This is a genomic window from Pseudomonas sp. 44 R 15 (genome assembly GCF_900004965.1).
GTDB lineage: Bacteria > Pseudomonadota > Gammaproteobacteria > Pseudomonadales > Pseudomonadaceae > Aquipseudomonas > Aquipseudomonas orientalis_A.
Genome location: NZ_CVTU01000094.1, coordinates 9413 through 67083 on the forward strand (window position 1 = coordinate 9413; position 57671 = coordinate 67083).

The following is a 57671-nucleotide window of genomic DNA, read 5'->3' on the forward strand; positions in this document are numbered from 1 at the left end:
GGCTTTTCCAAAGTGACCCGCCGTCAGGGCGGAACCCTAAGTGGCCGTGACCGCAGAAACGGATATGTACTCGGTCCAACATCCTGGTCGGCCCAGAGGCCGCCATCGGGGGCAAGCCCCCTCCCACATTTAGAGCGCCACAAGGCTCAATTTAAACGCCAGACACAAAAAAGCCCCAACTCACGAGAGCCGGGGCTTTTTTGTGGGTGCGCTACGCAGGCTTAGCCGTTGAACACATCATCCACGCTTTGCAGCGGGTAGTTCTTCGGATACGGCAGGGTTGCCACACCAGTCTCGATTGCAGCCTTGGCCACGGCATCGGAGATCAGGGTGATCAGGCGCTTGTCCATAGGTTTCGGGATAATGTACTCACGACCGAATTCCAGCTTGGCGCCACCGTAGGCGTCGCAGACATCCTGCGGCACCGGCAGCTTGGCCAGTTCACGCAGGGCGTTGGCGGCCGCTACTTTCATTTCTTCGTTGATGCGCTTGGCGCGAACGTCCAGGGCACCACGGAAGATGAACGGGAAACCCAACACGTTGTTGACCTGGTTCGGGTAGTCCGAACGGCCGGTGGCCATGATCACGTCGTCGCGGGTGGCGTGGGCCAGTTCCGGGGCGATTTCCGGGTCCGGGTTGGAGCAGGCGAACACGATAGGGTTCGGCGCCATCGACTTCAGGCCTTCGGCGCTCAGCAGGTTCGGGCCGGACAGGCCGACGAACACGTCAGCACCGTCAAGGGCGTCAGCCAGGGTGCGCTTGGAGGACGGGTGGGCAAACATCGCCTTGTACTGGTTCAGGTCGGTACGCTCGGACTGGATCACGCCCTTGCTGTCGACCATGTAGATGTTTTCCAGCTTGGCGCCCATGCTGATGATCAGCTTCATGCAGGAAATGGCCGCAGCGCCGGCGCCCAGGCAGACGATCTTCGCTTCACCCAGGGTTTTGCCGGCGATCTCCAGGGCGTTGATCATGCCGGCTGCGGTAACGATCGCGGTGCCGTGCTGGTCATCGTGGAATACCGGGATGTCACACTGTTCGATCAGCGCCTTTTCGATCTCGAAGCACTCGGGTGCCTTGATGTCTTCCAGGTTGATGCCACCGAAGGTGATGGAAATGCGTTTAACGGTGTCGATGAAGGCCTGCGGGCTCTCGGAGTCGACTTCGATGTCGAAAACATCGATGCCGGCAAAGCGCTTGAACAGCACGCCCTTGCCTTCCATGACCGGCTTGGACGCCAATGGGCCGAGGTTACCCAGGCCCAGGATCGCGGTGCCATCAGAAATCACTGCAACCAGGTTGCCCTTGCCGGTGTACTTGTATGCCAGCTCGGGGTCGCGGGCGATTTCACGTACGGGCTCGGCAACGCCAGGGCTGTAGGCCAGCGACAGATCACGGGCGGTGGCAGTGGCTTTGGTGAGCTCTACACTCAGCTTTCCTGGACGAGGATTGGCATGATATTCGAGAGCGGCAGTTTTCAAATCAGACATATCGGCATTCCGCTTTTACTGTTGGTCGACGGACCGCCGAGGATACGCGTGTCGTAAAGCCCCTACAAGACTGGTCAGTCACAGGTGTCAAGGCCCTGCTGCGGCGTACTTTAGTCTAAAGCCACGGGATACAAGGGCTAGACTGTTCACAATCGAATAAAAAAATGTCTACAATTTTTTATTATTGCGCTCAGCCAAGCATGCTCGGATCGGTGAGCGGCAACAGCCAACGTGCCTGAGGGTCTTTCGGCCCGCCGCGCCTGGAGCGGTCCTGCACCCAGCCACGCGCCTCGATTGTCTTGCCTTGCAGACCATTGAGCATGGCGGTATCGAATAAACGGACCCGATCAGGCGCAATGCGTAATACCAGTGAACCCTGCAACTGGATCCAGACGCCACCGCGATTGCGTTCGATCGTGCTGACCCGTCCGCTGACCAAAGCGAACCCGGACCGCTTGAGTTGCGCCACGCTCTGTACCGGCGATTGCCGCCAAAGCCCCAACCGCGCGTCACGCGCACTGTTTTCAGCAGCCTGCTGACAGGCGACCAGCTCGACATTCGGCGCGACACCCACCTGAAACCCCAGGCCCTCAGCCAGCAATTGCGCCTCAAGGTTGTTGCCGTCGGCGCCATACAGGTGGGCAAGGGTTCGCCCGTAGCGATCTTTACCCTCGCGCCCCGGCACCAGCCCGAGACGCCCGTCACTGGCATTGACCAATGCCTGCAGACGCTGGCGCGCGGCAGCCGCAAACGGCTCGTCGGAGCGGCCCTTCTTACCGGTCTCCGGCGCGTTGATACCGATCATCCGAACGCTGCGGCCATCCTTGAGACGCACAGTGTCGCCATCCACCACGCGCTGCACATGTACACGCGCCACCGACGCCGGCGCGGGGCAGAACACGTGGGCCTGGGCGGCGGATAGCCAAATCGCAGGCACAAAAAAGGCGCCCGCGAGGGACGCCTTTTTCAACAGCTGGCAAAAGCCCATAAGGCTTTTGAGCCTTACTCTGCCGGAGTAGCAGCAGCAGGCTTCTTGCCGAAAGCACCAAAGCGATCTGCGAAGCGCTGTACACGGCCGCCGGTGTCCAGAGTTTTCTGCTTACCGGTGTAGAACGGGTGGCACTCGTTGCATACGTCAGTACCCAATGGCTTGCACAGGTTCGAACGGGTTTCGAACTTGTTGCCGCAGCTGCAGGTAACTTCGATGGTTTCGTACGCTGGATGGATATCGGCTTTCATGGCACTTCCTCGGGCTAGCGTGCCGCCACTCGACACTATTGTCGAATACCGCACGTAATTAGGCCGCGAATTCTAACAGACCTTTTCAATCACGCAAGCCGCACATCCGACTGAAAACCGCCTTTCATCAGAAAACCACGGCATACCCAAGCCCTCCCCTGTCTGCTAGGCTCCCGCCCCTGCGCCACCACCTGCCTAGATGAGACCCTCCGCGTGCCCGACGCCATTTTGCGCCTCGCCCTGCCCTCGCCGCTGCGCCGCCTGTTCGATTACCGGGCGCCGGCGGGTGTGCCGCGTGCGCAGTTGGAGCCCGGCATGCGCGTGCGCGTGCCGTTCGGGCGCAGGGAAATGATCGGTATCCTGGTGGAAGTCACCGACCAAAGCGAAGTGCCCGCCGAAAAGCTCAAGCCGGCCATCGCCATCCTCGACGCCACCGCGCCGCTGCCGCCCGCGCTGTTCAAGCTGTGCCTGTGGACCGCGCAGTATTACCAGCACAGCCTGGGCGATACCCTGAGCTGGGCGCTGCCGGTGCTGCTGCGCCAGGGCGAACTGGCCGAAGCGCGCCAGGAACGTTTCTGGTCGATGGTTCCCGGCGCGCGCCTGGACGACCCACGCATCGCCCGCGCGCCGCGCCAACGTGAAGCCCTCGCCACCCTGGCGCAGCACCCCCACGGTGTGGCTCATCAGCTATTGAGCAAGCTGATGCTGAGCAAGGACAGCCTCGACCTGCTGCTGGCCAAGGGGCTGGTGCAGGTGGAGATCCGCAAGCACGCCCCCGACCCGCGCCATGAACACTGGCTGGCCCAGCCGGAGCTGCCGCTGAACCCCGAACAACGCGCCGCCTATGAAGCGATCCGCGCAGGGTTCGACAGTTTCCATGCGTTCCTGCTGGCCGGCGTCACCGGCAGCGGCAAGACCGAAGTGTATTTGCAGTTGATCCGCGAAACCTTGCAGGCCGGCAAACAGGCGCTGGTGCTGATCCCCGAGATCAACCTCGGCCCGCAAACCCTGGCGCGTTTCGAACAGCGTTTCAACGCCCGCATCGCCCTGGTGCACTCGGCGGTCAACGACCGTGAGCGCCTGGAGTCATGGCTGGCGGCGCGGGACGGCGAAGCCGACATTATTATCGGCACGCGCTCGGCACTGTTCACCCCGATGAAAAATCCGGGCCTGATCATCATCGACGAAGAACACGACGGCTCGTATAAACAACAGGAAGGCCTGCGTTACCACGCCCGCGACCTGGCCCTGGTGCGCGCGCGCCAGGAAGACATCCCGATTGTGCTGGGTTCGGCCACGCCTTCCCTGGAAAGCCTGCATAACGCCTACACCGGTCGTTATGGCCTGCTACGCCTGAATGAACGCGCAGGTGGCGCCAAGCAACCGCGTTTCCTGCGCCTGGATGTCAAAAGCCGACCGCTGGACAGCGGTATTTCCGGCCCGATGCAGCAAGCCATCGGCCAGACCCTCGCCGCCGGCCAGCAAGTCCTGGTGTTCCTCAACCGCCGCGGTTTTGCGCCGACGCTGTTGTGCCATGACTGTGGCTGGATGTCCGAATGCGAGCGTTGCGATGCGCGCATGACCGTGCATCAGCGCTACGGCGAACTGCGCTGCCACCACTGCGGCCATGTGGAACCTGTGCCCCGCCACTGTCCACAATGCGGCAAGGTCGACCTGCGCCCGGTCGGCGCGGGCACCGAGCGCGCCGAAGAGCGCCTGGGCATTCTGTTCCCGGATTACCCGGTGCTGCGGGTGGACCGCGACAGTACGTCGCGCAAAGACGCGATGAACCAACTGTTCGCCACCATCCAGAAAGGCCAGCCGTGCATTCTGGTCGGCACGCAGATGCTTGCCAAAGGGCATCACTTTCCACGGGTGACCCTGGTGTCGATCCTGGATGCCGACGGTGGTTTATTCTCCGGCGACTTCCGCGCCAGCGAGCGCATGGCGCAGCTGATCGTGCAGGTCGCCGGCCGCGCAGGGCGCGCCGAAGAGCCGGGCCGAGTGATTATCCAGACGCACCTGGCCGACCACCCGCTGCTGATTCAACTGACCGAACAAGGTTACTTTGCCTTCGCCGAACAGGCCTTGAGCGAGCGCCGCGCCGCCGGGCTGCCGCCGTTTGCGCACCTGGCGCTGCTGCGCGCCGAGGCGCATAAACCGGGCCAGGCCGAAGGCTTTCTGGACGAAGCCTGCAGCGCCGCTGAACGTTTGCTGGCAGAGCTGGGTCTGAGCGGCATCGAGCTGCTCGGCCCGGTGCCCGCGCCCATGGAACGCCGTGCCGGGCGGTATCGGGCCCAGCTACTCTTGCAGGCAACGTCCCGCGCGCCGCTGCATCGGCTATTGAGCAGCTGGTTGCTGGCCCTGGAGCAAATGCCCAGCGGCCGACAGGTGCGATGGTCACTGGATGTGGACCCGGTCGATTTGTATTAAGCCGTCCCCTGTAGGAGCGAGCTTGCTCGCGAAAAACTCAAGCACACTGCGTTTATTCTGGATAAACGCGACGCCCTCAGGTTTTTCGCGAGCAAGCTCGCTCCTACAGTGAGTAGGGTCACCTAAAAAGGCTCCGCAGGTCCTGCGAAGGTTGGCAAGCCCGCCCTCGCCACGGATAATGCCCAGTTTTTCCACCTGCGCATCGCGCGCCGCCGCTTGCGGTCGAAAGAGAACACCATGAAAGACACCATTCGCCAGCTGATCCAACAAGCCCTCACCCAACTCGTCAACGAAGGTGTGTTGCCTGAAGGCCTGTCGCCGGCGATCCAGGTGGAGAACACCCGCGACAAGACCCACGGCGACTTCGCCAGCAACATCGCGATGATGCTGTCCAAGCCTGCGGGCATGAAGCCTCGCGACCTCGCGGAAAAAATCATCGCCGCGCTGCCGGCCGACGCCAGTGTCACCAAGGCCGAAATCGCCGGCCCGGGCTTTATCAACTTCTTCCAGAATACCCAGGCCCTGGCCGCGCGCCTGGATGCCGCCCTGGCCGACGCCCACATCGGCGTGCGCAAGGCTGGCCCGGCGCAGCGCGTGGCGATCGACCTGTCGGCACCTAACCTGGCCAAGGAGATGCACGTCGGCCACCTGCGCTCGACCATCATCGGCGACGGCGTGGCGCGGGTCCTGGAGTTTCTCGGTGACACCGTCATCCGTCAGAACCACGTGGGCGACTGGGGCACCCAGTTCGGCATGCTGATGGCCTACCTGCAGGAAAACCCGATCACCAGCAACGAGCTGGCCGACCTGGAAAACTTCTACCGCGCCGCCAAGAAGCGCTTTGACGAATCCGAAGAATTTGCCGACCGTGCGCGCAGCCTGGTGGTCAAGCTGCAAGCCGGCGATAAGGAATGCCTGGCGCTGTGGGGGCGTTTCCGCGATATCTCCCTGTCCCACTGCCAGGAAATCTACGAGCTGCTCAACGTCAAGCTGACCATGGCCGACGTGATGGGCGAAAGCGCCTACAACGACGACCTGATCAATGTGGTCAACGACCTCAAGGCCGCTGGCCTGCTGGTCGAGAGCAACGGTGCGCAGTGCGTGTTCCTTGAGGAATTCAAGACCGCCGATGGCGAGCCGCTGCCGGTGATCATCGTCAAGGCCGATGGCGGTTATCTCTATGCCACCACCGACCTGGCCGCCGTGCGCTACCGCAGCGGCGTGCTCAAGGCCGATCGCGCGCTGTATTTCGTCGATCAGCGCCAGGCCCTGCACTTCCAGCAAGTGTTCGAAGTGGCGCGCCGCGCCGGTTTCGTCACCCACCCGATGCATATGGAACACATGGGTTTCGGTACCATGAACGGCGCCGATGGCCGCCCGTTCAAGACCCGCGATGGCGGCACCGTGAAGCTGATCGACCTGCTGACCGAAGCCCAGGAGCGCGCCTACAGCCTGGTCAAGGAAAAGAACCCCGAACTGGCCGAGGCCGACCTGCGCAATATCGCCCGCGTGGTCGGCATTGGCGCGGTGAAATACGCCGACCTATCCAAGCACCGCACCAGCGACTACAGCTTCAACTTCGACCTGATGCTCAACTTCGAAGGCAACACCGCCCCGTACCTGCTGTACGCCTACACCCGTGTGGCCGGTGTGTTCCGCAAACTGGGCAAGGACTTCAGCGAAGTCGAAGGCCAAATCGTGCTGGACGCACCTCATGAGCAGGAACTGGCCGCCAAGCTCGCGCAGTTCGGCGAAGTGCTCAACAGCGTCGGCGAGAAAGGCACGCCGCATATCCTCTGCACCTACCTGTACGAAGTGGCCGGCCTGTTTTCCAGCTTCTACGAGAACTGCCCGATCCTCAGCGCCGACGATGAAGCCCAGAAGCAAAGTCGCCTGCGCCTGGCCGCACTGGCTGGACGGACCCTAAAGCAAGGCCTGGAGCTGTTGGGCCTGGAAACTCTGGAGCGCATGTAAGTTGGCCGCCAAGAAAAAACCTGCACCCAAGCGCGGCGCCAGCCGCTACCAGGCCCCGGCCAAGCAGCCGATTCCGGGTTGGCTGTGGATGGCGATCGGCCTCACGGTCGGCGCATTCGTTGTCTTTCTGATGAAGCTGGAGCCCGGCCAGGGCGATGACGTCAAGCGCGTCAAACAGGAGCAGCAGAAAGCCACGAAAATCGCCGAGGCCAACAAGACTGCGCCGAGCCCGACGGTTCCGGTGAAGCCCAAGTACGATTTCTACACGCTGCTGCCGGAATCGGAAGTGATCGTGCCGCCCGACGCCGTGCCGGAAAAAACCCTGCCGACGCCGCAAGTGCCGACCACGCCGGTAACCCCAGCGGAAGCGGCGAAGATCGATACCGCGCGCGCCCAGGCGGCATTGGCCGGCATCACCCCGCCGCCGGCGCCTCCAGTGGCAGAGACCAAGGCCGCGCCGGTGACCAAGTTCTTCCTGCAGGCGGGCTCGTTCCCCAAACAGGCGGACGCAGACCGTGTACGCGCGCAGATCATTCTGCTGGGCCAGTCGGTGACGGTGGAATCCGGCACCGTGAAGGAAGCGACCTGGTATCGCGTGCTGGTAGGCCCGTTCAGCAACCGCGAACAGCTGACCGTGGCGCAGAAACAATTGGCGGGCGCCGGGTTTAGCAACCTGCTGTTACAACAACGCCAGAGCCGCTGATCTCGAAGACATAGCAGGGCTAATGTGGGAGGGGGCTTGTCCCCGATGGCGGTAGACCAGTCAATATATTCAGCGACTGATACACCGCAATCGGGGGCAAGCCCCCTCCCACATTTGGTTTTGCGGTGTTCTTGAACAGGTGTCGGATCAATAAACACCACTCGTCCGCACTGCCGTCCTACGGTTGAAATCCCCCTCGCCACCCCCATATGAGTTCCATCAGGGCATTTTCGCCCCGCTGCGTGGAGACTCTCCCCTTGACCACCATCGTTTCAGTACGTCGCCACGGCAAAGTCGTCATGGGCGGCGACGGCCAGGTTTCCCTGGGCAATACCGTGATGAAAGGCAACGCCAAGAAAGTACGTCGCCTGTACCACGGCCAGGTGCTCGCCGGGTTCGCCGGCGCTACCGCCGATGCCTTCACCCTGTTCGAGCGTTTCGAAGGCCAGCTCGAAAAGCACCAGGGCCATCTGGTGCGTGCCGCCGTCGAACTCGCCAAGGAATGGCGCACCGACCGTTCCCTCAGCCGCCTCGAAGCCATGCTGGCGGTCGCCAACAAAGACGCGTCCCTGATCATCACCGGCAACGGCGATGTGGTTGAACCTGAACACGGCCTGATCGCCATGGGTTCCGGTGGCGGCTATGCACAGGCTGCGGCCAGCGCGCTGTTGAAGAAGACCGACCTGTCGGCCCGTGAAATCGTCGAGACCGCCCTGGGTATCGCCGGCGATATCTGCGTGTTCACCAACCACAACCACACCATTGAGGAGCAGGACCTCGCCGAGTAAGCCGTAGGCTTATTCCCGCTTGAGGCCGCCAAACACTATGTCCATGACTCCCCGCGAAATCGTCCATGAACTCAATCGCCATATCATCGGCCAGGACGATGCCAAGCGCGCCGTTGCCATTGCGCTGCGTAACCGCTGGCGCCGGATGCAACTGCCCGAAGAACTGCGCGTTGAAGTAACGCCCAAGAACATCCTGATGATCGGCCCGACCGGCGTCGGTAAAACCGAAATCGCCCGGCGCCTGGCCAAACTGGCCAACGCCCCGTTCATCAAGGTCGAGGCCACCAAATTCACCGAAGTCGGCTATGTGGGCCGCGATGTGGAGTCGATCATTCGTGACCTGGCCGACGCCGCCCTGAAGATGCTGCGCGAGCAGGAAGTGACCAAGGTCAGCCATCGAGCCGAAGATGCTGCCGAAGAGCGCATCCTCGACGCGCTGTTGCCACCGGCCCGCATGGGCTTCAACGAAGACGCCGCGCCGTCATCGGATTCCAACACCCGCCAGCTGTTCCGCAAGCGCCTGCGTGAAGGCCAGTTGGACGACAAGGAAATCGAGATCGAAGTGGCCGAAGTGTCGGGCGTCGATATTTCCGCGCCCCCGGGCATGGAAGAAATGACCAGCCAGTTGCAGAACCTGTTCGCCAACATGGGCAAGGGCAAGAAGAAAAGCCGCAAGCTCAAGGTGAAAGAGGCCCTGAAACTGGTGCGCGACGAAGAAGCCGGACGCCTGGTCAATGAGGAAGAACTCAAGGCCAAGGCCCTGGAAGCGGTCGAGCAGCACGGCATCGTGTTTATCGATGAGATCGACAAAGTGGCCAAGCGCGGCAACTCCGGCGGCGTCGATGTGTCCCGCGAGGGCGTACAGCGCGACCTGCTGCCACTGATCGAAGGCTGCACGGTCAACACCAAGCTGGGCATGGTCAAGACCGACCACATCCTGTTTATCGCCTCAGGTGCTTTCCACCTGAGCAAACCAAGCGACCTGGTGCCTGAGCTGCAAGGCCGTCTGCCGATCCGCGTGGAACTCAAGGCGCTGACCCCGGGCGACTTCGAGCGCATTCTCAGCGAGCCGCATGCCTCACTGACCGAGCAGTACCGCGAATTGCTGAAAACCGAAGGCCTGGGCATCGAATTCCAACCGGACGGGATCAAGCGCCTGGCGGAGATTGCCTGGCAGGTCAACGAGAAGACCGAGAACATCGGTGCGCGTCGCCTGCACACCTTGCTTGAGCGCCTGCTCGAAGAGGTGTCCTTCAGCGCCGGCGACATGGCCGGTGCGCAGAATGGCGAAGCGATCAAGATCGACGCGGATTACGTCAACAGCCACCTGGGCGAATTGGCGCAGAACGAAGACTTGTCGCGCTATATTCTGTAAGCCTCACACAGAATTGCTTCGCTTCAATGTGGGAGGGGGCTTGCCCCCGATAGCGGTCTGTCAGACAGATGTATGCTGACTGACACACGGCTATCGGGGGCAAGCCCCCTCTCACATTGTTAGGCCGGTTCCTTCAGGGTTATCTCCAATGTCGAAATTTCCTACTGCTGTAAACCTGCATAAAACCTCCAACACCCTGGGCCTCACCTACGGCCCGAACGAAACCTACCAACTGCCCGCCGAATTCCTGCGCGTGCACTCGCCTTCCGCCGAGGTCCAGGGCCACGGCAAACCCATCCTGCAATTCGGCAAGCTCAACGTTAAATTGATCAAGCTGGAACCGGCCGGCCAGTACGCACTGAAATTGACCTTCGACGACGGCCATGACAGCGGATTGTTCACCTGGGACTACCTTTATCAACTGGCCGTGCGTCAGGACGCGCTGTGGGCCGATTACCTGGCCGAACTGAAAACGGCCGGAAAAACCCGCGACCCGAGTCAGTCGGTCGTGCGGCTGATGCTCTAGTCCAGGCCTCTTGCTCTTTAGAGGGCATTTTCTAATTTCATCTGCTTGAATGCCCTGTCTCGTGGTCAACGATTGGCCCGCTTGCGAAAAAAATTAAACTCGGGTAACCAATGGAACTGGCAAGTTCCCTGCATTTGACGATGTGGTATCAACGGTCACCCGAGCGCAGTACCAGGCTGGTGTCGTGTATCGAAATGGGTGCGCGGAAATCGCCGGTACTCGTCTTTCGGACAATGGAGCGTCGTAGATGAGTAACAAGAATAACGATGACTTGAAACGCCAGGCCTCGGAAAACACCCTGGGGTTGAACCCGATCATCGCGTTACGCAAAAAGGACTTATTGGCCTCGGCGAAGATGGTGCTCACCCAAGCCATCAAGCAACCGTTACACAGCGTCAAACACGTCGCCCATTTCGGGGTGGAGCTCAAGAACGTCATGTTCGGCAAATCGGCGCTGGTGCCGGAGAGCGATGACCGTCGCTTCCATGACCCGGCCTGGAGCCAGAACCCGCTCTACAAACGCTACCTGCAGACTTACCTGGCGTGGCGCAAGGAGCTGCACGACTGGATCGGTGACAGCAATCTATCGGAACAGGACATCAGTCGCGGCCACTTCGTGATCAACCTGATGACTGAAGCCATGGCCCCCACCAACAGCGCGGCCAACCCGGCGGCCGTCAAACGCTTCTTTGAAACCGGCGGCAAAAGCCTGCTCGACGGCCTGTCCCACCTGGCCAAGGACATGGTGCACAACGGCGGCATGCCAAGCCAGGTCAACATGGGCGCCTTTGAAGTGGGCAAGAGCCTGGGCACCACCGAAGGCGCCGTGGTCTTTCGCAATGATGTGCTGGAGCTGATCCAGTACAAGCCCATCACCGAGCAGGTACACGAGCGACCGCTGCTGGTGGTGCCGCCGCAGATCAATAAATTCTATGTATTCGACCTGAGCCCGGACAAGAGCCTGGCGCGCTTCTGCCTGCGCAATGGGCAGCAGACCTTTATCGTCAGCTGGCGCAACCCGACCAAGGCCCAGCGCGAGTGGGGCCTGTCGACCTATATCGAAGCGCTCAAGGAAGCCGTCGATGTGATCACGGCGATTACCGGCAGCAAGGACGTGAACATGCTGGGCGCCTGCTCCGGCGGCATCACCTGCACCGCGCTGCTGGGCCACTACGCGGCGCTGGGGGAGAAAAAAGTCAACGCCCTGACCCTGCTGGTGAGTGTGCTGGACACCACGCTGGACACCCAAGTGGCGCTGTTCGTCGATGAACAGACGCTCGAAGCGGCGAAGCGTCATTCCTATCAGGCCGGCGTACTGGAAGGCCGTGACATGGCCAAGGTGTTTGCGTGGATGCGGCCCAACGACCTGATCTGGAATTACTGGGTCAACAATTACCTGCTGGGCAACGAGCCGCCGGTGTTCGACATCCTGTTCTGGAACAACGACACCACACGCCTGCCGGCCGCCTTCCATGGCGACCTGATCGAGCTGTTCAAGAACAACCCGTTGGTACGCGCCAATGCACTGGAAGTGTGCGGCACGCCCATCGATCTCAAGCAGGTCACGGCCGATATCTATTCACTGGCCGGCACCAACGACCACATCACGCCCTGGCAGTCCTGCTACAAGTCGGCGCAGTTGTTTGGCGGCAAGGTGGAGTTCGTGCTGTCCAGCAGCGGGCATATCCAGAGCATCCTCAACCCGCCGGGCAACCCCAAGTCGCGCTACCAGACCAGCGACGGCCTGGCGGGCACGGCACTGCAATGGCAGGAAAACGCGACCAAGCATACCGATTCGTGGTGGCTGCACTGGCAGGCATGGCAGGCGGAGCGGGCGGGGAAATTGAAAAAAGCCCCGACGACATTAGGTAATAAAACCTACGCTGCGGCCGAAGCGGCACCAGGCACCTATGTACACGAACGCTAAATTGAAATGCGGTCAATGTGGGAGGGGGCAAGCCCCCTCCCACATTTTGACCGCATTTCTCCTGTAACACTTCACAGGGCTTGAGCATGCCGCAACCGTTCATCTTCCGCACCATCGACCTGGATGGCCAGGCCATCCGCACGGCGGTACGACCGGGCAAACCGCACTTGACCCCGCTGCTGATCTTCAACGGCATCGGCGCCAACCTGGAGCTGGTGTTTCCGTTCATCCAGGCCCTGGACCCGGACCTGGAAGTGATCGCCTTCGATGTGCCAGGGGTGGGCGGCTCCTCTACGCCCAACCGGCCCTATCGCTTCCCCGGCCTGGCCAAGCTGACGGCGCGCATGCTCGATTACCTGGATTACGGCCAGGTGAATGCGGTGGGGGTGTCCTGGGGCGGTGCACTGGCGCAGCAGTTCGCCTATGACTACCCCGAGCGCTGCAAGAAGTTGATCCTGGCGGCCACGGCTGCCGGCGCCTTTATGGTGCCCGGCAAGCCCAAGGTGCTGTGGCTGATGGCCAGCCCCCGGCGCTATATCCAGCCGTCCCACGTGGTGCGCATTGCGCCGATGATTTACGGCGGTTCGTTCCGCCGCGACGCCAAGCTGGCCGCCGAACATGCCAGCAAAGTGCGCTCGGCCGGCAAGCTGGGCTATTACTGGCAGCTGTTCGCGGGGCTGGGCTGGACCAGCATCCATTGGCTGCACAAGATCCGCCAGCCGACCCTGGTCCTGGCCGGGGACGACGACCCGCTGATTCCGCTGATCAACATGCGCATGCTCGCCTGGCGCATCCCCAATGCGCAGTTGCACATCATCGATGATGGCCATTTATTCCTGATCACCCGCGCGGAAGCCGTGGCGCCGATCATCATGAAGTTTCTCGAAGAGGAGCGTCTGCGTGCCGTGATACATCCGCGACCGGCGGTGTGAAGGACCACACCGCCGCGCAACTTGCCAGGAACCGACTATGGTTCTGAATTGGCGTGCCTCTTGATGGCTTGACGAAGGAGTGTTGGCTCATGCGAGACAGACCCGTGACGAACCCGGCGCCCACCCCCGCTGCGTTCATCAACGCGCAAAACGCGATCACCGGCCTGCGCGGTCGCGACCTGCTGTCGACCCTGCGCACCGTGGCGGCCCATGGCCTGCGCAACCCGTTGCACACCGCACGCCACGCCCTGGCCCTGAGCGGCCAACTGGGCCGCGTGTTGCTGGGGGACACGGTGCATGAGCCCAACCCCAACGACAGCCGCTTCAAAGACCCCACCTGGGCGCTCAACCCGCTGTACCGGCGCAGCCTGCAAGCCTACTTGAGCTGGCAAAAACACACGCGCAACTGGATCGACGACAGCACCCTCAGCGCGGACGACCGTGCACGCGCACAGTTCGCGTTCGCCCTGCTCAACGACGCCGTATCGCCCTCCAACACGCTGCTCAACCCGCTCGCCATCAAGGAGTTGCTCAACTCCGGCGGCAACAGCGTGGTGCGCGGCGTCAGCCATTTGTTCGAAGACCTGCTGCACAACAACGGCCTGCCGCGTCAGGTCAGCAAGCACGCTTTCGAAGTGGGCAAGACCGTTGCCACCACGCCGGGCTCGGTGGTGTTTCGCAATGAGCTGCTGGAGCTGATCCAATACAAGCCCATGAGCGAAAAACAATACGCCAAGCCCTTGCTGGTGGTGCCGCCGCAAATCAACAAGTTCTACATATTCGACCTCAGCCCGGCTAACAGCTTTGTGCAATATGCGCTGAAAAACGGGCTGCAGACCTTTATGGTCAGCTGGCGCAATCCGGATGTGCGACATCGCGAATGGGGCCTGTCCACCTACGTTGCGGCGCTGGAAGAAGCCCTCAACGCCTGCCGGGCAATCACCGGCGCACGCGCGGTCAACCTGATGGGCGCCTGCGCCGGCGGCCTGACCATCGCCGCACTGCAAGGCCATCTGCAAGCCAAGCGCCAGTTGCGGCGCATCGCCAGCGCCAGTTACCTGGTGAGCTTGCTCGACAGTCAGATCGACGGCCCGGCCATGTTGTTCGCCGATGAACAGACCCTTGAAGCCGCCAAGCGCCGCTCTTACCAACAAGGTGTACTGGACGGTCGCGACATGGCCAAGGTGTTCGCCTGGATGCGCCCCAATGACCTGATCTGGAACTACTGGGTCAACAACTACCTGCTGGGCAAGGAACCGCCCGCCTTCGACATCCTGTACTGGAACAACGACAACACACGCCTGCCCGCCGCCCTGCACGGCGACCTGTTGGATTTCTTCAAGCACAACCCGCTGAGGCATCCGGGAGGCCTTGAGGTGTGCGGCACCCCCATCGACTTGCAGAAGGTCACCGTAGACAGCTTCAGCGTGGCCGGCATCAACGATCACATTACGCCGTGGGACGCGGTGTACCGATCCACCCAACTGCTGGGCGGCGAGCGGCGCTTCGTCCTGTCCAACAGCGGGCATATCCAGAGCATCCTCAACCCGCCCGGCAACCCGAAGGCCAACTACGTCGAGAACCCCAGGCTGAGCAGCGACCCGCGCGCCTGGTACTACGACGCCAATCACGTCGAAGGCAGCTGGTGGCCGCAATGGCTGGCGTGGATTCAGCAACGTTCGGGCGTGCAACGCGAAACCCTCACCGCCCTGGGCAACCAGAACTACCCACCGATGGAGGCGGCGCCAGGCACCTACGTGCGCGTGCGCTGAGCTCAACGATCAGACTAAGAGGCTGGATGAAGACCCGCGACCGTATCCTTGAATGTGCCCTGCAGTTGTTCAACCACAAGGGCGAGCCGAATGTGTCGACCATGGAGGTGGCCAATGAAATGGGGATCAGCCCCGGCAACCTCTACTACCACTTCCATGGCAAGGAGCCGTTGGTGCTGGGGCTGTTCGAACGTTTTCAAGGCGAGTTGGCACCGCTGCTCGACCCTCCTGCCGATGCGCAGCTGGAGGCCGAGGATTACTGGCTGTTCCTGCACCTGATTGTCGAGCGCATGGCCCACTACCGGTTCCTGTTCCAGGACCTGTCGAACCTGGCCGGGCGCCTGCCGAAGCTGGCCAAGGGCATTCGCAACCTGCTCACGGCGCTCAAGCGCACCCTGGCTTCATTGTTGGCGCGGTTGAAAACCGCAGGGCAACTGGTCAGTGACACCCAGGCGCTGGGGCAGTTGGTGGAGCAGATCACCCTGACCCTGCTGTTTTCCCTGGATTACCAGCGAATCCTGGATCGCAAGGGTGAAGTGCGGGTGGTGGTGTACCAGGTCATGATGCTGGTGGCGCCGCATCTGCTGATGCCGGCACGGCTGGCGACCGAGAGGTTCGCGCTGAAATATCTGGATGACTTGGATTGAAGCCCCCCTGATCACACAGGTGACGCAGAGCATCACGGGCTGCATTCCCACGCGGGAGCGTGGGAACGATCTGTGATAAAAAAACGCCCGACCTTCGCAGGCCGGGCGTTTTTGTGCCCTGTGAAAATCAGGACTGACTGGATGGCGTCGGCGTTACCGGCGTTGCAGTCGGGGTAGCAGCCGTGTGCGACGGTGCAGACACCGAATTGGCTGTCGAAGCGGCCGGTGCTGTCGCTGTTGCCGGCTTGGCCGACGCAGCAGTCTTTGGCGCTGCTGGCTTTTTCGCTACCGCGGGCTTTTTAGCCTCTGCAAGTTTTGCCGCAGGCTTGGCTGCTGACTTCGCAGCGGCTGGTTTGGCAGCCGGTTTAGCCGCAGGTTTTGCAGCGGCTTTAGCGGCCACTGGCTTAGCGGCAGGCTTGGTGGCCGGTTTGGCGGCAGCGGTTTTGGCTGCGGGCTTGGCGGCAGGTTTTGCAGCAGCCTTGGCGGGCGCCTTGGCCGCAGGTTTTGCAGCGGGTTTGGCGGCCGCTTTAACCACACGCTTGGCGGCCGTTTTCGCGGCGGGTTTTGCCGGTGCGGTTTTAGCCGCAGGTTTGGCGGCCGGTTTTGCCGCAGGCTTGGCCGCAGCCGTCTTGGCTGGCGCCACTTTGGCGCCTGTGAGTTTTTCGATTTGCTTGGTCAGGGTGTCGACCTTGCTGTGCAGCGTTTTCAGCTCAGCCTTGCTCGGCACGCCCAGTCGCGAAATGGCACTGTTGAGGCGTTTGTCGAAGGTTTCTTCCAACTTGTTCCACGTGTCGGAAATGCTCGACTTGGCCGAACCTGCGCTCGCCTTGGCCGCATCGACTTTTTTACCCACAGTGCTCTTGGTCAACTTCTCGGCCTTCTCGCCGTCCTTGACCAGCGTCTCGAAGTATTTGCCGCCGTCACTGCTCACCTTCGAGTACACGCCTAAACCAGCAAGCCAGATCTTTCGGGAATATTTTTCAACTTCCCCGACCCACGAGCTGCCTTCTTTCTGAGTAGTTTTTTTAACAGCCATCCCGATGTCTCCTTAGTGTTTACGCGCGACACGTTCGAGCAATGCCGTCAGCTCTTCGAGCTTAGCAGAGAGTGTCTCAACGTCATGTTTAGACGCAATGCCGATTCGATTCAAGGCACTTGCAACACGCGAGTCAAATGCTTTTTCAACTTTATCCAGTTGAACTTCAACCCGGCGGCCGACACTCGAGACGTTACTCTTTACTTGATCAATCTGACTGTTAGCGGCATCAAGTTGTTCAATAGCAACTTTTTTGCTTTTACTTTCAATATGTTGACCGCTCTTAACCAGCTCATTGAAGTATTCGCCGCCCTCGCTGCCGACCTTGGCGTAGGCACCAAGACCCGCCAGCCAGATCCTGCGGGCATAGCGTTTGACCTCACTCAGGGCAGTGGTCTGACTGTCGATTTTTTTCTGCAAAATAACGTTGGCCATGGTGCACCTCACATAGAACCGGGTGGAGGAACCGCCCGCCGGAGTTGGGGGCTTGGGCACAACGTAGGGTGAAAAATTAGAATCGGCACCCTAAGAGCGTCGAATCAGGCCAGCGCTTTATCCAGGGCTTTTTCGATTTCGGACTTGAGGGTACCGCTCATGGCCGACATCAACAGGCCCAGTTCAACATCGATACGCAATGCATCATCAAAGACCTGAACGGTGCCTTTAACGCCCGACCGCTTGAGGTTCAGGGAATCGCCGGACCACGACGACTCCACGCCATATTTATCCTTGAGTTTCTGCGCCAGCGTGTCGGCCTTCGCCCGTGCGGCGGCTTTACCCAGGGAATGCTCACGCTCAACGGTTATACGCGCCATTGCAATGGCTCCTTTCTATGAGGGCTTGGAAACCTTCCATGCGGCAAAAGGTCTCGATAAGCACCTATCTTACCTTCAGCCTTGCCAAGACAAAGCAGGCCCCGGGGATTATCATGTCCCGCATTCTCTTTTGGTGACAGCGATATGACTGATCAGCGCAAAGGCAGCGATGCCGAACCCACCACTCACTTCGGCTTCAAGAACGTCCCGGAAAGCCAGAAAGCGGAAAAAGTCGCTGAGGTGTTCCACTCCGTAGCCGCCAAGTACGACTTGATGAACGACGTGCTCTCCGGTGGCATGCACCGCCTGTGGAAGCGTTTCACCATCGAATTGTCGGGCGTACGCACCGGCAATCGCGTGCTCGACATCGCCGGCGGCACGGGCGATTTGGCCGCCAAGTTTTCCAAGCTGGTAGGGCCTACCGGCCAGGTGGTACTGGCCGATATCAACGGCTCGATGCTCAAGGTCGGTCGCGACCGCCTGCTCGACAAGGGCGTGGCCGGCAATATCGAATTCGTCCAGGCCGATGCGGAAAAACTGCCGTTCCCCGACAACCACTTCGATTGCGTGACCATCGCTTTCGGTCTGCGCAACGTCACCCACAAGGAAGACGCGATACGCTCGATGCTGCGCGTGCTCAAACCGGGTGGCCGCCTGCTGGTGCTGGAATTCTCCAAGCCGACCAACGCGCTGATGTCCAAGGTGTACGACACCTATTCGTTCGCCTTCATGCCGTTGATGGGCAAGCTGATCACCAATGATGCCGAGAGCTACCGCTACCTGGCCGAATCGATCCGCATGCACCCCGACCAGGAAACCCTGAAGTCGATGATGGTGGAGGCCGGTTTCGACCGCGTGACCTACCACAACATGACCTCGGGCATCGTCGCCCTGCACCGCGGCATCAAGCCCTGATGCTGCTCGCAGGCCTTCTCGCCAGCGTCGAGCACGGCCTCAACCGTGTTTTGCGCCTGGACAGCACCGCCCTGGCGCGGCTTGCGCACCTGACCGGCAAAGTTATCGCCGTCGATTGCCGCAGCCCTGCCTTGCAGCTGTTCATCCTGCCCAGCGATGAGGGCCTGCTGCTCGCGTCGCAATGGGCCGCCGAGGCCGACTGCACCCTGCGTGCGCCCGCCGCCAGCCTGGTGCACCTGGCCCTGAGCCGCAACAAGACCGCTATCCTGCACAGCCCCGAAGTGGCGCTGGAAGGCGACAGCGCGGTGCTGATGGACCTGGCCGCCGTGCTGCAGGACCTGGAGCTGGACTGGGAATACGAACTCTCGCGCTGGCTCGGCCCCGTCGCCACCCAGTTGCTCGGCGGGCACCTGCGCAGCCGTTCGCGCTGGTACCAGCAAGGGTTCGCCAGCCTCAACCAGAACCTCGCCGAATACTTGAGCGAAGAATCGCGCACCCTGGTCGGGCAACGGGAAGCGCAAGCGCGCTTTCGTGAGCTCGACAAGGCCAAAATCGACCTGGAACGTCTCGAGGCCCGCTTCGAGCGCCTGAGCCGTTCCCTTGATCCAAGCGATAACGCATGAAGCTGCTCGCCGTCCGCCGTTTGTTTCGTATCCAGCGCGTCGTAATCCGCTACCGCCTCGATGACCTGCTGTTTGCCCTGCCCCTGCCATGGTTCCTGCTCGCGGTGCGCTATGTGCTGCCGTGGCGCTGGTTGCCGCGCAGAAAACTGGAACTGAGCCGAGGTGCTCGCGTGCGCCTGGCGTTGCAGGACCTGGGGCCGATCTTCATCAAGTTCGGGCAGATTTTGTCGACGCGCCGCGACTTGCTGCCCGAAGACATCGCCGATGAGCTGATGCTGCTGCAGGACCGCGTACCGCCGTTCGATTCGCAGTTGTCGATGAAGCTGATCGAAGAGCAACTGGGCAGGAAGATCAGCGAGGTGTTCAGCCGCTTCGATGTCGAGCCGCTGGCTTCGGCCTCGGTTGCGCAGGTGCATGCCGCGCAGCTCAAGAGCGGTGAAGAAGTGGTGGTGAAGGTGATTCGCCCGGGCCTCAAGCCGATCATCGGCCAGGACCTGGCGTGGCTGTTCATCCTGGCCCGCGCCGCCGAACGGTTCTCCGCCGATGCGCGCCTGCTGCATCCGGTGGATGTGGTGGCCGACTACGAAAAAACCATCTACGACGAACTCGACCTGCTGCGCGAAGCGGCCAACGCCAGCCAGCTGCGCCGCAACTTCGAAGGCTCGCAGCTGCTGTACGTGCCGCAAGTGTATTGGGACTGGTGCCGCCCCAAAGTGCTGGTGATGGAGCGCATCTACGGCGTGCAAGTCACCGACCTCGCGACCCTGGCCGACCAGCGCACCGACATGAAAATGCTCGCCGAGCGCGGCGTGGAGATTTTCTTCACCCAGGTGTTCCGTGACAGTTTCTTCCACGCCGACATGCACCCGGGCAACATCTTCGTCAGCACCGTCAACCCGTGGAGCCCGCAGTACATTGCGATCGACTGCGGCATCGTCGGCAGCCTCACGCCGGAAGACCAGGACTACCTGGCGCGTAACCTGTTCGCCTTTTTCAAGCGTGACTATCGCCGCGTGGCGCAGTTGCACATTGATTCGGGCTGGGTGCCGGCGGAAACCAAACTGAATGAATTCGAAGCGGCGATCCGCACCGTGTGCGAACCGATCTTTGAAAAACCGTTAAAGGATATTTCCTTCGGTCAGGTGCTGATGCGCCTGTTCCAGACCGCGCGGCGCTTCAATATGGAAGTGCAGCCGCAGTTGGTGCTGCTGCAGAAAACCTTGCTCAACATCGAAGGCCTGGGCCGCCAGCTGTACCCGGACCTCGATCTGTGGAACACCGCGCAGCCGTTCCTGGAACGTTGGATGCGTGAGCGGATGAGCCCGAAGACCATGCTGGGCAACCTGCACAGCCAGATGGAACAGCTGCCGCACCTGGCCAACATGACCCGCGACCTGCTTGAGCGCATGTCCCAGCCTCACGCCAGGGACCCTGAGCCGCCATGGCGCAAGCGCAAGGACGACTGGTTCCTGCGCCTGCTCGGCGCCGCGCATCTGGTGGGTGGGGTCATGCTGGCGATTGGCGGACCGTTGAATCAACTGAGCTACTGGCCGGCCGCGATCATGGTCGCCGTGGGCGTTTATCTGATCGTGCGTCGATAACCCATCCGGTTATACACTGTCGCAAATTGCCGGAGCCGAACATGAAAGACTGGCTGGACGAGATCAAGTGGGACAGTGACGGCCTGGTGCCGGCCATTGCCCAGGACTACAAGACCGGGCGCGTGCTGATGATGGCCTGGATGAACCGCGAGGCCCTGAGCCTGACTGCCGCCGAGCAGCGCGCCATCTACTGGTCACGTTCGCGTGGCAAACTGTGGCGCAAGGGCGAAGAGTCCGGGCATGTGCAGACCCTGCATGAGCTGCGCCTGGACTGCGATGCCGACGTGGTGATCCTCAAGGTCGAACAGATAGGCGGCATCGCCTGCCACACCGGCCGTCACAGTTGCTTCTATCGCGTGTTCGAGAACGGCGAATGGAAGGTGGTGGAACCGGTGCTCAAAGACCCGCACGCCATTTATTCGGCAGGACACTGACCATGAGCGATACCCTCAACCGCGTGGCCCAGGTGCTGGAAGAGCGCAAGGGCGCGGATGCCGACAGTTCCTATGTCGCCAGCCTGTATCACAAGGGTTTGAACAAGATCCTGGAAAAACTCGGCGAAGAATCCGTCGAGACGATCATTGCCGCCAAGGATGCGCAGATCAGCGGCGATTGCAGCGATGTCATCTATGAGACCGCCGACCTGTGGTTCCATAGCCTGGTCATGCTCGCCCAACTGGGGCAGCATCCACAGGCCGTGCTGGATGAACTGGACCGTCGCTTCGGCCTGTCCGGGCACGCCGAGAAGGCTGCACGCCCGTCCACCTGAACAACTTTTATCGAGGATTTGCAGCATGGGTATTTTTGACTGGAAACACTGGATTGTCATTCTGGTGGTCGTGGTACTGGTGTTCGGCACCAAGAAACTCAAGAACCTGGGCACCGATGTCGGCGAGTCGATCAAGGGCTTTCGCAAAGCCATGAACGACGACGAAAAGCCGGCCGAACCCACTGCAAACCCGGTTCCACCGGCCCAGCCCGTGCACCCGCAGGCCGCCCAGCCGATCACCGAGCGTCGTACCTTCGACGTGCAGGCTGAAAAAGTCGAAGAGCCGACCCGCAAAGACTCGTGAGCACTGACTAATGTTTGGTATCAGCTTCTCTGAACTGCTGCTCGTCGGCCTCGTGGCCCTGCTGGTATTGGGCCCCGAACGCCTGCCCGGTGCGGCACGCACGGCCGGCCTGTGGATCGGGCGCCTGAAACGCAGTTTCAACGCGATCAAACAGGAAGTTGAGCGGGAAATCGGTGCCGACGAGATCCGCCGGCAATTGCACAACGAGCACATCCTGTCGTTGGAGCAGGAGACGCGCAAGATTCTGTCGCCCGTGCAGGAGCCCGCCAAACCGGTGGAACCTGTGGCCCAGAACAGTATCGCGCCGGCGACTGAAGCCGCCCCCCCGGCACCGACCGCGCCAACCGAGCCTGCGCCGACGCCCGTTGCGTCGCCCGCGCCCCATGACCCTACATTGCCGCCGCGAGCCCCATGAGCGCTGATAAACCGGAAAACGACCAGCACATGCCGCTGGTCTCGCACCTCACCGAGCTGCGTACCCGCCTGCTGCGTTGCGTAGCGGCCATCTTCATCATCTTTGCCGGGCTGTTTGCCTTCACCCAGCAGATCTATACCTTCGTCTCCACGCCGCTGCGCCAATATCTGCCGGCCGGCGCGACGATGATCGCCACCGACGTGTCCTCGCCGTTCCTGACGCCGTTGAAGCTGACCATGATGGTCTCGCTGTTCCTGGCGATCCCGGTGATCCTGCATCAGATCTGGGGCTTCATCGCGCCGGGGCTGTACAAGCATGAGAAGCGCATCGCCGTGCCGTTGCTGGTGTCGAGCATCCTGCTGTTCTATACCGGCATGGCCTTCGCCTACTTCCTGGTGTTCCCGCTGATCTTCAAATTCTTCGCCGCCGCCACCCCGGCCGGCGTGGAAATGATGACCGACATCACCAGCTACCTCGACTTCGTGATGACGCTGTTCTTCGCCTTCGGCGTAGCCTTCGAAATTCCGGTGGCGGTGGTGTTGCTGGTGTGGATCGGCGTCGTCAACGTGGCTTACCTGAAGAAAATCCGCCCCTACGTGATCATCGGCTGCTTCGTGGTCGGCATGATCCTTACCCCGCCGGACATCTTCTCCCAGACCCTGCTGGCCGTGCCGATGTGGATGCTGTTCGAGATCGGCATCCTGTTCAGCGGCTTGATCAGCAAGCGTGGCGAGCACCCGGACGACCAGACTGCCGACGACGACCAGCCGCCAGCGACCCAGCCGTGAACCTGCTGCTGCTGGAAGACGCCGACTTTATCGCGGCCGACCGGGTGGTGCTGCGTGATCGGCGCCTGGTGCATATGCAGGAGGTGCACCGCGCCGTGGTCGGCGACAACGTGCGTGTGGGCCGCATCGGCGGGCTGATGGGTAATGCTCAGTTGCTGCGCCTGGAAGCCGGGGAAGCCGAGCTGCACGTCGGCTTCGACCAGGCGCCGCCGGGCAAACTGCCGCTGACCCTGCTGCTGGCCCTGCCTCGTCCGAAAATGCTGCGTCGGGTGCTGCAAACGGTAGCCGCCATGGGCGTGCCGAAGGTTGTACTGGTCAACAGCTACCGCGTGGAAAAAAGCTTCTGGCAGACCCCGTTCCTGGAGCCTGAAGCGATTCGCGAGCAGCTTATTCTCGGCCTGGAACAGGCGCGGGACACAGTATTGCCCGAGATCATTATCGAGAAGCGCTTCAAGCCGTTCGTTGAAGATCGCTTGCCGGCCATGACCACCGGCACGCTTGGCCTGATCGGCCACCCCGGCGACTACCCGCCCTGCCCCCGCGGCCTGGATGAACCGGTGACCCTGGCGATCGGGCCGGAAGGTGGCTGGATACCCTATGAAGTCGAATTGCTGAGCAAGGCCGGCCTGCAGCCGGTGCAACTCGGTGCGCGCATCCTGCGGGTTGAAACCGCCGTGACCGCCCTGCTCGCCCGCTTGTTCTGACACCAGTCCAGTGTGGGAGGGGGCTTGCCCCAATGCCAGTCAGCTAAGGCTTTTTGTAGGAGCGAGCTTGCTCGCGAAAAACGTCAACGATAACGCGTGCTTCCTGAATGAACGCGGTGCCTGTGAGTTTTTCGCGAGCAAGCTCGCTCCTACAGGGGGTGGTGTACGCTTAAATGATTGGCATTAGGGCAAGCCCCCTCCCACATTGGATCGTGTTGCTACAGAATCCTGCGTACATGCCGATAACCCCGGAATAAGTCCAAGCCTTGTTCCAGGGGAGTTTGCAGCATGTATCGTTGGTTAGCCGAAAAGCTGGGGAATGTCAGCGTCAAAACCAAGTTGGGCGTCGGCTTCGGCCTGGTGTTGCTGCTTACATTAATCATCACACTCACCGGCTGGGCCGGGCTCTCGGGCGTGATCAGCCGTGGCGACAAACTGGGCTACATTGCCAGCCTCAACGACTTGAGCAAGGAACTGCGCATCGCGCGCCTGGACTTTGAAATGCGTCGTGGCGAGCAGGGCCCGGGGGCAGTCAACGGATTTCTGGGCCAGCTGGAAAGCGGCCTGAAAACGGCCCGGGCGCTGATTGAACAGCCCGCCGATATCGCGCTGGTCGATGACCAACTCGCCGCCGTTGACCAGTACAAGCGCGCCTTCGACACCATGGTCCAGGCCGGTGCCAATCGCGAAAACGCGCGCAGCAAGCTCGGCGATACTGCTGACAATGCGGTGCTCAAAGTCGGTGAAGTGGAAAAGACCCTGCTACAGGGCGACAGCGTCAGCCAGTTCAACAGCATCGTCGACCTGAGCAAGCTGATCCAGCAGGCGCGGTTCCAGGTGCGCGGCTACACCTACAGCGGCAAAGTCGAAGCCGAGCAGCCCGCGCTGGATGCCATCGATAATGCCCTGAAGAAAATCGCCGCGCTCAACGGCCAGCTACCTGATCAATTTTCCACCAACCTGCAACAGGCCAGCACCTCGCTGCAAGCCTACCGCGCCGCTGTCAGCCAGTACCGTGACTCGCAGGTGGCCAGCGCCGCCGCGCTGAAAATCATGAACGTCCAGGGCGACATTCTGTTGGACCGCAGCAGCAAACTCACTGCCTCGCAAACCGTGGTCCGCGACAGCGACGCCGCCCAAGCCAAACAGCTGTTGCTGCTGTCTACCCTGCTGGCGCTGCTGTTTGGCCTCGTCGCCGCCTGGGCCATCACCCGCCAGATCATCATCCCGCTCAATCAAACCCTCAAGGTCGCCGAGCGCGTGGCCTCGGGCGACCTCAGCCACAACCTGGAGTCCGCCCGCCAGGATGAACTGGGCCAACTGCAACGCGCCATGCAGAGCATGACCGTGGGCCTGCGCGAGCTGATCGGTGGTATCAGCGACGGCGTGACCCAGATCGCCAGCGCCGCCGAGCAACTGTCGGCCGTCACCGAGCAGACCAGCGCCGGGGTCAACAGCCAGAAGGTCGAGACCGACCAGGTCGCCACGGCCATGAACGAAATGGCCGCCACCGTGCAGGAAGTGGCGCGCAATGCCGAAGAAGCGTCGGAAGCCGCCGTGGCCGCCGATGTGCAGGCCCGCGAAGGCGACCGAGTGGTCGGTGAAGCCATCGCCCAGATCGAACGCCTGGCCACCGAAGTCGGCAACTCGACGATCGCCATGGGCGATCTGAAGCGCGAAAGTGACAAGATCGGCAGCGTGCTTGACGTTATCAAGTCCGTGGCCCAGCAGACCAATCTGCTGGCGCTTAACGCGGCCATTGAAGCGGCGCGTGCCGGTGAAGCCGGGCGTGGCTTCGCCGTGGTCGCCGACGAAGTGCGCAGCCTGGCCCAGCGCACACAGAAGTCCACCGAGGAGATCGAGGAGCTGATCGTCGGCCTGCAAAACGGCACGCAGCAGGTGGCGACCATCATGGACAACAGTCGCGGCCTGACCGACAGCAGTGTCGAACTGACGCGCCGGGCCGGCAGCGCGCTGGAGAGCATCACCCGCACCGTGTCGACCATCCAGGCGATGAACTCGCAGATCGCCACCGCCGCCGAGCAGCAAAGCGCCGTTGCCGAAGAGATCAACCGCAGCGTGTTGAATGTGCGCGATGTCTCCGAGCAAACGTCTTCGGCCAGCGAAGAAACGGCGGCGTCCAGTGCTGAGCTGGCGCGCCTGGGCATCTACTTGCAAACCCTGGTCGGTCGCTTCCGCATCTGACCGAACTTGCGCGGCAGCCGATTGCGGCTGCCGCATCTTGTGAAATTTCCTACACGGTTATCAGCCCGCCCTCACTCCAATTCGAATTAGCGTTCATCTGTCGCGAAACGCTTTTTTCTGAATGGGAGGTGCGCCATGTTATCTCGGCTGACCCGCATGCTGGCGAACGCCAGCGTACGCCTCAAGCTCGCGCTGGGTTTTGGCCAAGTGCTGATGCTCAGCTTCATCATCTCTGCAACGGGCTGGCAGGCCTTGAACGCCATCCTTTATCGCTCCGACAGCCTGACGAGCCTGGGCGAGCTGGCCGTCCAGGCGCAGGCCATGCGCGCCGACCGCATCGTGTACCGCACCCTGGCGGACAAGGCCAGCCTGGACCAGATGACGCAGAAGATCGAGAAAATCGACCAGCATCTGACAGACCTTTCGCAGCGCCTGATAGACCCGGTCGATCTGCAACGCATTGCAGAGGCGGCAAGCCTGGTAGCCGACTTCAAGACGGCGCTGGCGCAGCTACCGGCCTTGATCGAGCAGCGCGAGAACATCCGCCCGGCGCTGAAGACATCTGCCCTGCAAGCCAGTGACACCCTGGCCCAATTCGCCAGCGACTTGCCCGACCAGAATGACGAAAAGGCGCTCGATGCCATCGAGCAATTGCGCCAAGCCATGGAGCAGGCTGAGGATCGCGCCCAGAACCCCGCCTGGGCGGCCGACTCATTGCAAGCCTATACCGAGGCTGCCAACCAGACGCTGGACGCCCTGGATGCCGCACAGGCCACCGTCACCACGCTGCCGGTGGACTCCACGCTGCTCAAAACCGACCTGGCCAATTACCGCGCACAACTGGTCAAGCTCAAGGAAGCCCAACTCAACGTCGAAACCCTGCAAAACCGCTTCGAGCAGCAACTCAACGAGTTGCGCGAGAAAAGCGACTTGCTGAGCCAGAGCCAGAACACCAAGCGCAATCAGGAGGCGGCCCAGACTCATACATTGCTGATCGGCGTCACTCTGGCTGCGCTGGTATTGGGAGCGCTGGCCGCGTGGTGGATTGCCCGGCAGATCGCCTCGCCGTTGCGTGGCATCCTGATCGCCGCCAACCGTGTGGCCGAGGGCGACTTGAGCCACGACATCCAGGTGGAGCGTCGCGACGAGCTGGGCCAACTGCAACACAGCATCGGCCAAATGACCCGCAGCCTGCGCAGCCTGATCAGCGGTATCGGTGACAGCGCCCGCCAGATCGCCGGTGCGGCGACGCAGTTGTCCACCGTCACTGAGCAGACCCGTAACGGGCTCAACCAGCAGAAAGATGAAACCGACCAGGTGGCAACGGCGATGAATCAAATGCTCGCCACCGCCCAAGAGGTTGCGCGCCATGCCGAACGCGCGTCCGTTGCCGCCAACGAAGCAGATCAGCAGGCCGGCGCCGGCGAGCAGGTGGTCACTCAGGCCGTTGAGCAAATCGGCAACCTGGCCAGTGAAATGGCTTTGTCCGGCCGCGCAATGCTGACCCTGCAACAGGAAAGCCAGAAGATCGCCAGCGTGCTGGACGTTATCAAGTCCGTGTCCCAGCAGACCAACCTGCTGGCCCTGAACGCCGCGATCGAAGCGGCGCGCGCGGGCACTGCCGGCCAAGGCTTCGCCGTGGTCGCCGATGAAGTACGCAGCCTGGCCCAACGCACGCAGGAATCGGCTGAAGAAATCGAAGGGCTGATCCTCGGCCTGCATAACGGTACCCAGCAGGTAGCCGACATCATGGACAGCAGCCGCACCCTGACCGACAACAGCGTTGCCCTGACCCGCGACGCCGGCGAGGCCCTGGCGGCGATTGCCCGCACGGTGGCGGTGATCCAGGAAATGAACCCGCAGATTGCCGCCGCCGCCGAGCAGCAAAGCGCAGTGGCCGAGGAAATCAATCGCAGCGTATTGAAAGTGCGGGATGTGTCGGAACAGACCGCAGCCGCCAGCGAGGAAACGGCGGCGGCGAGTGTTCAATTGACCAGGTTGAGCGTGGATCTGCAGACGCTGGTCGGCAAATTCAAGTTCTGAAGAACCACCACTGTAGGAGCGAGCTTGCTCGCGAAAAGCCCAAGGCCGCCGCGTTCATTTAAGGTGCGCTGCGTTATCGTTGACGATCTTCGCGAGCAAGCTCGCTCCTACAGTCATAGCACCTGGCGCAGGAAAGCCTGGGCGCGTGGGTCCTTGGGCGCATCGAAGAACTCGGCCGGCGCCGCGTCTTCCAGCAATTTGCCGTGATCGAAAAACAACACCCGGTCCGCCACCTCACGGGCAAAGCCCATCTCGTGGGTGACGCAGACCATGGTCATGCCTTCCAGGGCCAGGGTCTTCATGACGTCGAGCACTTCGCCGACCATTTCCGGGTCCAGCGCCGAGGTCGGTTCGTCAAACAGCATCACCTTGGGCTCCATTGCCAGGGCTCGGGCAATCGCTACCCGCTGCTGCTGGCCTCCGGAAAGCCGCGACGGAAACTCATTGGCTTTCTGGGCGATACCGACCTTCTCCAGCAATGCCAGGGCCTTGGCCTCACGCTCGCGCTTGCCGCGCTTGCGCACGACCTTTTGCGCCAGGCACAGGTTCTCCAGCACGGTCATGTGGGGGAACAGGTTGAAATGCTGGAACACCATGCCGACTTCACGGCGGTAGGCATTCACATCGGTCTTCGGGTCGGCCAGTTGCAGGCCGTCGATGCTGACCGAACCTGAATCGAATTCCTCCAGCCCATTAAGACAGCGCAGAAAGGTGGACTTGCCGGAACCGGACGGGCCGATCACCACCAGCACTTCGCCCCTGGCTACCTGGGTGGTGACATGGTCCACGGCGCGCACCACATGGCCACGGGTATCGAAGACTTTTACCAGATCGCGAACTTCAATCACTTTGCGCGAGCCTCCGCTCAAGCCGGCTGGCCATCTTCGACAGCGGCAGGTTGATCAGCAGGTACAGGCCTGCCACACAGAACAGAATTTCAAACGGCGAAAACGAGGTGGTGATCACTTCGCGCCCGCTCTTGAGCAACTCGGTGATCGCGATCACCGAGACCAGCGAGGTGTCTTTCACCAGGCTGATGAATTGACCGGCCAGCGGCGGCAGGACGCGCTTGAACGCCTGCGGCAACACCACATGCCGCATCGACTGGCTGGCGCTCAAGCCCAGGGAGCGCGCGGCCTCGTCCTGGCCACGGGTAATCGATTGCACACCGGCACGCACGATTTCCGCCACGTAGGCGCCGGTGAACAGCGACAGTGCCGCGATCCCGGCAAACTCCCGAGAAAGGTTGAGTACCGTGCCGATAAAGAAATAGAAAATGAAGATCTGTACCAGCAGCGGCGTACCGCGCACCAGTTCGACGTAGATCGTCGACAGGTCGCGCAGGGTCGGGTTGCTGGACAGCCTGCACAAGCCGGTGGCCAGGCCAATCGCCAGGCCCAGGATGCCGGACACCACCGACAACCACAGCGTGGTCCACAGGCCCCACATCAACGGGCCCAGTGCCCAATGGCGGTTGACACCGATGACGTCACCTTCAGCCACATCATCGCCACGCGCCACTTGCAGGCTGTTGTCGGCGACCGTCACCTTCTGCTCGGCACCGGCATCACTGCGCAGCGTCACCTCGGCCACATCGCCCTTGCGGACCAGCTCGATGACGGTGGAAATATCGGCTGCACGCTGCGCTTCTTCGGCCTGATAGGCGAAATACTGCGGCACGCGGTTCCAGCGCCATTCGTAGGACATCAGCGAGGTGGCGTAGTACAAGGCGCCGGCCAGGCCGACCAGCACGACCACGGTCAGCAGGTGCCAGGGCCATTGGGCTTTTTTCTGTTTCATTTCACTGTCCGCATGTATAGCGATCGTTCCCACGCTCCGCGTGGGAACGCCTCACTGGACGCTCTGCGTCCGCTTTGTGACGCAGAGCGTCACGAGCCGCATTCCCACGCGGAGCGTGGGAACGATCACTCGGTCTTAAGCCTTATTCCATATCCTTGAGCCACTCGGAGCTCTTGAACCACTTGTCATGGATGCGATCGTAGGTGCCGTCGTTCCTGATCTGGTGCAGGAAGTTGTTGATGAAGTTGATGCTGTCGTAGTCGCCTTTCTTCAAGCCGAACGCCAGGGGCTCAAAGGTGAAGGGTTCTTCCAGGAACACCAGCTTGCCGTTACCGACTTTCTTCTCGGCCACCACGTTGTACGGGGCGTCGTAGACAAAGGCGTCCGCCTTGCCGTTGACCACGTCCAGCACGCCTTCCTGCTCGTTGTCGTAGCCGTGGTACTTGGCTTTGGCGATCAGCTTCCTGGCGACCATCTCACCGGTGGTGCCCAGCTTGGAGGTCAGGCGGTATTTTTCATCGTTCAGGTCTTTGTAGGACTTGATGGTGCCTTCCAGCTCCTTGCGAATCAGCAGGGTCTGGCCGACCACGATGAAGGGTTCGCTGAAGTTCAGGCGCAGGTTGCGTTCCTGGGTCAGGGTCATGCCGCTGCCGATCATGTCGAACTTGCCGGTCAGGAAGGCCGGGATGATGCCGTCGTAGCCGGTGGACACCAGCTCAAGCTTGACGCCCATGGACTTGGCCATGGCCTTGAGGATGTCGACTTCAAAGCCGATGATTTCACCGCGCTTGTCGGTCATTTCGAACGGCATGTAGGTCGGGTCCATGCCGACTTTCAGCGTGCCGCGCTTGACCGCATCATCGATGGCGCCAGCCTGGGCCGCAGTCGCCGCCACCAGTGCGGTGACGCCGAGCATCAGCATCGAAAGATACTTTTTCATCATCAAGACCCCTGAACGTTTTTTGTAAGGCCGGCGCAGTATGGGCTGCGCCATTTCGGGGTGCGATCCTAACGCACTCGCTGCCCGTCACAAAGGTTTCACGACTAAATGTTATCGACGCAGGTAAGAGAAACACTACGGCGCTGCGCCTGACTAAACGCCTGGACGGGTCGACGCGCAGACTCGCTAATGAGTTGATGTGTAAGTAGTTATGACCATCAGTCGATCTCCGCCATCCAGGCAGTGTCCCTGAACCACTTGTCATGCAGTTGATCGTAGGTGCCGTCCTGGGCCACCTGGTTGAGGAAGTGATTGATCCAGTTGAGGCTGTCGTAGTCACCTTTCTTCAGGCCGAACGCCAGGGGCTCAAAGGTAAACGGCTGCTCCAGCGTCAACAATGCGCTGTTCTCGGGCCGCGTCATGGCGATCAGGTTGTAGGGCGCATCGTAGACAAAGGCGTCGGCCTTGCCCTCCACCACGTGGCGCACGCCCTCCTCCGGCGTAGTGAAACGCTTGAGCCGCGCCGCCCCCAGGAAGCGCTGCGCCGCTGCCTCGCCAGTGGTGCCTTCGGTGACTGCGATCAGATAGCCAGACTCGTCCAGGTCTTCGATACTCGATGCTTTGCCGGCCAGGCGCGGGTGCAGCAGGACCGACTGGCCCACCACGATAAAAGAGTCACTGAAGTTGAGGTACAGGTTGCGCTCCTGGGTGACCGTCATGCCGCTGCCGATCAGGTCGTACTTCTCCGCCATCAGCCCCGACAGCAACTCCGTGTAAGGCACCGCGACCAGTTCGAGTTCTACCCCCAGCGCGCGGCTCATCGCCTGGAGCAGGTCGATCTCGAAGCCGATGATGCGTCCCTGCTTGTCCGTCATTTCGAACGGTACGTAAGTCGGCGTGGTGCCCACTTTCAGCACGCCACGGCGCACAGCGTCGTCAATCGCCCCGGCACAGAGCAAGCCGGTGTGAAGCAATGCGACAACACCTATCAGCAGTGCCGAACAATACCTTTTGAACATGTGTGCCCCCGTGGCGCGTCAAATTTGGGGGGCGATGCTACCCCAGCCACAGGCACGGCAATACGCTTCGAACGAAGGTCTTTTGTTTCGAAATAACAAGGAGTTAGGGAGGAAAGGAAGCGGCGCAAAACGCTGTAGGACCAGCGCTTGAAACGCCCCCGAGGTGGGCCCTCGGGGGCGTCTGAATCAGGCCGGTTGAGCCTGGGACGACAGCGGTTGCAGCGGGAGCAATGGCGCGTGCGGATCAGCCTTGATCGAAGCACGCCAAGCATCCAGCCACTCGGCGTGGCCTTCGCTCCACACCTGTTCATGCAAACGCGCCAGGGCTACCGGGTCGCTGAGCAGGGCCAGGCGCTCGCTGTTGGTGAGGCCGGCCGGGCCGACTTTCAACGCGTGACGAACACGCTCCACCCGCAGGTACTCGATCGGCTCCGCCTCGCGGTGCCGCGAGGTCGCCAGGGCACAGGCCAGGGCGTTCTGCTGCGGGTCGACCACCGAACGCACAAACCCGTCATTGAGCGCGTGCCAACGGTTTTCGTGGGTGTACTTCTCGGTCGACAGCAATGCCTGCGGCGGATTGTATTCCTCGGGGATCAGGAACAGGCTCTCATCGCGGGACTTGAGGCCCAGCTTGACCCGGCTGGAAATCACCGACACCGGGATCGACAGCATCAGCGAACCGACGATCGGGATCAGCCACCACAAGAAGCTTGGGTTGAGCCACACCACCAGTAACGCCCACAAAAAGCCCAGCAAGGTCTGCGGACCGTGACGCTTGACCGCTTCGCTCCACGGCGTGGAGTCGTCGTCGCGCTGCGGCGAGTTCCAGGTCGCGGCCCAGCCGAGGAACGCGGCCAGTACAAAGCGGGTGTGGAAGATCATGCGCACCGGCGCCAGCAGCATGGAGAACAGCATCTCCAGCAGCATCGACAGGGTCACCTTGAACTTGCCGCCGAACTCTTTGGCGCCCTTGGCCCAGATCAGGATGATGCTCAGCAGTTTAGGCAGGAACAGCAGCACGATGGTGGTGGAGAACAGTGCCACCGCCTTGTCCGGATGCCATTGCGGCCACAGCGGGTACAACTGGCGCGGCGCCATGAAGTACTGCGGCTCCATCAGGGTGTTCACCGCCAGCAAGGCCGTCGACAACACCAGGAAGAAAAACCACAACGGCGCCGACAGGTAGGACATCACGCCGGTCAGGAACACCGCACGGTGCACCGGGTGCATGCCCTTGACCAGGAACAGGCGGAAGTTCATCAGGTTACCGTGGCACCAGCGACGGTCACGCTTGAGTTCGTCCAGCAAGTTGGGCGGCAGTTCTTCGTAGCTGCCCGGCAGGTCGTAGGCAATCCACACGCCCCAGCCGGCGCGGCGCATCAGCGCTGCTTCAACGAAGTCGTGAGAGAGGATCGCACCGGCAAACGCGCCCTTACCCGGCAACGGCGCCAGGGCGCAGTGCTCGATAAACGGCTTCATGCGGATGATCGCGTTGTGGCCCCAGTAATGGGATTCACCCAACTGCCAGAAGTGCAGACCGGCGGTAAACAGCGGACCATAAACGCGGGTGGCGAACTGCTGCATGCGCGCATACAGGGTGTCCATGCCCGACGCACGCGGCGCGGTCTGGATAATCCCGGCATCCGGCGTGGCTTCCATCAGGCGTACCAGGCTGGTCAGGCATTCGCCGCTCATCACGCTGTCGGCGTCGAGCACCACCATGTACTTGTAGTCACCGCCCCAGCGACGGCAGAAGTCGTCGAGGTTGCCGCTCTTGCGCTTGACGCGACGGCGACGGCGGCGATAGAAAATCTTGCCGAAACCACCGGCTTCGCGGCACACGTCGAGCCAGGCTTGCTGTTCGGCAATGCAGATATCCGCTTCATTACTGTCGCTGAGCACGAAGAAGTCGAAACGGTCCAGGTCGCCGGTCGCGGCCACCGATTCGAACGTGGCGCGCAGACCGGCGAACACCCGGGGCACGTCCTCGTTACAGATCGGCATCACCAGCGCGGTACGTGCATCCTTGGGAATCGGCTCGTCGCCGGCACTTTTACCGGAGATACGGTATTTGTCGTGACCGGTCAGCAGCTCGAGGAAGCCCATCAGCGCGGTCCAGAAACCGGCCGACACCCAGCAGAACAGAATCCCGAACATGATCAGGATGCTGGTCTGCAGTGCGTAAGGCAGTACCTGGGTAGCGGTTTGCAGCAGGGTCTGGTTGCGGATCTCGTCGAAGTCGACCAGCGACCAGCCCTGGTACGGCATGATGCCTTTCATGTACCAGCCGGCGACGATGGTCTGGCCAAGCATCAGCACCAGCAGGATATAGCGGCGGATCGAACCCACGGTGCGCCAGCGCGCGGCAGGCAGTACCCGTTCGTCTTTCGGCGGCTTCGGCGGGTTGGTGCGCCCGGTCATCCGACGCCAGCCGCGTACCAGGATGTTGGTGCGCCAAGGCTCGGGCACCACTTTGGTCCGACGGATCGGCGGCGTCGCCTTCAGGCACACGCGGCCGCTGGCGTCAAGCGCCAGCATCTCCGCGTCCTGCAGCTCTTCGGCGGTGCTCAGGGTCAACCTGCGGCCCACCGACGCTTGGGCGGCGTCGGTGGGTGCGTCGAAGGTGGCGGACGACAGGCGTTCGTGCAGCTCGCTGAAGGAGCTGCAGCCCGCCAGCTCGGCGCGCTGCTCAGCCGTCATGGGGAGATGCGCCAGATACTCGGTCAGAGTTTCCGGCTTGACTTGTGAATTACTCATCGGCGGGCAACTGGTAGCTCCAGGTTTCGGTCAGGACTTGTTCAGTCTTGGCCGGCTCCGGCGTGACAGGGGCCGGTGCAGCTTCTGGCTGCTTGGCGTCCTTGTCCTTCGCCTCTTTGGCGTCTTTCTTGGCCTGTTTCTCGTGTTGCTTGGCCAGGACCTTGTCAGCCTTGAGCACGTGGGTCGAGACCTGTTCAGGCTCGGCCTGTGCAATTTCCTGCACCAGCGCCGCACGCATTTCAGTCGGCTTGCTCGCGTCCTTGATCTTCATGCGCAGGGTCAGGCGCCAGCCTTTGGTGTGCTCGTTGTAGCGCACGCTGTTTTCAACCAGCTCGGCGTTGTCGCCAACGCTGACCTGGCTGCGTACCGGGGCGTCAGGCAGCAGTTTCTTCAGGGCCGGGCCCTCGAAGTCCACCAGGTAGGCCACGGTGCCGTCCGGCTGACGGATCAGGTTGGATTGCTTCACGTCACCGGTGGAACGCAAGGTCTGCTTGACCCAGGCGCTGTCCGGCGAATGGAAGGCGGCATCGTCCAGCGTCCAGTGCAGGCGGTAGGACACATCCAGCGGCTTGCCGACTTCCGGCAGTTCGGCCGGGCTCCAGAAGGCAACGATGTTGTCGTTGGTTTCGTCAGCGGTCGGAATCTCTACCAGGTCGACGGTGCCTTTGCCCCAGTCGCCCTCAGGTTCGATCCAGGCGCTTGGGCGCTTGTCGTAGTTGTCGTCCAGATCTTCGTAGTGGCTGAAGTTGCGACCGCGTTGCAGCAGGCCGAACCCACGCGGGTTTTCCACGCTGAAGTTGCTGACCGACAGGTGTTTAGGGTTGTTCAGCGGGCGCCAGATCCACTCGCCATTGCCGGCATGGATCGACAGGCCGCTGGAATCGTGCAGTTCACGACGGTAGTTGAGGACCTTGGACGGCTGGTTGGCGCCGAACAGGAACATCGAGGTCAGCGGGGCCACGCCCAGCTTGCTCACCTTGTCGCGCAGGTACATCTGGGACTTGACGTCGACCACAGTGTCGGTGCCCGGACGCAGGATCAGGCGGTAGGCGCCCGTCGCACGCGGCGAATCGAGCAGGGCGAAGATCACCAGGTGCTTGTCGCCCGGCTTCGGACGCTCGATCCAGAACTCGGTGAAACGCGGGAATTCTTCGCCGGACGGCAGCGCCGTGTCGATCGCCATGCCACGGGCGGACAGGCCATACACCTGGTCCTTGCCGACGACGCGGAAATAGCTGGCGCCGAGCATGGTCATGATTTCGTCTTGCTTGTCGGCCTTGTTGATCGGGAACAGCACCCGGAAGCCGGCATAACCCAACTGTTCGGTGGCTTTTGGATCAAACTTCACGTCGCCGAAATCGAAACGATTGGGGTCGTACTTGATTTCCTGGACGCTGTCGGCGGTGACTTCATTGATTTTCACCGGCGTATCGAAGTGCATACCCTGGTGATAGAAGGACAGCTTGAACGGGGTGTTCTGATCGGCCCACTCGGCTTTTTCATTACGGAAACGAATCTTCTGGTAGTCAGCGAATTTCATTTCGCGGAATTCGTTCGGCAGATTGCTGCGCGGAGCTTCGTATTTCTGCCCGGCCAGCTCTTTTGCCTTGGCCGATACATCGTCCAGACTGAATGCCCACAGTTGACCCGCGCCGAACAGGCAGAACAGGGCAGAGCCCGTCACCAGTGCGTTTCGTAACCGTTTGGCAGACAATTTTGGTGCATTACAGGGACTAACAATCACGAGCAACCCTCGCCGAAAACAGATCAAAAAACCAACGGCCAGCTATCTATATGCCAGGTTGGCGAGCATTGTTCCGACTCCGCAGGGGCAAAATGATTCCCCACTGGTTTGCCGGACAAGTCTCTACCTAAGTCAAAAATGGACCAAACAACGCTGATCCCCGTAGCGCGCGATTATCTAGCAGCCCGCGAGACAACGCATCAGGGACAACGAAGTATTTGTAGCGAAACCCTGCGTTTTTAGGCATTAAAGTCGTTTTTCATACATTCAGGTCTGTAGGAGAAAGGTCACAGGGCCATCATTGACCAAATGCACCTGCATATCCGCGCCAAAACGCCCTGATGCCACCTTGCCATGCAATTGTTGCGCTTGTAACAACAAGTGATCAAAAAGCGCCGCTCCGAGGGCCGGCGGGGCTGCCGTGGAGAAGCTCGGCCGCAGTCCGCTTTTGGTATCCGCCGCCAGGGTGAACTGCGATACAAGCAACAGCCCGCCGTCGACATCCTTCAACGACAGGTTCATCTTGCCCTCATCGTCGCTGAACACCCGATAGTTAAGCAGCTTGTGCAGCAGTTTGTCGGCGCTTTCAGGCGTATCTGAAGGTTCGACGGCCACCAGCACCAACAAACCCTGGTCAATCGCCCCGACTATTTCGCCGGCCACCTCGACACGGGCGCCTCGCACCCGTTGCAACAAGCCCTTCATGCTTCCTCAGGCGGTAAATCAAGCAGGCGTCGTGCCATTTCGCCGGTTGCGCGGACCAGCGCATCGGTAATGCCAGGCTCGGACGCGGCATGCCCCGCCTCGCGGATCACCTGCAATTCACTGTTCGGCCAGGCCTGGTGCAGCGCCCAGGCGTTATCCAGCGGGCAAATCATGTCGTAGCGGCCGTGGATGATGACCCCGGGCAGATGGGCGATCTTGTGCATATCGCGAATCAGCTGGTCAGGCTCCAGGAACGAGTTATTGGTGAAGTAATGGCATTCGATGCGGGCGATGGACAAGGCACGCTGCGGCTCGGAGAAGCGCTCGACATGCTGCGGGCTCGGACACAGGCCCAGCATGCGCCCTTCCCAGCCGGACCAGGCCTTGGCCGCGTGCATCTGGGCGATCTGGTCGTTGCCGGTCAGACGCTTGTGATACGCCGCGATCATGTCGTGACGCTCTTCCACCGGGATCGGTGCCAGGTAGTCCTGCCAGTAATCCGGGAACAGCCGGCTCGCGCCCTCCTGGTAGAACCAGTGAATGTCCTGAGGACGCGCCAGGAAAATGCCGCGCACGATCAAGCCATGCACACGCTCGGGGTGGGTTTGCGCGTAGGCCAGGGACAGCGTCGAACCCCAGGAGCCACCGAACAGCACCCATTTGTCGATACCCAGGTGCTCGCGGATGCGCTCAAGGTCGGCGACCAGGTCCCAGGTGGTGTTGTTTTCAAGGCTCGCGCGGGGAGTGGAGCGTCCGCAACCGCGCTGGTCGAAGGTGACGATGCGGTACAGGTTCGGATCGAAGTAGCAACGGCTCTGCGCGTCGCAACCGGAGCCGGGGCCGCCATGGATGAACACCACCGGCAGGCCCTCGGGGGAGCCGCTTTCATCGACGTACAGGGTGTGAACATCATCGACTGCCAGATCGTGCCGGGCATAGGGTTTGATCTGCGGGTACCAAGTCTGCATTGCGCGCTCCGTGGGGTGTCGGGTTCATCCCTGGGGGGACGTCTATTATTCTGCCGTCTGGCATCATAAACCCGAATTGTGCAATGAGCATGTCCTTGAGCGCCTGGACCCGCGTCAGCCTTTATCGATAGTGCATCTGCCCCCATGCCAGCAAGGCTTGCAGCAATTGTTTCAACACCACCTGGGTCGGCTCGGCCAGGTCCGGGCGATAGCGGAACGGCTCAACCTCTTCCATATACGTGCTCTGGCACAACTCCAACTGCACCGCATGGATATCCTGCGCCGGATTACCGTAGTGGCGGGTAATGTGACCGCCCTTGAAACGCCCGTTCAGCACGTGGGTGTACTGAGGATGCCGGGCGCAGATGGCTTCCAGCTGGCCGGCCAGTTCGGGATCGCAGGCGGCGCCATTGAAGGTGCCGAGGTTGAAGTCCGGCAATTTGCCCTCGAACAGGTGCGGGATCACAGAGCGGATCGAGTGCGCGTCAAACAGCAGCGCGTAGCCGAATTCAGCCTTGAGGCGCGCCAGTTCTTCTTGCAGCGTGCGGTGATACGGGCCCCAGATTTTCTGCAGGTAGGTGGCGCGCTCGGCCTCGGACGGTGTCTGCCCTTCACGGAACAACGGCACGCCATCGAACAGCGTCTCCGGGTACAGGCCGGTGGTGGCGCCCGCATAGAGCGGCTTGTTATCGGATGGCCGGTTCAGGTCGATGACGAACCGCGAATACTCGGCCGCCAGGGTGCTGGCGCCCAGTTCTTCGGCAAAGTCATACAACAAGGGAATATGCCAATCGGTGTCCGGCAGGCTTTGCGCCTCGGGGATCAACCCGGTCTCGACCGCAGGCGTCAGGCGCAGGCCGGCGTGGGGCATGCTGATCAGCAGCGGTACGCGGCCTTGTTTGAATGTCAGAACCTTATCCACAACGATGCTCCTCAAACAGTGACGTCGACGCCATGGCGCACAACGCGTTTATCCAGCTCGCCACCCAGCCAATAGGCCAGGTCGGCGGGGCGATCGATCTGCCAGGCGACAAAATCCGCGACCTTGCCCACTTCCAGCGAACCATGGGTGTCGCCCATGCCCAGCGCGGTAGCCGCATGTTGCGTGGCGCCGGCCAGGGCTTCTTCCGGGGTCATGCGGAACAGGGTGCAGGCCATGTTCAACATCAGGCGCACCGACAGGGCCGGCGAAGTGCCGGGGTTGAGGTCGCTGGCGATGGCAATCTTCACACCGTGTTTGCGCAGGGCGTCCATCGGCGGCAATTGGGTTTCGCGCAGGAAGTAGAAGGCCCCTGGCAGCAACACGGCAACGGTGCCGGCAGCGGCCATGGCGATGGCATCTTCCTCGGTCATGAACTCCAGGTGGTCCGCCGACAACGCCTGGTAACGCGCGGCCAGGCTGGAACCGTGCAGCGACGAGAGTTGCTCGGCATGCAGCTTCACCGGCAAGCCCAGTTGCCGGGCGACTTTAAACACGCGCTCGACCTGCTCGGTGGAGAACGCCAGGTATTCACAGAACGCATCCACCGCATCCACCAGCCCTTCTGCCGCCAGCGCCGGCAGCATCTCATTGCAGATGTGCTCGATGTAGTCATCGGCGCGGTCCTTGTACTCCGGCGGCAACGCATGAGCCGCCAGGCAGGTGGCGCGTACGCTCACCGGTAGCGCTTCACCCAGGCGCCGCGCCACGCGCAGCATCTTGCGTTCGTTGGCCAGGTCCAGGCCGTAGCCGGACTTGATCTCCACCGTGGTCACGCCGTCGCGCAAAAGACTGCGCAGGCGCTTTTCGGCACTGGCAAACAATTCATCTTCCGTCGCAGCACGGGTGGCCCGCACGGTGCTGGCAATACCCCCGCCCCGGGCCGCGATGTCGGCGTAGCTGACGCCTTCAAGGCGCTGCTCGAATTCGCCGCTGCGGTTGCCACCGAACACGGTGTGGGTGTGGCAGTCGATCAGTCCAGGCGTGACCCACGCGCCTTGCAGGTCATGCACTTGGGCGTAATCCGCCGTCGGCGCCTGGTTGCGCGGGCCGATCCACTCGATCAGCGAGCCCGCAGTCACCATGGCGGCATCCTCGATAATCGAGTATTTGCCCTGGGCCATGGTTGCGACGTGGCAGTGTTGCCAAAGGGTTTTCATTAACGCCTCCCTAAGTTATCAATGAGACAAAGCCGATTCGAGCGTTGAGCCCGCGTTTCAAACCTTTTTCTGGCGGGTGCATTTCTCGTCCCTATTATTCTTATGAGGAGAAGATCGTTCCCACGCTCTGCGTGGGAACGATCGGCGCAGTGGGGCGGCGACGTGTTAGAGACTTGGCAGCAGCTTGGCCGGCACCAGCTCATTCAGGCAGCGGCTGGCAAGCAGTTCGCTGGCGGCGATGATGTCCGGGGCGAAGAAGCGGTCCTTGTCGTAGAACGCCACTTTGTCACGCAACAGGCCACGGGCCTTTTCAAGCGCGGGCGAGGTTTTCAAGCCGTCGCGCAGATCCAGGCCCTGGCAGGCGGAGAGCCATTCCACAGCGAGAATGCCACGGGTGTTCTCGGCCATTTCCCACAAGCGCTTGCCCGCAGCCGGGGCCATGGACACGTGGTCTTCCTGGTTGGCCGAGGTCGGCAGGCTGTCGACGCTATGGGGATGGGCCAGTGCCTTGTTCTCGCTGGCAAGCGCCGCAGCGGTGACCTGGGCGATCATGAAGCCGGAGTTGACCCCGCCATTGCCCACCAGGAACGGCGGCAGTTGCGACATGTGCTTGTCCATCATCAACGAGATACGGCGCTCACTGAGCGAGCCGATTTCGGCAATCGCCAACGCCATGTTGTCGGCAGCCATGGCCACCGGCTCGGCGTGGAAGTTACCGCCGGAAATCACATCGCCTTCGGCCGCGAACACCAGCGGGTTGTCCGACACGGCATTGGCCTCCACCACCAGCACCTCGGCGGCCTGGCGGAACTGGGTCAGGCAGGCGCCCATGACCTGCGGCTGGCAGCGCAGGGAGTAAGGGTCTTGCACCTTGTCGCAGTTCTGGTGCGACTGGGACACCTGGCTGCTTTCACCGAGCAGGTCGCGATAGGCCGCAGCGGCATCAATCTGCCCACGCTGGCCGCGTGCGGCATGAATCCGTGCGTCGAACGGCGAGCGCGAGCCGAGTACCGCTTCCACGGTAAGGCCACCACACGCGAGAGCGCCGGCGAATAGGTCTTCGCCTTCAAACAGGCCGCGCAAGGCATAGGCGGTGGACACCTGGGTGCCGTTGAGCAGGGCCAGGCCTTCTTTGGCGGCGAGGGTCAGCGGCGTCAGGCCGGCGACTTTCAGCGCGTCGGTCGCCTCCAGCCATTCGCCCTTGTAGCGCGCCTTGCCTTCGCCGAGCAGCACCAGGGACATATGGGCCAACGGCGCCAGGTCACCGGATGCACCGACCGAACCTTTAAGTGGAATGTGCGGGTACACCTCGGCGTTGATCAGCGCGATCAGCGCGTCGATTACCTGCCGACGAATCCCGGAGAACCCACGGCTCAGGCTGTTGACCTTGAGCACCATGACCAGCCTGACCAGCGCATCGCTGATCGGCTCACCCACGCCGGCGGCATGGGACAGCACCAGGGAACGCTGGAGGTTTTCCAGGTCTTCGCTGGCAATACGAGTCGAGGCCAGCAGGCCGAAACCGGTGTTGATGCCATAGGCGGTGCGGTTCTCGGCGAGAATCTGCTCCACGCAGGCAACACTGGCTTCGATCTGCGCCGTGGCGCTGTCATCCAGGCTGAGGGTTACCGGCTGCTGGTAGATGGCCCGCAGTTGGGCAAGGCTCAGTTGGCCTGGAATCAGGGTTAGCGCAGTCACATTCATTCTCCTTGTGAATTGTTCTTCTAGGCATTCAATACAAATTCGGTAATGCGGTGTCTTTGATGAGGTTGGCGGCCGCGGCAATGTCCGGCGCCAGCCAGCGGTCCTGCTCGTAAGCGGGGACCATTTCGCGCAGCAGTCGCCAGGCGCGGTCGGTGCCGGCGCCGAAGCGCTGGCCCTTGAGAAACTCGAACGCATGGGCCGCCAGCAGGTATTCGATGGCCAGAATCTGGGTAACGTTGAGCAATACCTGATGCAGCTTGAGCGCCGCATTGGTGCCCATGCTCAAGTGGTCTTCCTGCAGGCCCGAGGTGACGAAGTTGTCGAGCACCGCCGGTTGCGCCAATTGGCGGTTCTGCCCGCACAACGACGCGGCGACGTACTGCACGATCATCATCCCGGAGTTGACCCCGGGGTTGCTGACCAGAAACGCCGGCAGGCCGCTGACGTGCGGGTTGATCAGGCGGTCCAGGCGGCGTTCGGCCACCGAACCGATTTCGGCCATGGCGATGGCCAGCAGGTCGGCCGCCAGCGCCACGGATTGGCCGTGGGGGTTGGCCTGGGACACTACGCGGTAGTTGTCCGGCGTGCCGAGGACCAGCGGGTTGTCGGTGGCGCTGTTGAGCTCGGTCTCGATCTGGCGGGTGGCATGCGCCACCTGATCGCGCGCCGCGCCGTGGATCTGCGGGATCGAGCGGATGCTCAGGGCGTCCTGGGTACGGACGCCCCGGCTGGTGGCGATTACTTCACTGCCGTCGAGCAAGGCGCGCAGGTTACGCCCGACTTCCTGCATGCCCGCATGGGGCTTGAGGGCAATGATTTCTGCGTCGAAGGCATCGATCTGGCCGCGCTGGGCTTCGAAACTCATGGCGCCGATCACGTCGGCCCATTGCAGCAAGTGATGCGCATCGGCCAGGGCCAGGCAGCTCAGGCCGGTCATGCACGGCGTGCCGTTGACCAGGCACAGGCCGTCCTTGGCACCCAGGACGACGGGCTGCAAACCTTCGGCGGCCAAGGCTTCTTGTGCAGTCACAACCTGGCCGCGATAGCTGACGTTGCCGACGCCGAGCAGCGCCACGCCGACATGGGCCATGTGGGTCAGGTAGCCCACCGAGCCCTGGGACGGTACTTGGGGCGTGATGCCGTGGTTGAGCAGCGCCAGCAGCGCCTGCACCACTTGCCGATGCAGGCCGGATTTGCCGTGGCTGTAGTTGATGATGGCGGCGCAGATGATCGCGCGGGTCTGCTCGTCGCTCAAGACAGGGCCGACGCCGCAGGCGTGGCTGAGCAAGGTGTTGCGCGACAACTGGCGCAGTTGCTCGCCCTCGAGCGACACGTTGCACAGCGCGCCCAGGCCGGTGTTCACGCCATACGCGCGCTCGCCGCTGGCGACGATGCACTGCACGACGGCCTGGGCATTGTCGATCCGTGCCCAGGCCTGGCTCGAGAGTTCGAGCACTGCGCCGTGGCGGGCGACGGCGGCGACGTCCTGCCAGCGCAGGGGGGTGTCGGCGATGATGATTGGTGTTGCCTGGGGCATCTTTGTACCTTCTTCAATTTTTGTGCAGCCTTACCGGCCCTATCGGGGGCAAGCCCCCTCCCACCTTTGAAATGCATTCCCCTGTGGGAGGGGGCTTGCCCCCGATGAGGCCGGCAGCCTCACCACCAAACCCGGATCAGACCACCGCCGCCCGCCGCTGAACAAAGCGATCCACGTACTCATCCGCCGGCGAGTGCAGGATCTCGCGCGGCGTGCCGACCTGGATCAGCTTGCCGTCCTTGAGGATCGCAATGCGGTTGCCGATACGCACGGCCTCGTCGAGGTCATGGGTAATAAACACGATGGTCTTGTGCAGGGTCTTTTGCAGCTCGAGCAACTGGTCCTGCATCTCGGCGCGGATCAGCGGGTCTAGGGCGCTGAAGGCTTCGTCCATCAGGATGATGTCGGTGTCGGCCGCCAGTGCGCGGGCCAGGCCCACACGTTGACGCATGCCGCCGGAGAGCTGGTGCGGGTATTTGTTTTCATAGCCTTTGAGGCCCACGGTTTCGATCCAGTGCAGGGCGCGTTCGGCGCAGACCTGCTTGGTTTCGCCACGCACTTTCAGGCCATAGGCGACGTTGTCGAGCACGCTTTTGTGGGGCAACAGGCCGAAGCTCTGGAACACCATGCTGATCTTGTGGCGACGGAATTGACGCAGGGCTTCCATGTCCAGTTGCAGGATGTCTTCGCCATCCACCAGGATCGCGCCGCTGGTGGGGTCGATCAGGCGGTTGAAGTGACGTACCAGGGTGGACTTGCCGGAGCCGGACAGGCCCATGATCACAAAGATTTCACCGGTAGCGATGCTCAGGGACAGGTCGTTCACGCCGACCACGCAGCCGGTCTCGGCCAATACCTGATCCTTGGTCTTGCCCTGGCCAATCAGCGCCAGCGCCTCCCTGGAGCGGTTGCCGAAGATCTTGAAGACGTTTTTGACTTCGATTTTGCTGACGGTAGTCATTTGCTCGCCTCATGCCGTGGACGACCATAGGCCTGGGTAATGCGGTCGATGACCACTGCAAGAATCACGATCGCCAGACCGGCCTCCAGGCCACGCCCGACGTTGAGGGTCTGGATGCCGACGAGCACGTCTTCACCCAGGCCGCGCGCGCCGATCATCGAGGCGATCACCACCATCGATAACGCCATCATGGTGGTCTGGTTGATGCCCGCCATGATGCTCGGCAGCGCCAGCGGCAGTTGCACGCCGAACAGTTGCTGCCAGCGGTTGGCACCGAAAGCGTTGATGGCTTCCATGACTTCGCCGTCGACCTGGCGAATGCCCAAGTCGGTCAGGCGGATCAGCGGCGGCGCGGCGTAAATGACCGTGGCGAAAATCGCCGGCACCTTGCCCAGGCCAAACAGCATCAGCACCGGGATCAGGTACACGAAGCTGGGCATGGTTTGCATGATGTCGAGCAACGGCATCAGCACCGAGCGCAAGCGATTGCTGCGCGCGGAAAGGATGCCCAGGGGAATGCCGATCAGCACCGAGATCACCGTGGCGACCATCATCAGCGCCAGAGTCTGCATCAGTTTGTCCCACAGGCCGACCGCGCCGACGAGGAACAACAAACCGACGATCACGGCCGTGGTCACCAGCTTGCGGGTGGCATGCCAGGCGATCACGCCGACGATGGCCAGCATCAGCCACCAGGGCGCCGCGCGCAGCAGCCCTTCCAGATTGACGATGGCCCACAGCAGGGTGTCGGAGATGTGCCGGAACACATCGCCGTAGTTGGTGACCAGCGAGTCCACCCAACCGTTGACCCAGTCGGCGATGGAAAACGTAAAACTCTCGGGAAACATAGCGTGCTCTCGATCCAGTGGGTTGAGGCCAGGCGTCCGGCTGCCTCTCAGGGTAGCCGGACACGCTTTACCTACAAGGCCGCGTCGATTTTCCTGGCGGCGTCTTCGCTCACCCAGGCGTGCCAGACTTCAGGATGTTCCTTGAGGAAAATTTTCGCCAGCTTCGGCGACTCGATCCGTTCCTTGGCCATGCGGCCCAGGTTCTGGTTCAGCAGGTCGATGGGCAGGTTGACCTTTTCCAGCACGGCCACCAGTTCCGGCGCTTGCTCGTGGAAGGTCTTGGACAGGCCGACCTTGATGCTCACGCGCTTATCCACGCCCGGCTTTTCTTCCAGCTTGACCAGGTCCACCTGGCCCATCAGCGGCGTCGGCGACCAGTAGTAGAACAGGATCGGCTCGCCGCGCTTGTAGCTCGACAGTACCGCCGCGTCCAGCGCCGGGCCGGTGCCGGGGCGGAAGTTGGTGTAGGTGCTTTCCAGGCCGTAGCTCTTGAGCATTTCGCTGTTGTCCAGTTCACAGGTCCAGCCGGCCGGGCAGTTGTAGAAGCGGCCCTTGGACGGTTCTTCCTGGTCCTTGAACACGGCGGCGTACTTGGCCAGGTCAGCGATGTTCTTCAGGTCAGGCGCCTTGGCTTCCAGCTTGCGCTTGGCGTCACCTTCGATCACATAGCGCGGCACGTACCAGCCTTCAACCGCGCCAACCACCGGCGCACCGACGCCGACGACCTTGCCGGCCTTCTCGGCCTTGTTCCAGACTTCGCTGCGGCCCACCCACTCCTCGGCAAACACCTGGATGTCATTACTGCTCAGGGCGTTTTCCATGGTGATGGAGTTGCCCGGCAGGCTGTCGGTTTTGCAGTCGTAGCCTTTCTCCAGCACGGTTTGCAGGATGTCGGTGAGCAACATGCCGCTTTCCCAGTTCAGCCCGGCGAATTTCACCGGCTTGCCGGATTCGCACCAGCCGGCCGCCTGGGCGCCGGCGCTTGCCAGCAAGCCCGCAGACAGCAACGTGGTCAGCAGGGTCTTATGCATTTTCATTATGTGACGCTCCCAATCATGAAATGGATTACGGCAGTCAAAAGGCGTCCTGCCTTGTCCACGTCCCATCAGGCTTGCGCAGGCAGCCCGTCTGTTGTGAGTAAAGAGCCCTGCTCTTTCGGCAGGATCAGATGATCGGGCACCGTGCCGTGCCATTTTTTTGCACACACGTAATACACGGCTGCAGGCAGTACCAGGCCGATGATCCAGGAAATATCCACGTCCCCCAGCGCAGCCACCAGGGGCCCCGTGTAGAACTTGGTTGAGATGAACGGCAACTGCACCAGCACGCCGAACACATAGACGCTGATCCCCAACAGGTTCCAGCGACCGTAGCGTCCGTTCGGGTCGGACAAGGCCGGCACGTCGTAGCGCTCGCGGGTGATGCAGTAGTAATCCACCAGGTTGATCGCGCTCCAGGGCGTGAAGAACGCCAGCAGGAACAGGATGAACGACTTGAACGCACCGAGGAACGAGTGCTGGCCGAGCAACGCGATCAGGGTTGCCGTACCCACGATGACGAGCACGAACACCAGGCGCTGCAGACGGGTGACCTCAAGGCGGCCACGAAAACCGCTGATGATGGTCGCAATGCACATGAAGCTGCCGTAGGAGTTGAGCGTGGAGATGGTGACCTTGCCGAACGCGATGCTGAAGTACAGCAACGCCGCAGTGGCCCCCGTACCGCTCAAGCCAACGATGTAGGCCACTTCATGCCCGGCGAATTGGCCGTTGGACATGGCGGCGGCAAACACACCGAGCACCATCGCCACCTGTGCGCCAATCACCGAGCCCGCACCCGCGGCGAAAAAGGTTTTCACCGATGACGTCTTGCTCGGCAGGTAACGCGAATAGTCCGCCACGTAGGGGCCGAAGGCGATCTGCCAGGAGGCCGCGAGCGACACCGCCAGCAGAAAACTGCTCCAGCTGAAGTGACGGATCTGCAGGAGCGCGCCAACATCGGTCTGGCTCATCAGGCGACTGAACAGGTAGACAAAGGCAATCACGCCGATGACGCTGGCAACACGCCCGATGAAATGGATCACCCGGTAACCAAGCACCGTGACCAGCACGATCACACTGGCGAAGATCAGGATGCCCACGCTGTCGCTGACCCCGAACAACTGGCCCAGCGCCTGCCCGGACAACACGGTGCCGGTGGCGGTAAAGCCCAGGTACATCAGGCACACCAGCACGATCGGGATGGCCGCGCCATACACGCCGAACTGCACCCGACTGGAGATCATCTGCGGCAGGCCAAGCTTGGGCCCTTGCGCCGCATGCAACGCCATGACGCCGCCGCCGATCAGTTGACCGATCAACAGACCGATCAACGACCAGAACACATCACCGCCCAGCACCACGGCCAGGGCCCCGGTGACAATCGCGGTGATTTGCAGGTTGGCCCCCATCCATAGGGTGAACTGGCTCAGTAGACGACCATGTCGTTCCGCTTCGGGGATGTAGTCGATCGAGCGCCTTTCGATCAACGGGGTGGTGTCGTTCGCAGCCATGCTGTTCAACCTCTGATGGATTGTTCGATGCTTTTCTGTAGGCGCGAGCTTGCTCGCGAAAAACGTACATTCAACGCAGCGATATGCCTGGAATACCTTCGCGAGCAAGCTCGCTCCTACAGTGAGTGCGTCAGCCGTTGATCATCGGCAGATTCAGGCCCTGTTCCCTGGCGCAATCGATCGCGATCTGGTAACCCGCATCCGCGTGACGCATCACCCCCGTCGCCGGGTCGTTATGCAGTACGCGCGCAATGCGTTCGGCCGCTTCGTCGGTGCCGTCACACACGATCACCATGCCCGAGTGCTGCGAGAAGCCCATGCCGACGCCGCCACCGTGGTGCAACGAAACCCAGGTCGCGCCGCTGGCGGTGTTGAGCAAGGCGTTGAGCAGCGGCCAGTCGGACACGGCGTCGGAGCCATCCTGCATGGATTCGGTTTCGCGGTTCGGGCTCGCGACCGAGCCGGAGTCGAGATGGTCACGGCCGATCACCACCGGTGCCGACAATTCGCCGCTGCGCACCATTTCGTTGAAGGCCAGGCCAAGTTTGGCGCGCTGGCCCAGGCCGACCCAGCAGATACGCGCCGGCAAACCCTGGAAGCTGATGCGTTCGCGGGCCATGTCCAGCCAGTTGTGCAGGTGGGCGTCGTCGGGGATCAGCTCTTTGACTTTGGCGTCGGTCTTGTAGATGTCCTGCGGGTCACCGGACAGCGCCGCCCAACGGAACGGGCCGATGCCACGGCAGAACAGCGGGCGGATGTAAGCCGGTACGAAACCCGGGAAGTCGAAGGCGTTTTCCACGCCCTCTTCCTGGGCCATCTGACGGATGTTGTTGCCGTAGTCGAACGTCGGGATGCCCTGCTTCTGGAACTCCAGCATGGCTTTGACGTGCACGGCCATCGACTGCTTGGCGGCCTTGATCACGGCGGCGGGTTCGGTCTTGGCGCGGGCGCGGTATTCGTCCCAGGTCCAGCCGGCCGGCAGGTAACCGTTGAGCGGGTCGTGGGCGCTGGTCTGGTCGGTGACCATGTCCGGACGCACGCCACGTTTGACCAGCTCTGGCAAAATTTCGGCGGCGTTGCCCAGCAGGGCGATGGAGATGGCTTTGCCTTCCTGGGTGTACTTGGCGATGCGCGCCAGGGCGTCGTCGAGGTCGGTGGCTTGCTCGTCGACATAGCGGCTGTTCAAGCGGAAATCGATGCTGACCTGCTGGCACTCGATGTTCAACGAGCAGGCACCGGCCAGGGTCGCGGCCAGCGGTTGCGCGCCACCCATGCCGCCCAGACCGGCGGTGAGCACCCAGCGGCCCTTGAGATTCGAATCGTAATGCTGGCGACCAGCTTCGACGAAGGTTTCGTAGGTGCCCTGGACGATGCCCTGGCTGCCGATATAGATCCAGCTGCCGGCGGTCATCTGGCCGTACATGGCCAGGCCCTTGGCATCCAGTTCGTTGAAGTGTTCCCAACTGGCCCAGTGCGGCACCAGGTTGGAGTTGGCGATCAATACGCGCGGGGCGTTGCTGTGGGTCTTGAACACGCCGACCGGCTTGCCCGATTGCACCAGCAGGGTTTCGTCGTCATTGAGGTGGGTGAGGCTCTCGACGATCTGGTCGTAGCATTCCCAGTTGCGCGCCGCACGACCAATGCCGCCGTATACCACCAGTTCCTTGGGGTTCTCGGCCACTTGCGGGTCGAGGTTGTTCATCAACATGCGCAGCGGCGCTTCGGTCAGCCAGCTTTTGGCGGTGAGCGTGTTACCGCGTGCGGCGCGGATTTCGACGTCACGGTATTTTGTAGGCCTTGCTTTCGAAAAATCGGTCACAACTGGACTCCTCGGCGATCGATGCGCGGACTTGGACGGTGCGAAGAAGAGTCTTACGCACACACCTTTACTTGTATGTACAAGCATATGCAATCGAGCGGCCAACTTTCCGCGAGAGGGGCTTGGATTTTTTTGCACAGCGCATGGGAGCCTTGGAAATTAAGGCTTCCAGGCTTGATGAAATTTCTTACAGAGGAATTTACGACGGGGGGAACGGTAGTCACGACAGCATGGCTTTGCGTCACGCTGGGGCATTCGGTAACAAATTGGTGCACAGGTTGGAAACGCCGCAGAAACAAATGTGGGAGGGGGCTTGCCCCCGATTGCAGAGTGTCAGCCACCAGATCTTTGGCTGATACACCGCTATCGGGGGCAAGCCCCCTCCCACATTTTTTAACCGCGTGCGGTCAGTTCGATCAGGCAGCAGCGGCCACTGACCGAGATATCCAGCAAGCCGGTGTTACCGTCCACTTGCAGGCAATCGTGATGGCCGAGTTTCTCGCCCAGCACCTTCACCTCATCGGCAACGCTGAACACCAGCACCGTCCGGGCCGTGCTGAAAAAGCGTTGCACGCCATCCACCCACTGCAAGCGTGCGTGGTAACGCTCAGGCGAGTAGATCAGGTTGAAATCGCGGATCGGCCCGGTGATCAAGCGGCACGACACCTGGCTGTCACCGGCAAAGGCGAACGGCTGCAGCGGTAACAAACCGCGCTGCTCCTCACCGTCGACGGTCAACACCATGCCCGCGCCCTTGATCACCGTAATCACGCGCTGGTAACCGGCGAAGGTGGAAAACCCGCCCGACTCGGCAATATCGGCAATCGACAGGCGCCAGCCGAAACCCTCAAGGCCGGTGCCCGCGTCGCGGGTGATTTCTTCGGTACTGCCGCCGCCGTTCTTCCACGGCATGCGCACATAGTCGGCGGCGCGCCAGACGTTGACTGAACTCATTTACTGAAGCGTCCTTCGAGGCTGTGCCGGGAACCGGGGTGAATCAGGCGCGCTGCCGTGACCGGCTGGCGGCCGGACCAGGTGCGCCGGCGAATCAACAGGCAGGGCTCGCCCGCTTCGATCTGCAGCAGCTTGCATTCGGAGGCATCGGCGAGGATCGCTTCAACCACGTGCTCGCCTTCGGTCAGCGGGGCCACCTGGTTGAGGTAGGCGTAGGGCGTTTGCTGGGTGAAATCCTGCTGCAAGTATTCCGGGGCGACCAGCGCGTTGACGAAACGGTCTTCGATCTGCACCGGAATGTCGTTTTCGAAATGCACGATCAACGAGTGAAACACCCGCCCGCCTTCGCGCATTTCCAGGGCGACGGCGCGTTCGGAACCGGCCGCTTCCTCGCCCAGGGTAATGACCTGGCACGTATGGCGATGGCCACGGGAGGCGATCTCATCGGCAATGTTGTGCACTTCAAACAGCGCCGACTGACTCTTGGGCTCGGCGACGAACGTACCCACACCCTGCATGCGCACCAGCAACCCTTCGGCCGTCAGCTCACGCAACGCGCGGTTGATGGTCATGCGGCTGAAGCCCAGTTGGCTGACCAGCTCGCTCTCCGACGGCACGCGGTAATGGGGCGGCCAGTTGCCGTTGAGGATCTGCTGGCTGATCATCTGTTTGACGCGGGCGTACAAGGGCGCCGGACTTTCGTCCATGTGGGCAGCCAGCGAAGACTTGGCAGGCGGAGTCGGCACGAGGAATCCTTGCAGGGGAAAAAGATGCATAGATTGCCGGAGTTTACCGAGCAGGCAAACGTCTGTATATGTATATACAAATAAACACACGACCGGGGTGACTTGATCATGTCTGCTTTCTTTGCCGAACGCGCGCTGCTGCCTGATGGATGGGCCAATGATGTACGTCTTGAAATCAGCGCCGATGGGCGGCTGACGAAGGTAGAGGCCAATGCCACGGCAGACGGCGCCGAGCGGCTCAGGGGGCCGGTACTGGCTGGCATGCCGAACCTGCATTCCCACGCCTTCCAGCGCGCCATGGCGGGCCTGGCCGAAGTGGCAGGCAATCCGAACGACAGTTTCTGGACCTGGCGCGACCTGATGTACCGCATGGTCGGCAAAATCAGCCCGGACCAGTTGCAGGTCATCGCCCGCCAGCTGTACATCGAAATGCTCAAGGCCGGCTATACCTCGGTGGCCGAGTTTCACTATGTACACCACGACGTCAGCGGCCAGCCCTATGCCGACCGCACAGAGCTGTCGCGCCAGATCAGCCAGGCAGCCGCCAGCAGCGGGATCGGCTTGACCCTGCTGCCGGTGCTTTATACGCATTCGGGGTTCGGTGGCCAGGCCCCCAACGACGGGCAGCGCCGGTTTATCAACAGCACCGAAAACTACCTGGATTTGCAGGCGCGCCTGCAGCCGATACTCGCCGCGCAACCTGCGCAGCACCTGGGCCTGTGTTTCCACTCCCTGCGGGCAGTCACGCCCGAGCAGATCAAGCACGTGCTGGCCGCCAGCGACACGGCTTGCCCGGTGCACATCCACATTGCCGAACAGCAAAAGGAAGTCGACGACTGCCTGGCCTGGAGCGGCAAACGCCCATTGCAGTGGCTGTATGACAATGTCGACGTGAATGAACGCTGGTGCCTGGTTCATGCCACCCATGCCGACTCCGACGAAGTGACGCGCATGGCCAGGAGCCGGGCGATTGCCGGTTTGTGCCTGACCACCGAAGCCAACTTGGGTGATGGCATTTTCCCGGCAGTGGATTTTCTGGCCCAGGGCGGCCGCATGGGTATCGGCTCCGACAGCCATGTGTCACTGAGCGTGGTGGAAGAATTGCGCTGGCTGGAATACGGCCAGCGCCTGCGCGATCAACGGCGCAATCGTCTGTATCGCGACGACCAGCCAATGGTGGGCCGCACGCTGTTCGATGCGGCACTGGACGGTGGCGCTCAAGCGCTGGGGCAGCCGGTTGGCCGCCTGGAAGTGGGCAAGCGGGCGGACTGGATCGTGCTGGACGGTAACGATCCGTACCTGGCCACGGCCAGTGAGGACGGGATTCTCAATCGCTGGCTGTTTGCCGGTGGTGATCGGCAGGTACGTGATGTACTGGTCAACGGCCAGTGGGTGGTGCGCGATGGGCGTCATGCTGGCGAGGAAGACAGCAGCCGGGCATTCACCCAGGTCTTGAGGGATTTGTTGAGCTGACAAGCGACACATAACAAATGTGGGAGGGGGCTTGCCCCCGATTGCTGTGTGTCAGCCAGCTCATCTGATACTGACACACCGCTATCGGGGGCAAGCCCCCTCCCACATTTTGATTACTGCGAACTCTTGGCCATCTGCTTATCTGGAGTACGGAAGATCAACCGCGTCGTGTCATACCCCTGCTGCCGCGCCCTGCTCAGCAGGTCTTCACGGGTTTCGGCACTCACCGTCGGCGTACGCGACAGGATCCACATGTAACGCCGGCTCGGGCTGCCGACGATGGCCGTCTTGTAGTCATCGCTGACATACAACACCCAGTAATCGCCCTTGGCGACGCCGGGCAGTAACGACGTAAACCAGTTGTCGAATTCCACCCAGAGCTTGTCGGTCTTGCCCGGCACCTGGGGCGTGGCCGTGCCTTTGGCTTCCTGCCATTTCCATTCAGGCGTCAGGCAGCGGTTGAACACCGACATGTCGCCATCGGGCAACAAGGTGTAGCGCGCTTCGGACTGCGCGCAGTTGCGCTGGAAGTACATCGGCAAGCGGGCCAGCTCATACCAGGTGCCCTGGTAACGCTTGAGGTTGACGTGACTCGCGGTCTTGGGTTGCAGATCATCGCCAGAATGGCTGGCACAGCCCGCCAAAAACAGGCTGGCGCAAAGGAACACAACAAAACGCATCATTCTTCTTCTCCCGCAGGCTCGCGCCCCGGTTTACTTCAGGCCTTGCCCGGAAAACATCAGAACCTTGTCACCGGCATACTGCACGCTGATAAAGCTGTTTTTATCGCCCCAGGTGCAACTGGACATGCCCAGTGCGCCGGAACAATCGGTCGGCTTGCCCAGCAACGACTCCACCTCGGCCTTGGCCATGCCGGCCGACAGCTTCTGGTAATTTTCTTGGTTGACCTTGCTGCAAGCGGCCAACAGCACGCAAAAAGCCAGCAGGGCGAGACGGCGTAAAGACATGGAAAAAGCTCCTGGAGAGACAAAGCAGCTGGGGTATCTGCCAGAAGCTTAGAAGGGAAAAGAGGTGTCTGGTTCCCGACGAACGAAAACAAAAAAGCCCCGAAAACGCTGAAACGTTTCGGGGCTTTTTCAAGAAGAACGGCTGATCGTTCCCACGCTCTGCGTGGTAATGCATCCCGCGATGCTCTGCGTCGCCATTGCGCAAAAAGCAGGACGCGGAGCGTCCAGGGCGGCATTCCCACGCGGAGCGTGGGAACGATCATGACGCGGGCTGTCTGGATGCCCGCGTCGCCTGTCAGCTTTTCGCGAGCAAGCTCGCTCCTACTTGTGATAAGCCGTCACACGCTCAACTTCTTCCTTCGAACCCAGGAACACCGCCACCCGCTGGTGCAGGCCTTCGGGCTGGATGTCGAGGATACGCTGGTGGCCGTCAGTGGACGCACCGCCCGCCTGCTCAACCAGGAACGACATCGGGTTGGCTTCGTACATCAGGCGCAGCTTGCCCGGTTTGGAGGGCTCGCGGCTGTCACGTGGGTACATGAACAGGCCGCCACGGGTCAGGATACGGTGTACGTCGGCCACCATGGCCGCGACCCAGCGCATGTTGAAGTTTTTCTTCAACGGGCCTTCTTCGCCTTCCATCAATTCGTTGACATAGCGTTTCACCGGCTCTTCCCAGTGACGCTGGTTGGACATGTTGATCGCGAATTCCTGGGTGGAGGCAGGAATAGAGATGTCTTCGTGGGTGAGTACGAAGCTGCCCATTTCGCGGTCCAGGGTGAAGCCTTTGACGCCATCGCCCAGGGTCAGGACCAGCATGGTCTGCGGGCCGTAGATCGCGTAACCGGCGGCGACCTGCTCGGTGCCGGGCTGCAGGAAGGCCTTTTCGTTCAGGGCTTCGTTCTGACTCAGGTATTCGTTCGGGCAACGCAGTACCGAGAAGATGGTGCCGACCGGGGCGTTGATGTCGATGTTGGACGAGCCGTCCAGGGGGTCGAATACCAGCAGGTACGCGCCTTTAGGGTATTTACCCGGGATCTGGTAGGCATTGTCCATTTCTTCGGACGCCATGCCGGCCAGGTGACCGCCCCATTCGTTGGCTTCGAGCAGGATCTCGTTGGAGATGACGTCGAGCTTCTTCTGCACTTCGCCCTGCACGTTTTCAGTGCCCATGCTGCCCAGGACACCACCCAGTGCGCCTTTGGACACGGCGTGGCTGATTTCCTTACAGGCACGCGCCACCACTTCGATAAGGAAGCGCAGATCGGCAGGCGTGTTGTTGCTGCGGGTCTGCTCGATCAAATAGCGACTCAAGGTAACGCGGGACATGGAAGGCTCCGGAGAATGGGGGGCTGAAAACCCGCGCAGTTTAACGCGAGTCGGGGCGTATTTCCTCTAATCAGAGGATTTAACGCCAATAGAGTTCACGGCTTGGCGCCACGAGCCTCTGTAGGAGCGAGCTTGCTCGCGAAAAACTTAAAGACGCCGCGTTCGTTCAGGAAGCAAGCGTTATCGTTGACGTTCTTCGCGAGCAAGCTCGCTCCTACAGTGGCATCAGGGGGCTAGTCGAGGGCTTTCCAAATTTCGGTGGCGTATTCGCGGATGGTACGGTCCGAGCTGAACCAGCCCATCCGCGCCGTGTTCAACACCGCCGAGCGCCACCAGGCCTTGGAGTCGTGCCAATGCGCTTCAACCTGCGCCTGGGCGTCCCAGTAGGAGTCGAAGTCGGCACACACCAGGAAGCGGTCGTAGTCGATCAGCCCGTCGATCAACCCCACATACCGGCCCGGATCATCCGGCGAGAACACCCCGCCACGGATCGCTTGCAGCACATCGCTCAACCGATGGGACGCGGCAATATCGGGCCCTGCATTGAACTCGCCGGCATGCTTGCGAGCTTCTACCTGCTGGGCACTGAGACCAAAGATAAACATGTGCTCGGCGCCCACGCGCTCGTGCATCTCCACGTTGGCGCCGTCCATGGTGCCGATGGTCAGCGCGCCGTTGAGGCCGAACTTCATGTTGCTGGTACCCGACGCCTCGAAACCGGCGGTGGAAATCTGCTCCGACAAATCCGCCGCCGGAATGATGCTTTCCGCCAGGCTGACGTTGTAGTTGGGCAGGAACACCACCTTGAGCAGGTCGCGCACGGTCGGGTCGTTGTTGACGGTGCGGGCGATGTCGTTGGTCAGCTTGATGATCAGCTTGGCCTGGTGATAACTCGCCGCCGCCTTGCCGGCGAAGATTTTCACCCGCGGCACCCAATCGACTTCCGGCTCGGCGCGGATCGCCTGGTACAACGCCACGGTATGCAGCAGGTTGAGCAACTGGCGCTTGTACTCGTGAATCCGCTTGACCTGCACGTCGAACATTGCCGCCGGGTTCACCGAAATGCCCAGGCGCTCATGGATAATGTCGGCCAGCGCCCGTTTGCTGTGCAGGCGTTGGTCGGCGAAGGCTTTGCGGAAGGTCTGCTTCTCGGCGAAGGTTTCCAGCTCACCCAGGCGCGTTTCCATGGTGTCGAGAATGTCCGGGCCCAGCGCGTCCACCAGCATCGACGTGAGCTTGGGATTGGCCTGGTACAGCCAGCGACGGAAGGTGATGCCGTTGGTTTTGTTGTTAATGCGCTCCGGGTAGAGCTTATGCAGTTCGGAAAACACCGTGCTGCGCATCAGTTGAGTGTGCAGCCCGGACACGCCGTTGACACTGTGGGAACCGAGGAACGCCAGGTTGCCCATGCGTACGCGACGGCCGTTGTCCTCTTCAATCAATGACACCGCGCGCAGTACGTCGAAGTCATGAATGCCCTTGGCGCGCAGCGAGTCGATGTGTCGGGCGTTGATCAGGTAGATGATCTGCATGTGCCGGGGCAGCATGCGTTCCATCAAGCCGACAGGCCAGGTTTCCAACGCCTCGGGCAGCAAGGTGTGGTTGGTGTAGGAAAGCGTTTCGACGGTGACGTCCCACGCGGCCTCCCACGGGATGTCGTGCAGGTCGACCAACTGGCGCATCAACTCGGCCACGGCGATGGACGGGTGGGTGTCGTTGAGCTGGATGGCCGCGTGTTCGCCCAGGCTCAGCACCGTGCCGTGCATGTTCTTGTGGCGGCGCAGCAAGTCTTGCAACGAGGCGGACACGAAGAAGTATTCCTGGCGCAGGCGCAGCTCCTGCCCCGCTTCGGTGCTGTCGGCCGGGTAAAGCACGCGGGAGATGCTTTCGGCGCGGGCCACCTCGGCCACGGCGCCCAGGTGGTCACCGGCGTTGAAGCGCTCCAGGTGCAGGTCTTCCACCGCGCGGGCACGCCACAGACGCAGGGTGTTGACGCTGGCGCCACGCCAGCCGACTACCGGGGTGTCATAGGCCACCGCGCGTACGGTTTCGCTGGGCGACCACACCTGAATCATCTTGCCGGACGCGTCCGCCAGGGTTTCCACGCTGCCGCCGAAACCGATCGGGTAGATCACTTCGGCGCGTTCGAACTCCCAGGGGTTGCCGAAATCCAGCCAGCGTTCGGTCTGCTCCTGCTGCCAGCCATCGACAATTGCCTGGCGGAACAAGCCGTGCTCGTAACGAATGCCATAACCGTGACCGGCGATGCCCAGGGTCGACATACTTTCCATGAAGCACGCCGCCAGGCGGCCCAGGCCACCGTTGCCAAGCGCCGCGTCGGGTTCGAGCAGGCGAATGCGCTCAAGGTCGACGCCGAGCTCGGACAGGGCTTCGCGAGCGATCTCCAACACGCCAAGGTTGCTCAGGCTGTCGTAGAGCAGGCGGCCGATAAGAAATTCCAGCGAGAGGTAATACACCCGCTTCTGGCCTTTGCGGTAGATGCGCCGCGTGTGGTCCATCCAGTGGTCGACCATCTGGTCGCGTGCGGCCAGGGCAATGGCCTCGAACCAGTCATGGTCGAAGGCGTGGTCCGGGTCCTTGCCCACCGCGTAGGTGAGTTTGGTCAAGACGGCATCGCGAAATGCGGCTACCTCTGCTTCTCGTGCAAGTGGTTCCTGAGACATC

Annotated in this window: 50 protein-coding genes and 2 pseudogenes; 23 read left to right on the forward strand and 29 right to left on the reverse strand. The window is 61.7% G+C overall.

The window, feature by feature from the left end:
* Positions 1 to 221 precede the first annotated feature (221 nt).
* The 3 genes from BFP93_RS14935 to rpmE all read right to left on the reverse strand — a co-directional run bounded on the left by BFP93_RS14935 (position 222) and on the right by rpmE (position 2729).
* Positions 222 to 1490, reverse strand: coding sequence for a malic enzyme-like NAD(P)-binding protein (locus BFP93_RS14935; RefSeq protein ID WP_065893697.1), 1269 nt, complete (start codon positions 1488 to 1490; stop codon positions 222 to 224).
* 190 nt (positions 1491 to 1680) lie between these two features.
* Positions 1681 to 2478 carry a thermonuclease family protein gene (locus tag BFP93_RS14940; protein ID WP_065893698.1) on the reverse strand — a complete coding sequence of 266 codons (798 nt, stop codon included), beginning with the start codon at positions 2476 to 2478 and terminating at the stop codon, positions 1681 to 1683.
* Between the two features lie 14 nt (positions 2479 to 2492).
* The gene (gene rpmE, locus BFP93_RS14945; RefSeq protein ID WP_003237330.1) at positions 2493 to 2729 is read right to left on the reverse strand and encodes a 50S ribosomal protein L31; all 237 of its coding nucleotides are present in this window, start codon (positions 2727 to 2729) and stop codon (positions 2493 to 2495) included.
* A gap of 213 nt (positions 2730 to 2942) precedes the next feature.
* Between rpmE and BFP93_RS14950 the strand changes: the two genes are divergently transcribed.
* The 10 genes from BFP93_RS14950 (at position 2943) to BFP93_RS14995 (ending at position 15806) form a co-directional block, all read left to right on the forward strand.
* Positions 2943 to 5162: a primosomal protein N' gene (locus BFP93_RS14950; protein WP_065893699.1), complete on the forward strand. Its 2220-nt coding sequence runs from the start codon at positions 2943 to 2945 to the stop codon at positions 5160 to 5162.
* A gap of 237 nt (positions 5163 to 5399) precedes the next feature.
* On the forward strand, positions 5400 to 7136 hold the full coding sequence (gene argS, locus BFP93_RS14955; protein ID WP_065893700.1) for an arginine--tRNA ligase: 1737 nt from the start codon (positions 5400 to 5402) through the stop codon (positions 7134 to 7136).
* Between the two features lies 1 nt (position 7137).
* The gene (locus BFP93_RS14960) at positions 7138 to 7839 is read left to right on the forward strand and encodes an SPOR domain-containing protein (RefSeq protein ID WP_065885706.1); all 702 of its coding nucleotides are present in this window, start codon (positions 7138 to 7140) and stop codon (positions 7837 to 7839) included.
* 257 nt (positions 7840 to 8096) lie between these two features.
* Positions 8097 to 8627, forward strand: coding sequence for an ATP-dependent protease subunit HslV (hslV, locus tag BFP93_RS14965; RefSeq protein ID WP_065885707.1), 531 nt, complete (start codon positions 8097 to 8099; stop codon positions 8625 to 8627).
* Between the two features lie 37 nt (positions 8628 to 8664).
* Entirely contained in the window at positions 8665 to 10002 is a 1338-nt protein-coding gene (gene hslU / locus BFP93_RS14970; protein ID WP_057724431.1) for an ATP-dependent protease ATPase subunit HslU, read from the forward strand.
* A 148-nt stretch (positions 10003 to 10150) separates the two neighbouring features.
* Positions 10151 to 10528 (forward strand): gamma-butyrobetaine hydroxylase-like domain-containing protein, encoded by a 378-nt coding sequence (locus BFP93_RS14975; protein WP_065893701.1) that lies wholly within the window; start codon positions 10151 to 10153, stop codon positions 10526 to 10528.
* 247 nt (positions 10529 to 10775) lie between these two features.
* Positions 10776 to 12455 (forward strand): class II poly(R)-hydroxyalkanoic acid synthase, encoded by a 1680-nt coding sequence (gene phaC, locus BFP93_RS14980; RefSeq protein WP_065885710.1) that lies wholly within the window; start codon positions 10776 to 10778, stop codon positions 12453 to 12455.
* 86 nt (positions 12456 to 12541) lie between these two features.
* Positions 12542 to 13387, forward strand: coding sequence for a poly(3-hydroxyalkanoate) depolymerase (gene phaZ / locus BFP93_RS14985; protein WP_065893702.1), 846 nt, complete (start codon positions 12542 to 12544; stop codon positions 13385 to 13387).
* Positions 13388 to 13476: 89 nt separating this feature from the next.
* The gene (gene phaC / locus BFP93_RS14990; RefSeq protein WP_065893703.1) at positions 13477 to 15159 is read left to right on the forward strand and encodes a class II poly(R)-hydroxyalkanoic acid synthase; all 1683 of its coding nucleotides are present in this window, start codon (positions 13477 to 13479) and stop codon (positions 15157 to 15159) included.
* A gap of 26 nt (positions 15160 to 15185) precedes the next feature.
* Entirely contained in the window at positions 15186 to 15806 is a 621-nt protein-coding gene (locus BFP93_RS14995; RefSeq protein ID WP_065893704.1) for a TetR/AcrR family transcriptional regulator, read from the forward strand.
* Positions 15807 to 15933: 127 nt separating this feature from the next.
* Here the strand turns inward: BFP93_RS14995 and BFP93_RS15000 are convergent, their stop codons facing one another.
* The 3 genes from BFP93_RS15000 to BFP93_RS15010 all read right to left on the reverse strand — a co-directional run bounded on the left by BFP93_RS15000 (position 15934) and on the right by BFP93_RS15010 (position 17657).
* Positions 15934 to 16842, reverse strand: a complete 909-nt coding sequence (locus BFP93_RS15000) for a phasin family protein (protein ID WP_065893705.1) — start codon at positions 16840 to 16842, stop codon at positions 15934 to 15936.
* Between the two features lie 12 nt (positions 16843 to 16854).
* Positions 16855 to 17277 (reverse strand): phasin family protein, encoded by a 423-nt coding sequence (locus BFP93_RS15005; protein WP_065885715.1) that lies wholly within the window; start codon positions 17275 to 17277, stop codon positions 16855 to 16857.
* A 104-nt stretch (positions 17278 to 17381) separates the two neighbouring features.
* The gene (locus tag BFP93_RS15010) at positions 17382 to 17657 is read right to left on the reverse strand and encodes a polyhydroxyalkanoic acid system family protein (protein ID WP_065893706.1); all 276 of its coding nucleotides are present in this window, start codon (positions 17655 to 17657) and stop codon (positions 17382 to 17384) included.
* Between the two features lie 144 nt (positions 17658 to 17801).
* Here BFP93_RS15010 and ubiE point away from each other — a divergent pair, with 144 nt between their 5' ends.
* The 12 genes and pseudogenes from ubiE (at position 17802) to BFP93_RS15065 (ending at position 28024) form a co-directional block, all read left to right on the forward strand.
* Complete coding sequence (gene ubiE / locus BFP93_RS15015) at positions 17802 to 18572, forward strand: bifunctional demethylmenaquinone methyltransferase/2-methoxy-6-polyprenyl-1,4-benzoquinol methylase UbiE (RefSeq protein WP_003171186.1); 771 nt, start codon at positions 17802 to 17804, stop codon at positions 18570 to 18572.
* A complete protein-coding gene (locus BFP93_RS15020) occupies positions 18572 to 19195 on the forward strand; it encodes a ubiquinone biosynthesis accessory factor UbiJ (RefSeq protein WP_065893707.1) in 624 nt (207 codons plus the stop codon). Before ubiE ends, BFP93_RS15020 begins: the two co-directional genes overlap by 1 nt.
* Positions 19192 to 20796 (forward strand): ubiquinone biosynthesis regulatory protein kinase UbiB, encoded by a 1605-nt coding sequence (ubiB, locus tag BFP93_RS15025; protein WP_065893708.1) that lies wholly within the window; start codon positions 19192 to 19194, stop codon positions 20794 to 20796. Before BFP93_RS15020 ends, ubiB begins: the two co-directional genes overlap by 4 nt.
* Before the next feature lie 41 nt (positions 20797 to 20837).
* On the forward strand, positions 20838 to 21230 hold the full coding sequence (hisI, locus tag BFP93_RS15030; RefSeq protein ID WP_065893709.1) for a phosphoribosyl-AMP cyclohydrolase: 393 nt from the start codon (positions 20838 to 20840) through the stop codon (positions 21228 to 21230).
* A gap of 2 nt (positions 21231 to 21232) precedes the next feature.
* A complete protein-coding gene (locus tag BFP93_RS15035; RefSeq protein ID WP_057724443.1) occupies positions 21233 to 21565 on the forward strand; it encodes a phosphoribosyl-ATP diphosphatase in 333 nt (110 codons plus the stop codon).
* A 25-nt stretch (positions 21566 to 21590) separates the two neighbouring features.
* A complete protein-coding gene (locus BFP93_RS15040; RefSeq protein WP_065885720.1) occupies positions 21591 to 21869 on the forward strand; it encodes a twin-arginine translocase TatA/TatE family subunit in 279 nt (92 codons plus the stop codon).
* 10 nt (positions 21870 to 21879) lie between these two features.
* Positions 21880 to 22284, forward strand: coding sequence for a Sec-independent protein translocase protein TatB (tatB, locus tag BFP93_RS15045; RefSeq protein ID WP_065893710.1), 405 nt, complete (start codon positions 21880 to 21882; stop codon positions 22282 to 22284).
* Positions 22281 to 23072 carry a twin-arginine translocase subunit TatC gene (gene tatC, locus BFP93_RS15050; RefSeq protein ID WP_065885722.1) on the forward strand — a complete coding sequence of 264 codons (792 nt, stop codon included), beginning with the start codon at positions 22281 to 22283 and terminating at the stop codon, positions 23070 to 23072. The genes tatB and tatC overlap by 4 nt, the downstream gene beginning before the upstream one ends.
* Complete coding sequence (locus BFP93_RS15055) at positions 23069 to 23776, forward strand: 16S rRNA (uracil(1498)-N(3))-methyltransferase (protein WP_065893711.1); 708 nt, start codon at positions 23069 to 23071, stop codon at positions 23774 to 23776. Before tatC ends, BFP93_RS15055 begins: the two co-directional genes overlap by 4 nt.
* 288 nt (positions 23777 to 24064) lie before the next feature.
* Positions 24065 to 25075: pseudogene (locus BFP93_RS29710) on the forward strand (methyl-accepting chemotaxis protein); the annotation flags it as partial.
* A gap of 201 nt (positions 25076 to 25276) precedes the next feature.
* The gene (locus BFP93_RS29715) at positions 25277 to 25981 is read left to right on the forward strand and encodes a methyl-accepting chemotaxis protein (RefSeq protein ID WP_370671216.1); all 705 of its coding nucleotides are present in this window, start codon (positions 25277 to 25279) and stop codon (positions 25979 to 25981) included.
* A 135-nt stretch (positions 25982 to 26116) separates the two neighbouring features.
* Positions 26117 to 28024 (forward strand): methyl-accepting chemotaxis protein, encoded by a 1908-nt coding sequence (locus tag BFP93_RS15065; protein ID WP_065893713.1) that lies wholly within the window; start codon positions 26117 to 26119, stop codon positions 28022 to 28024.
* A 113-nt stretch (positions 28025 to 28137) separates the two neighbouring features.
* On the opposite strand, the gene BFP93_RS15070 is transcribed toward BFP93_RS15065, so the two are convergent.
* From BFP93_RS15070 to hutC, 19 genes and pseudogenes are all read right to left on the reverse strand, one after another.
* On the reverse strand, positions 28138 to 28872 hold the full coding sequence (locus BFP93_RS15070) for an amino acid ABC transporter ATP-binding protein (protein ID WP_065885726.1): 735 nt from the start codon (positions 28870 to 28872) through the stop codon (positions 28138 to 28140).
* Positions 28865 to 29824 (reverse strand): amino acid ABC transporter permease, encoded by a 960-nt coding sequence (locus tag BFP93_RS15075; RefSeq protein WP_065885727.1) that lies wholly within the window; start codon positions 29822 to 29824, stop codon positions 28865 to 28867. The genes BFP93_RS15070 and BFP93_RS15075 overlap by 8 nt, the downstream gene beginning before the upstream one ends.
* A gap of 142 nt (positions 29825 to 29966) precedes the next feature.
* Positions 29967 to 30764: a transporter substrate-binding domain-containing protein gene (locus tag BFP93_RS15080; protein WP_065893741.1), complete on the reverse strand. Its 798-nt coding sequence runs from the start codon at positions 30762 to 30764 to the stop codon at positions 29967 to 29969.
* A gap of 218 nt (positions 30765 to 30982) precedes the next feature.
* Positions 30983 to 31783 carry a transporter substrate-binding domain-containing protein gene (locus BFP93_RS15085; RefSeq protein ID WP_065893714.1) on the reverse strand — a complete coding sequence of 267 codons (801 nt, stop codon included), beginning with the start codon at positions 31781 to 31783 and terminating at the stop codon, positions 30983 to 30985.
* 184 nt (positions 31784 to 31967) lie between these two features.
* Positions 31968 to 34540, reverse strand: a pseudogene (gene mdoH / locus BFP93_RS15090) (glucans biosynthesis glucosyltransferase MdoH); the annotation flags it as partial.
* The gene (locus BFP93_RS15095) at positions 34533 to 36284 is read right to left on the reverse strand and encodes a glucan biosynthesis protein G (protein WP_065893742.1); all 1752 of its coding nucleotides are present in this window, start codon (positions 36282 to 36284) and stop codon (positions 34533 to 34535) included. The pseudogene mdoH and the gene BFP93_RS15095, both read right to left, overlap by 8 nt.
* Before the next feature lie 267 nt (positions 36285 to 36551).
* Positions 36552 to 36989: a D-aminoacyl-tRNA deacylase gene (gene dtd / locus BFP93_RS15100; protein WP_065885730.1), complete on the reverse strand. Its 438-nt coding sequence runs from the start codon at positions 36987 to 36989 to the stop codon at positions 36552 to 36554.
* A complete protein-coding gene (pip, locus tag BFP93_RS15105; protein WP_065885731.1) occupies positions 36986 to 37957 on the reverse strand; it encodes a prolyl aminopeptidase in 972 nt (323 codons plus the stop codon). The genes dtd and pip overlap by 4 nt, the downstream gene beginning before the upstream one ends.
* Before the next feature lie 121 nt (positions 37958 to 38078).
* Positions 38079 to 38879 (reverse strand): N-formylglutamate deformylase, encoded by an 801-nt coding sequence (gene hutG, locus BFP93_RS15110; RefSeq protein ID WP_065893715.1) that lies wholly within the window; start codon positions 38877 to 38879, stop codon positions 38079 to 38081.
* A gap of 11 nt (positions 38880 to 38890) precedes the next feature.
* Positions 38891 to 40096 carry an imidazolonepropionase gene (hutI, locus tag BFP93_RS15115; RefSeq protein ID WP_065885733.1) on the reverse strand — a complete coding sequence of 402 codons (1206 nt, stop codon included), beginning with the start codon at positions 40094 to 40096 and terminating at the stop codon, positions 38891 to 38893.
* A gap of 165 nt (positions 40097 to 40261) precedes the next feature.
* Positions 40262 to 41800 carry a histidine ammonia-lyase gene (gene hutH / locus BFP93_RS15120; protein ID WP_104501338.1) on the reverse strand — a complete coding sequence of 513 codons (1539 nt, stop codon included), beginning with the start codon at positions 41798 to 41800 and terminating at the stop codon, positions 40262 to 40264.
* 28 nt (positions 41801 to 41828) lie between these two features.
* Positions 41829 to 43337 carry an HAL/PAL/TAL family ammonia-lyase gene (gene hutH / locus BFP93_RS15125; protein ID WP_065893716.1) on the reverse strand — a complete coding sequence of 503 codons (1509 nt, stop codon included), beginning with the start codon at positions 43335 to 43337 and terminating at the stop codon, positions 41829 to 41831.
* A gap of 136 nt (positions 43338 to 43473) precedes the next feature.
* A complete protein-coding gene (locus BFP93_RS15130; RefSeq protein ID WP_065885735.1) occupies positions 43474 to 44298 on the reverse strand; it encodes a quaternary amine ABC transporter ATP-binding protein in 825 nt (274 codons plus the stop codon).
* Entirely contained in the window at positions 44295 to 45146 is an 852-nt protein-coding gene (locus BFP93_RS15135; protein ID WP_065893717.1) for an ABC transporter permease, read from the reverse strand. The genes BFP93_RS15130 and BFP93_RS15135 overlap by 4 nt, the downstream gene beginning before the upstream one ends.
* Positions 45147 to 45217: 71 nt before the next feature.
* On the reverse strand, positions 45218 to 46183 hold the full coding sequence (locus BFP93_RS15140) for an ABC transporter substrate-binding protein (RefSeq protein ID WP_065893718.1): 966 nt from the start codon (positions 46181 to 46183) through the stop codon (positions 45218 to 45220).
* Positions 46184 to 46251: 68 nt separating this feature from the next.
* Positions 46252 to 47697: a purine-cytosine permease family protein gene (locus BFP93_RS15145; protein ID WP_065893719.1), complete on the reverse strand. Its 1446-nt coding sequence runs from the start codon at positions 47695 to 47697 to the stop codon at positions 46252 to 46254.
* Positions 47698 to 47827: 130 nt separating this feature from the next.
* Positions 47828 to 49516 (reverse strand): urocanate hydratase, encoded by a 1689-nt coding sequence (gene hutU / locus BFP93_RS15150; RefSeq protein ID WP_065885739.1) that lies wholly within the window; start codon positions 49514 to 49516, stop codon positions 47828 to 47830.
* A gap of 393 nt (positions 49517 to 49909) precedes the next feature.
* Positions 49910 to 50470 carry a HutD/Ves family protein gene (locus BFP93_RS15160; RefSeq protein WP_065893721.1) on the reverse strand — a complete coding sequence of 187 codons (561 nt, stop codon included), beginning with the start codon at positions 50468 to 50470 and terminating at the stop codon, positions 49910 to 49912.
* Positions 50467 to 51177 (reverse strand): histidine utilization repressor, encoded by a 711-nt coding sequence (gene hutC / locus BFP93_RS15165; RefSeq protein WP_256095213.1) that lies wholly within the window; start codon positions 51175 to 51177, stop codon positions 50467 to 50469. The genes BFP93_RS15160 and hutC overlap by 4 nt, the downstream gene beginning before the upstream one ends.
* A 147-nt stretch (positions 51178 to 51324) precedes the next feature.
* Between hutC and BFP93_RS15170 the strand changes: the two genes are divergently transcribed.
* A complete protein-coding gene (locus tag BFP93_RS15170; RefSeq protein ID WP_065893723.1) occupies positions 51325 to 52689 on the forward strand; it encodes a formimidoylglutamate deiminase in 1365 nt (454 codons plus the stop codon).
* A gap of 113 nt (positions 52690 to 52802) precedes the next feature.
* Here BFP93_RS15170 and BFP93_RS15175 read toward each other — a convergent pair whose 3' ends face one another.
* The 4 genes from BFP93_RS15175 to BFP93_RS15190 form a co-directional block, all read right to left on the reverse strand.
* Positions 52803 to 53372 (reverse strand): lipocalin family protein, encoded by a 570-nt coding sequence (locus BFP93_RS15175; protein WP_065885743.1) that lies wholly within the window; start codon positions 53370 to 53372, stop codon positions 52803 to 52805.
* A 30-nt stretch (positions 53373 to 53402) separates the two neighbouring features.
* Positions 53403 to 53657: a lipoprotein gene (locus BFP93_RS15180; protein WP_033897714.1), complete on the reverse strand. Its 255-nt coding sequence runs from the start codon at positions 53655 to 53657 to the stop codon at positions 53403 to 53405.
* Positions 53658 to 53978: 321 nt separating this feature from the next.
* The gene (locus tag BFP93_RS15185) at positions 53979 to 54986 is read right to left on the reverse strand and encodes a class 1 fructose-bisphosphatase (RefSeq protein ID WP_065885744.1); all 1008 of its coding nucleotides are present in this window, start codon (positions 54984 to 54986) and stop codon (positions 53979 to 53981) included.
* Positions 54987 to 55219: 233 nt separating this feature from the next.
* Entirely contained in the window at positions 55220 to 57670 is a 2451-nt protein-coding gene (locus tag BFP93_RS15190; protein ID WP_065893724.1) for a glycogen/starch/alpha-glucan phosphorylase, read from the reverse strand.
* Position 57671 lies beyond the last annotated feature (1 nt).

What these genes read in the sequence shown, in the direction of transcription:
- BFP93_RS15075 (WP_065885727.1), bottom strand. Translation starts at nt 29,824, where the DNA reads ATGAAACAGAAAAAAGCCCAATGGCCCTGGCACCTGCTGACCGTGGTC.
- BFP93_RS15180 (WP_033897714.1), bottom strand. Translation starts at nt 53,657, where the DNA reads ATGTCTTTACGCCGTCTCGCCCTGCTGGCTTTTTGCGTGCTGTTGGCC.
- BFP93_RS15085 (WP_065893714.1), bottom strand. Translation starts at nt 31,783, where the DNA reads ATGTTCAAAAGGTATTGTTCGGCACTGCTGATAGGTGTTGTCGCATTG.
- pip (WP_065885731.1), bottom strand. Translation starts at nt 37,957, where the DNA reads ATGCAGACTTGGTACCCGCAGATCAAACCCTATGCCCGGCACGATCTG.
- ubiB (WP_065893708.1), top strand. Translation starts at nt 19,192, where the DNA reads ATGAAGCTGCTCGCCGTCCGCCGTTTGTTTCGTATCCAGCGCGTCGTA.
- BFP93_RS15005 (WP_065885715.1), bottom strand. Translation starts at nt 17,277, where the DNA reads ATGGCCAACGTTATTTTGCAGAAAAAAATCGACAGTCAGACCACTGCC.
- argS (WP_065893700.1), top strand. Translation starts at nt 5,400, where the DNA reads ATGAAAGACACCATTCGCCAGCTGATCCAACAAGCCCTCACCCAACTC.
- BFP93_RS15065 (WP_065893713.1), top strand. Translation starts at nt 26,117, where the DNA reads ATGTTATCTCGGCTGACCCGCATGCTGGCGAACGCCAGCGTACGCCTC.
- BFP93_RS15175 (WP_065885743.1), bottom strand. Translation starts at nt 53,372, where the DNA reads ATGATGCGTTTTGTTGTGTTCCTTTGCGCCAGCCTGTTTTTGGCGGGC.
- tatC (WP_065885722.1), top strand. Translation starts at nt 22,281, where the DNA reads ATGAGCGCTGATAAACCGGAAAACGACCAGCACATGCCGCTGGTCTCG.
- BFP93_RS15040 (WP_065885720.1), top strand. Translation starts at nt 21,591, where the DNA reads ATGGGTATTTTTGACTGGAAACACTGGATTGTCATTCTGGTGGTCGTG.
- BFP93_RS15140 (WP_065893718.1), bottom strand. Translation starts at nt 46,183, where the DNA reads ATGAAAATGCATAAGACCCTGCTGACCACGTTGCTGTCTGCGGGCTTG.
- BFP93_RS15080 (WP_065893741.1), bottom strand. Translation starts at nt 30,764, where the DNA reads ATGAAAAAGTATCTTTCGATGCTGATGCTCGGCGTCACCGCACTGGTG.
- ubiE (WP_003171186.1), top strand. Translation starts at nt 17,802, where the DNA reads ATGACTGATCAGCGCAAAGGCAGCGATGCCGAACCCACCACTCACTTC.
- BFP93_RS14995 (WP_065893704.1), top strand. Translation starts at nt 15,186, where the DNA reads ATGAAGACCCGCGACCGTATCCTTGAATGTGCCCTGCAGTTGTTCAAC.
- BFP93_RS15020 (WP_065893707.1), top strand. Translation starts at nt 18,572, where the DNA reads ATGCTGCTCGCAGGCCTTCTCGCCAGCGTCGAGCACGGCCTCAACCGT.
- hutH (WP_104501338.1), bottom strand. Translation starts at nt 41,800, where the DNA reads ATGAATGTGACTGCGCTAACCCTGATTCCAGGCCAACTGAGCCTTGCC.
- BFP93_RS29715 (WP_370671216.1), top strand. Translation starts at nt 25,277, where the DNA reads ATGGCCGCCACCGTGCAGGAAGTGGCGCGCAATGCCGAAGAAGCGTCG.
- hslU (WP_057724431.1), top strand. Translation starts at nt 8,665, where the DNA reads ATGTCCATGACTCCCCGCGAAATCGTCCATGAACTCAATCGCCATATC.
- BFP93_RS15035 (WP_057724443.1), top strand. Translation starts at nt 21,233, where the DNA reads ATGAGCGATACCCTCAACCGCGTGGCCCAGGTGCTGGAAGAGCGCAAG.
- BFP93_RS15130 (WP_065885735.1), bottom strand. Translation starts at nt 44,298, where the DNA reads ATGACTACCGTCAGCAAAATCGAAGTCAAAAACGTCTTCAAGATCTTC.
- BFP93_RS15190 (WP_065893724.1), bottom strand. Translation starts at nt 57,670, where the DNA reads ATGTCTCAGGAACCACTTGCACGAGAAGCAGAGGTAGCCGCATTTCGC.
- tatB (WP_065893710.1), top strand. Translation starts at nt 21,880, where the DNA reads ATGTTTGGTATCAGCTTCTCTGAACTGCTGCTCGTCGGCCTCGTGGCC.
- phaC (WP_065893703.1), top strand. Translation starts at nt 13,477, where the DNA reads ATGCGAGACAGACCCGTGACGAACCCGGCGCCCACCCCCGCTGCGTTC.
- BFP93_RS15160 (WP_065893721.1), bottom strand. Translation starts at nt 50,470, where the DNA reads ATGAGTTCAGTCAACGTCTGGCGCGCCGCCGACTATGTGCGCATGCCG.
- hutC (WP_256095213.1), bottom strand. Translation starts at nt 51,177, where the DNA reads ATGGACGAAAGTCCGGCGCCCTTGTACGCCCGCGTCAAACAGATGATC.
- BFP93_RS14935 (WP_065893697.1), bottom strand. Translation starts at nt 1,490, where the DNA reads ATGTCTGATTTGAAAACTGCCGCTCTCGAATATCATGCCAATCCTCGT.
- BFP93_RS15170 (WP_065893723.1), top strand. Translation starts at nt 51,325, where the DNA reads ATGTCTGCTTTCTTTGCCGAACGCGCGCTGCTGCCTGATGGATGGGCC.
- hutH (WP_065893716.1), bottom strand. Translation starts at nt 43,337, where the DNA reads ATGCCCCAGGCAACACCAATCATCATCGCCGACACCCCCCTGCGCTGG.
- rpmE (WP_003237330.1), bottom strand. Translation starts at nt 2,729, where the DNA reads ATGAAAGCCGATATCCATCCAGCGTACGAAACCATCGAAGTTACCTGC.
- BFP93_RS14940 (WP_065893698.1), bottom strand. Translation starts at nt 2,478, where the DNA reads ATGGGCTTTTGCCAGCTGTTGAAAAAGGCGTCCCTCGCGGGCGCCTTT.
- phaZ (WP_065893702.1), top strand. Translation starts at nt 12,542, where the DNA reads ATGCCGCAACCGTTCATCTTCCGCACCATCGACCTGGATGGCCAGGCC.
- dtd (WP_065885730.1), bottom strand. Translation starts at nt 36,989, where the DNA reads ATGAAGGGCTTGTTGCAACGGGTGCGAGGCGCCCGTGTCGAGGTGGCC.
- BFP93_RS15000 (WP_065893705.1), bottom strand. Translation starts at nt 16,842, where the DNA reads ATGGCTGTTAAAAAAACTACTCAGAAAGAAGGCAGCTCGTGGGTCGGG.
- hutI (WP_065885733.1), bottom strand. Translation starts at nt 40,096, where the DNA reads ATGAAAACCCTTTGGCAACACTGCCACGTCGCAACCATGGCCCAGGGC.
- BFP93_RS15185 (WP_065885744.1), bottom strand. Translation starts at nt 54,986, where the DNA reads ATGTCCCGCGTTACCTTGAGTCGCTATTTGATCGAGCAGACCCGCAGC.
- BFP93_RS15010 (WP_065893706.1), bottom strand. Translation starts at nt 17,657, where the DNA reads ATGGCGCGTATAACCGTTGAGCGTGAGCATTCCCTGGGTAAAGCCGCC.
- BFP93_RS15135 (WP_065893717.1), bottom strand. Translation starts at nt 45,146, where the DNA reads ATGTTTCCCGAGAGTTTTACGTTTTCCATCGCCGACTGGGTCAACGGT.
- hisI (WP_065893709.1), top strand. Translation starts at nt 20,838, where the DNA reads ATGAAAGACTGGCTGGACGAGATCAAGTGGGACAGTGACGGCCTGGTG.
- phaC (WP_065885710.1), top strand. Translation starts at nt 10,776, where the DNA reads ATGAGTAACAAGAATAACGATGACTTGAAACGCCAGGCCTCGGAAAAC.
- BFP93_RS15145 (WP_065893719.1), bottom strand. Translation starts at nt 47,697, where the DNA reads ATGGCTGCGAACGACACCACCCCGTTGATCGAAAGGCGCTCGATCGAC.
- BFP93_RS14975 (WP_065893701.1), top strand. Translation starts at nt 10,151, where the DNA reads ATGTCGAAATTTCCTACTGCTGTAAACCTGCATAAAACCTCCAACACC.